General features: G+C 42.5%; 43 protein-coding genes and 1 pseudogene (1 of these 44 running past the window's edge). 25 read left to right on the top strand and 19 right to left on the bottom strand.

Translation table 11 applies throughout. From position 1 onward, the window contains the following. The 4 genes from HFD85_RS21150 to sufB form a co-directional block, all read right to left on the bottom strand. Window positions 1-1040 carry the 5' portion of an aminotransferase class V-fold PLP-dependent enzyme gene (locus tag HFD85_RS21150; protein WP_167614338.1) on the bottom strand. It extends 178 nt beyond the left edge of the window, so only the first 1040 of its 1218 coding nucleotides appear in the window; its start codon is at window positions 1038-1040; the stop codon falls past the left edge of the window. A 147-nt stretch (window positions 1041-1187) separates the two neighbouring features. Next, window positions 1188-2552: a Fe-S cluster assembly protein SufD gene (gene sufD / locus HFD85_RS21145; RefSeq protein WP_167614336.1), complete on the bottom strand. Its 1365-nt coding sequence runs from the start codon at window positions 2550-2552 to the stop codon at window positions 1188-1190. Window position 2553: 1 nt separating this feature from the next. Beyond that, entirely contained in the window at window positions 2554-3306 is a 753-nt protein-coding gene (gene sufC, locus HFD85_RS21140; protein ID WP_167614334.1) for a Fe-S cluster assembly ATPase SufC, read from the bottom strand. Between the two features lie 66 nt (window positions 3307-3372). After that, window positions 3373-4818, bottom strand: a complete 1446-nt coding sequence (sufB, locus tag HFD85_RS21135) for a Fe-S cluster assembly protein SufB (RefSeq protein WP_167614332.1) — start codon at window positions 4816-4818, stop codon at window positions 3373-3375. 133 nt (window positions 4819-4951) lie between these two features. Between sufB and thiL the strand changes: the two genes are divergently transcribed. After that, window positions 4952-5989 carry a thiamine-phosphate kinase gene (gene thiL, locus HFD85_RS21130; RefSeq protein ID WP_167614330.1) on the top strand — a complete coding sequence of 346 codons (1038 nt, stop codon included), beginning with the start codon at window positions 4952-4954 and terminating at the stop codon, window positions 5987-5989. 81 nt (window positions 5990-6070) lie between these two features. Here the strand turns inward: thiL and lpxA are convergent, their stop codons facing one another. From lpxA to HFD85_RS21110, 4 genes are all read right to left on the bottom strand, one after another. After that, window positions 6071-6853 (bottom strand): acyl-ACP--UDP-N-acetylglucosamine O-acyltransferase, encoded by a 783-nt coding sequence (gene lpxA, locus HFD85_RS21125; protein ID WP_167614328.1) that lies wholly within the window; start codon window positions 6851-6853, stop codon window positions 6071-6073. A 108-nt stretch (window positions 6854-6961) separates the two neighbouring features. Beyond that, on the bottom strand, window positions 6962-8350 hold the full coding sequence (locus HFD85_RS21120) for a bifunctional UDP-3-O-[3-hydroxymyristoyl] N-acetylglucosamine deacetylase/3-hydroxyacyl-ACP dehydratase (RefSeq protein ID WP_167614326.1): 1389 nt from the start codon (window positions 8348-8350) through the stop codon (window positions 6962-6964). 25 nt (window positions 8351-8375) lie between these two features. Beyond that, window positions 8376-9413, bottom strand: coding sequence for a UDP-3-O-(3-hydroxymyristoyl)glucosamine N-acyltransferase (gene lpxD, locus HFD85_RS21115; RefSeq protein ID WP_167614324.1), 1038 nt, complete (start codon window positions 9411-9413; stop codon window positions 8376-8378). Window positions 9414-9451: 38 nt separating this feature from the next. Further along, window positions 9452-10705 (bottom strand): HD domain-containing protein, encoded by a 1254-nt coding sequence (locus HFD85_RS21110; RefSeq protein WP_167614322.1) that lies wholly within the window; start codon window positions 10703-10705, stop codon window positions 9452-9454. Window positions 10706-10972: 267 nt separating this feature from the next. Here HFD85_RS21110 and rimP point away from each other — a divergent pair, with 267 nt between their 5' ends. From rimP to HFD85_RS21025, 17 genes and pseudogenes are all read left to right on the top strand, one after another. Then, window positions 10973-11437 (top strand): ribosome assembly cofactor RimP, encoded by a 465-nt coding sequence (gene rimP / locus HFD85_RS21105; protein ID WP_167614320.1) that lies wholly within the window; start codon window positions 10973-10975, stop codon window positions 11435-11437. Window positions 11438-11445: 8 nt separating this feature from the next. Then, a complete protein-coding gene (gene nusA / locus HFD85_RS21100; RefSeq protein ID WP_167614318.1) occupies window positions 11446-12681 on the top strand; it encodes a transcription termination factor NusA in 1236 nt (411 codons plus the stop codon). A 62-nt stretch (window positions 12682-12743) separates the two neighbouring features. Beyond that, window positions 12744-15671: a translation initiation factor IF-2 gene (infB, locus tag HFD85_RS21095; RefSeq protein ID WP_167614316.1), complete on the top strand. Its 2928-nt coding sequence runs from the start codon at window positions 12744-12746 to the stop codon at window positions 15669-15671. Between the two features lie 1014 nt (window positions 15672-16685). Next, window positions 16686-19466, top strand: a complete 2781-nt coding sequence (locus HFD85_RS21090) for a PQQ-binding-like beta-propeller repeat protein (RefSeq protein ID WP_167614310.1) — start codon at window positions 16686-16688, stop codon at window positions 19464-19466. 312 nt (window positions 19467-19778) lie between these two features. After that, window positions 19779-20273, top strand: coding sequence for a hypothetical protein (locus HFD85_RS21085; RefSeq protein ID WP_167614308.1), 495 nt, complete (start codon window positions 19779-19781; stop codon window positions 20271-20273). Between the two features lie 264 nt (window positions 20274-20537). After that, window positions 20538-21374 carry a hypothetical protein gene (locus tag HFD85_RS21080; protein ID WP_167614306.1) on the top strand — a complete coding sequence of 279 codons (837 nt, stop codon included), beginning with the start codon at window positions 20538-20540 and terminating at the stop codon, window positions 21372-21374. A 115-nt stretch (window positions 21375-21489) separates the two neighbouring features. Further along, window positions 21490-21744, top strand: a complete 255-nt coding sequence (locus tag HFD85_RS21075) for a hypothetical protein (protein WP_167614304.1) — start codon at window positions 21490-21492, stop codon at window positions 21742-21744. Then, window positions 21728-22444: pseudogene (locus HFD85_RS21805) on the top strand (DNA alkylation repair protein). Before HFD85_RS21075 ends, HFD85_RS21805 begins: the two are co-directional and overlap by 17 nt. A gap of 52 nt (window positions 22445-22496) precedes the next feature. Further along, entirely contained in the window at window positions 22497-23264 is a 768-nt protein-coding gene (locus HFD85_RS21065; protein ID WP_167614302.1) for a DUF6090 family protein, read from the top strand. Between the two features lie 146 nt (window positions 23265-23410). Next, window positions 23411-23980 (top strand): TetR/AcrR family transcriptional regulator, encoded by a 570-nt coding sequence (locus HFD85_RS21060; protein ID WP_167614300.1) that lies wholly within the window; start codon window positions 23411-23413, stop codon window positions 23978-23980. Between the two features lie 77 nt (window positions 23981-24057). Beyond that, window positions 24058-25143, top strand: a complete 1086-nt coding sequence (locus HFD85_RS21055; RefSeq protein ID WP_167614298.1) for a hypothetical protein — start codon at window positions 24058-24060, stop codon at window positions 25141-25143. Window positions 25144-25176: 33 nt separating this feature from the next. Then, window positions 25177-25920 carry an outer membrane beta-barrel protein gene (locus HFD85_RS21050; RefSeq protein ID WP_167614296.1) on the top strand — a complete coding sequence of 248 codons (744 nt, stop codon included), beginning with the start codon at window positions 25177-25179 and terminating at the stop codon, window positions 25918-25920. 121 nt (window positions 25921-26041) lie between these two features. Further along, complete coding sequence (locus HFD85_RS21045) at window positions 26042-27430, top strand: DUF1254 domain-containing protein (RefSeq protein WP_167614294.1); 1389 nt, start codon at window positions 26042-26044, stop codon at window positions 27428-27430. A gap of 12 nt (window positions 27431-27442) precedes the next feature. Beyond that, window positions 27443-28999, top strand: coding sequence for a DUF1254 domain-containing protein (locus HFD85_RS21040; protein WP_167614292.1), 1557 nt, complete (start codon window positions 27443-27445; stop codon window positions 28997-28999). Between the two features lie 205 nt (window positions 29000-29204). Further along, window positions 29205-29726, top strand: a complete 522-nt coding sequence (locus HFD85_RS21035; RefSeq protein WP_167614290.1) for a hypothetical protein — start codon at window positions 29205-29207, stop codon at window positions 29724-29726. 66 nt (window positions 29727-29792) lie between these two features. Next, window positions 29793-31499 carry an alkaline phosphatase family protein gene (locus HFD85_RS21030; RefSeq protein WP_167614288.1) on the top strand — a complete coding sequence of 569 codons (1707 nt, stop codon included), beginning with the start codon at window positions 29793-29795 and terminating at the stop codon, window positions 31497-31499. 46 nt (window positions 31500-31545) lie between these two features. Further along, complete coding sequence (locus HFD85_RS21025) at window positions 31546-32241, top strand: hypothetical protein (protein WP_167614286.1); 696 nt, start codon at window positions 31546-31548, stop codon at window positions 32239-32241. Window positions 32242-32314: 73 nt separating this feature from the next. Here the strand turns inward: HFD85_RS21025 and HFD85_RS21020 are convergent, their stop codons facing one another. The 5 genes from HFD85_RS21020 to HFD85_RS21000 form a co-directional block, all read right to left on the bottom strand. Next, window positions 32315-32917: a DUF4494 domain-containing protein gene (locus HFD85_RS21020; protein WP_167614284.1), complete on the bottom strand. Its 603-nt coding sequence runs from the start codon at window positions 32915-32917 to the stop codon at window positions 32315-32317. A 284-nt stretch (window positions 32918-33201) separates the two neighbouring features. After that, complete coding sequence (locus tag HFD85_RS21015; protein WP_167614282.1) at window positions 33202-34434, bottom strand: ammonium transporter; 1233 nt, start codon at window positions 34432-34434, stop codon at window positions 33202-33204. Window positions 34435-34462: 28 nt separating this feature from the next. Further along, a complete protein-coding gene (locus tag HFD85_RS21010) occupies window positions 34463-34819 on the bottom strand; it encodes a P-II family nitrogen regulator (RefSeq protein ID WP_167614280.1) in 357 nt (118 codons plus the stop codon). A gap of 60 nt (window positions 34820-34879) precedes the next feature. Beyond that, window positions 34880-35554 (bottom strand): TorF family putative porin, encoded by a 675-nt coding sequence (locus tag HFD85_RS21005; RefSeq protein ID WP_167614278.1) that lies wholly within the window; start codon window positions 35552-35554, stop codon window positions 34880-34882. Between the two features lie 452 nt (window positions 35555-36006). Then, window positions 36007-37644 carry an ArnT family glycosyltransferase gene (locus HFD85_RS21000; protein ID WP_167614276.1) on the bottom strand — a complete coding sequence of 546 codons (1638 nt, stop codon included), beginning with the start codon at window positions 37642-37644 and terminating at the stop codon, window positions 36007-36009. 71 nt (window positions 37645-37715) lie between these two features. Between HFD85_RS21000 and HFD85_RS20995 the strand changes: the two genes are divergently transcribed. Continuing rightward, entirely contained in the window at window positions 37716-38408 is a 693-nt protein-coding gene (locus HFD85_RS20995) for a hypothetical protein (protein ID WP_167614273.1), read from the top strand. 7 nt (window positions 38409-38415) lie between these two features. Here HFD85_RS20995 and HFD85_RS20990 read toward each other — a convergent pair whose 3' ends face one another. Next, window positions 38416-39075 carry a hypothetical protein gene (locus tag HFD85_RS20990; RefSeq protein ID WP_167614271.1) on the bottom strand — a complete coding sequence of 220 codons (660 nt, stop codon included), beginning with the start codon at window positions 39073-39075 and terminating at the stop codon, window positions 38416-38418. 304 nt (window positions 39076-39379) lie between these two features. On the opposite strand from HFD85_RS20990, the gene argH reads away from it, so the two are divergent. The 4 genes from argH to HFD85_RS20970 all read left to right on the top strand — a co-directional run bounded on the left by argH (window position 39380) and on the right by HFD85_RS20970 (window position 49496). Further along, entirely contained in the window at window positions 39380-40720 is a 1341-nt protein-coding gene (argH, locus tag HFD85_RS20985) for an argininosuccinate lyase (protein ID WP_167614269.1), read from the top strand. Window positions 40721-40978: 258 nt separating this feature from the next. Then, window positions 40979-45502 carry a glutamate synthase large subunit gene (gltB, locus tag HFD85_RS20980; protein ID WP_240925091.1) on the top strand — a complete coding sequence of 1508 codons (4524 nt, stop codon included), beginning with the start codon at window positions 40979-40981 and terminating at the stop codon, window positions 45500-45502. Between the two features lie 44 nt (window positions 45503-45546). After that, on the top strand, window positions 45547-46971 hold the full coding sequence (locus HFD85_RS20975) for a glutamate synthase subunit beta (RefSeq protein WP_167614267.1): 1425 nt from the start codon (window positions 45547-45549) through the stop codon (window positions 46969-46971). Window positions 46972-47201: 230 nt separating this feature from the next. Continuing rightward, window positions 47202-49496, top strand: coding sequence for a GH92 family glycosyl hydrolase (locus tag HFD85_RS20970; protein WP_167614265.1), 2295 nt, complete (start codon window positions 47202-47204; stop codon window positions 49494-49496). A 4-nt stretch (window positions 49497-49500) separates the two neighbouring features. Here the strand turns inward: HFD85_RS20970 and HFD85_RS20965 are convergent, their stop codons facing one another. Then, window positions 49501-50445 (bottom strand): lysophospholipid acyltransferase family protein, encoded by a 945-nt coding sequence (locus HFD85_RS20965; RefSeq protein WP_167614263.1) that lies wholly within the window; start codon window positions 50443-50445, stop codon window positions 49501-49503. Between the two features lie 11 nt (window positions 50446-50456). Continuing rightward, the gene (locus tag HFD85_RS20960) at window positions 50457-51383 is read right to left on the bottom strand and encodes a lysophospholipid acyltransferase family protein (protein WP_167614261.1); all 927 of its coding nucleotides are present in this window, start codon (window positions 51381-51383) and stop codon (window positions 50457-50459) included. Window positions 51384-51511: 128 nt separating this feature from the next. Between HFD85_RS20960 and HFD85_RS20955 the strand changes: the two genes are divergently transcribed. Then, window positions 51512-52294, top strand: a complete 783-nt coding sequence (locus tag HFD85_RS20955) for a glycerophosphodiester phosphodiesterase (RefSeq protein ID WP_167614259.1) — start codon at window positions 51512-51514, stop codon at window positions 52292-52294. Window positions 52295-52487: 193 nt separating this feature from the next. Here the strand turns inward: HFD85_RS20955 and HFD85_RS20950 are convergent, their stop codons facing one another. Both HFD85_RS20950 and HFD85_RS20945 read right to left on the bottom strand, forming a co-directional pair. After that, complete coding sequence (locus HFD85_RS20950) at window positions 52488-52760, bottom strand: hypothetical protein (RefSeq protein ID WP_167614257.1); 273 nt, start codon at window positions 52758-52760, stop codon at window positions 52488-52490. A gap of 12 nt (window positions 52761-52772) precedes the next feature. After that, window positions 52773-53096 (bottom strand): class I SAM-dependent methyltransferase, encoded by a 324-nt coding sequence (locus HFD85_RS20945; RefSeq protein WP_167614255.1) that lies wholly within the window; start codon window positions 53094-53096, stop codon window positions 52773-52775. A 210-nt stretch (window positions 53097-53306) separates the two neighbouring features. Here HFD85_RS20945 and HFD85_RS20940 point away from each other — a divergent pair, with 210 nt between their 5' ends. Further along, the gene (locus HFD85_RS20940) at window positions 53307-54173 is read left to right on the top strand and encodes a ChaN family lipoprotein (RefSeq protein WP_167614253.1); all 867 of its coding nucleotides are present in this window, start codon (window positions 53307-53309) and stop codon (window positions 54171-54173) included. Between the two features lie 44 nt (window positions 54174-54217). Here HFD85_RS20940 and HFD85_RS20935 read toward each other — a convergent pair. Then, window positions 54218-57671 (bottom strand): T9SS type A sorting domain-containing protein (locus HFD85_RS20935; RefSeq protein ID WP_167614251.1); only part of this gene is annotated, 3454 nt, incomplete at its 5' end.

Genomic DNA, 57671 nt, shown 5'->3' with positions numbered 1-57671 from the left:
AGGTCGTATGAGTGAACACCTTCAATATTAAAAGAAATTACCCCTGATTTTCTTGGCGCCTCGCCATAAATTCGCAGGCCATCAATTTCCTTAAGTTTTTCTGTGGCATATTCCAGCAGCGAGTGTTCCCAGGCTGCCATATTATCCAGACCGATCTCGTTCATCAAATCAATGGCGGCACCAAAGGCAATAACACCGGTAATGTGCGGTGTACCTGCCTCAAATTTGTAAGGTAATTCATTAAAGGTTGTTCCTTCAAACGACACCTCTGAAATCATTTCTCCACCACCCTGGTACGGTGGCATCTCGTTCAGCCATTTTTCTTTACCAAACAACACACCAACACCATTTGGCCCGTACATTTTATGCGCCGAAAACACATAAAAATCGGCATCAATGTCCTGCACATCAATTTTAACGTGCGGTGCTGCCTGAGCGCCATCTACTAAAACAGGCACATTGCTTTTATGCGCAATATCAATAATCTCCTTTACCGGGTTGATCGTCCCCAACACATTGGAAACATGAGCAACGGCAATGAGTTTGGTGTTTTCGTTTATCAAATCAACCAGCAATTCAATCTCTAGGATTCCCGAATCGTTAAAAGGAAGTTTCACAATTTTTGCTCCTTTGCGTTCGGCCGCCAGTTGCCAGGGAACAATATTGGCATGATGTTCCATTTCGGAAACAATAATTTCATCGCCTGCTCCAACATAGCGTTCACAAAACGAACTCGCCACCAGGTTAATGCTCTCGGTGGTTCCTTTTGTAAAAATGATCTCCCTGATCGTTGCCGCATTAACAAAAGCCCGTATTTTCTCACGCACTCCTTCATATTCGTTGGTGGCTTTGTCGGCCATAAAATGCGCTCCACGATGGATATTCCCGTAATACTGGTTGTGCAACTCCTCTTCCTTCATGAGCACCTGAACAGGTTTTTGTGCCGAAGCTGCACTGTCGAGATAAATCAGAGGTTTATTGTAAACGTCGTTTTTCAGAACCGGAAACCAGGATCTTATTTTGTCGATATCGTAATTCATTTTATTGCTTTCGGTTAAAACCGTCTATTTTGGAACAGTTACAAAGGTGCGAAAGTTTTATAAAATAAGGAACCGCTCCTCGGGTCGAAGAACGGTTCCTTAATCTAACGGAAAACTAAGCAGTTCCGCCTGTGTATCATTTATCTTTTAATCACATTCGCATTGATAATCGCATTCGTGACAACGGGCTAGATCTCCACTCAGCCGTTTGTCAACCAAATCATCGATACGATCGCGCAGTGCTTCGATTTTGATTTCGTTCACCACTTCGTGTGTAAAAGCATTCATCATCATCAGTCGCGCCTTATCTTCGTCGATTCCCCTCGCACGCAGGTAGAACAAGGCTTCCTCGTCGATCTGCCCAATTGTGGCTCCGTGACTACATTTCACATCGTCAGCATCAATGATCAGCTGAGGTTTTGTTTGCATAGTCGCTTCGTCGGTAAGCAGCAGGTTATTGTTCCTTTGGAAAGCATTTGTTTTCTGTGCATCGCGCACTACATGAATCCTTCCCGAAAATGCACCTGAAGATTGCTCATCGAGCACATTTTTGTACAACTGGTTACTTTCGCAATGTGGCACGGCATGAATCACCTGTGTGAAATTATCCACATGTTGTTTGCGGTCCATAAAAGCCATTCCGTACATGTGCGCTTCAGCATTCTCGCCGTCGAGCATAAATTTCAGGTTATTCCTGATCATTCCACCATGCAAAGTGGTAGTATGCGTTGTTGCCCGCGAATCGCGTCCCTGTTTTACAAAAACAGAATTCAGGTTTGTTGCCTTATTGTGCTGATTTTGTACCGTATAAAACTCCATTTCAGCATTGTCGCCAACAAAAATCTCCGTAACCGAATTGCTTAAATATTGATTCGAATTCAGTGTATGATCACACCACAATACCTGGGCTTTAGCACCTGCTTCAACGTAAATATAATTACGCTGCGTTGCATAAGTATCCACATCGTTTTTCAGGATATTGATGATCTGAATCGGACTTTCAACAATTACGCCTTTCGGCACATACAGGAAAAATCCGTCTTTGGCAAACGCAGTATTCAGCGCCACCATCGGATCTTCTTCTGTATTTGCAATGCTGCCGTATGCTGCCAGCAATTCCGGCTTTTCATTCGCAATTTTCTCCAGACTGTCGAAAATTACACCAGCTGGCAGATCTCCTTTTCCATCTTTTCTGAACCAACCGTTTTGGATCAAAGCAAGGTTGGTATTCAGGTTAGGAACATCGCATTTAAACACCTCTTCATTCGCAGTTGCCAACACCGTTTTTTCGTGAACAAACTCGAAATCGGTGGCAAACGACGGCTGTAAGTTGGTGTATTTATAATTTTCGTCTTTTCTCGTGGGGATACCCTGCTTCACAAAATCCTGAAACGCCTTTTTTCGTTGAGCGTTCAGTACCTCGGCAGAATCCTCAAAAAGAGCATTCTTAACCTCGTTGTAGTGAGCAGTGTACTTTAACGATAAATCTACTTGATCTGTTACTACACTCATGTTAACCTGCCATTTCTGTTTTAATCCAGTCGTATCCTTTTTCTTCCAGCTCCAGGGCCAGCTCTTTTCCTGCAGTTTTTACAATCTTTCCTTTGTAGAGGATATGAACGTAATCGGGTACAATGTAATCGAGCAAACGCTGGTAGTGCGTAACCACAATTGCTGAGCGTTCAGGCGAACGCAATGCATTCACACCATTTGCAACCGTTTTCAGTGCATCGATATCAAGGCCTGAATCGGTTTCATCCAGAATAGCGAGTTTTGGCTCGAGAAGTGCCATCTGGAAAATTTCGTTTTTCTTTTTCTCACCTCCCGAGAAACCTTCGTTTACCGAGCGGTTGGTCAGGTTCGGATGCATGTCAACCATGTCCATTTTCTCGCGCATCAGCTTCAGGAACTCACCTGCAGTAAGTTCTTTTAAACCCTGATGTTTACGGTGTTCGTTTACCGACGATTTCAGGAAGTTGACCATAGGTACTCCGGGAATTTCAACCGGGTACTGAAAACTCAGAAATAAACCGTCTTTTGCACGGTCTTCCGGTGATTTATCGAGCAAATTTTCGCCGTCGTAAATCACTTCGCCTGAAGTTACTTCATATTCTTCTTTTCCCGCCAATACACTGGCCAGGGTACTTTTTCCCGATCCGTTTGGTCCCATGATGGCGTGGATCTCACCGGGTTTTACTTCCAGGTTTATTCCCTTCAGAATTTCCATTCCCTCAACGGAAACATATAAATCTTTTATTTTTAGCATGTTAATTGAATATTGAAATCCAAGAATGATTATCGGTTCATTCTTTTTAGTTAATAATCTGTTTTTTTATCCTACACTGCCTTCAAGGCTAATCTGAAGCAGTTTTTGCGCTTCCACTGCAAACTCCATCGGCAACTTGTTCAGTACCTCTTTTGCGTAACCGTTAACAATCATTCCAATCGCCGTTTCGGTGTCGATACCACGCTGGTTACAGTAGAAAATCTGGTCTTCCCCAATTTTTGAAGTTGTTGCTTCGTGTTCAACCACCGAAGATTTATTCTGAACTTCGATGTACGGGAAAGTATGTGCCCCGCAGGTGTCGTTCAACAACAACGAATCACATTGCGAGAAGTTTCTTGAATTGGTGGCTTTAGGCAAAATCTTAACCAAACCACGGTATGAATTATCACTTTTACCGGCTGAAATACCTTTTGAAACAATGGTCGATTTGGTGTTTTTACCAATGTGGATCATTTTCGATCCGGTGTCGGCCTGCTGGTGATTGTTGGTTACGGCAACCGAGTTGAACTCGCCAACCGAATTATCACCCATCAAAATACAGCTTGGGTATTTCCAGGTAATTGCCGAACCGGTTTCAACCTGTGTCCAGCTGATTTTTGACGAAACTCCACGGCAAATACCACGTTTGGTCACGAAGTTGTAAATACCGCCTTTTCCGTTTTTATCTCCGGGATACCAGTTCTGAACCGTTGAATATTTTACTTCTGCACGGTCCAACGCAATAATCTCAACCACCGCAGCGTGCAACTGGTTTTCGTCGCGCATCGGAGCGGTACATCCTTCGAGGTAACTTACATAACTATCGTCGTCGGCCACAATCAGGGTACGTTCAAACTGACCTGTATTTGCCGCATTAATCCTGAAATAGGTAGACAATTCCATCGGGCAACGCACACCTTTCGGAATGTAACAGAATGAACCATCGCTAAACACAGCTGAATTTAAAGCTGCGAAATAGTTATCTGCAACCGGAACTGCCTGTCCCAGGTATTTTTTTACCAATTCAGGGTGTTCTTTTACCGCTTCTGAAAACGAACAAAAAATAATTCCTTTTTCAGCCAGTGTTTCCTTAAAAGTAGTTTTTACCGAAACACTGTCGATAACCGCATCAACCGCAACACCGGCAAGTTGCTTTTGCTCGTCGAGCGGAATGCCCAACTTGTTGAAGGTATCCAGCAATTCCGGGTCAACCTCATCGAGGCTGCTGTATTTTGCCTGTTGCTTTGGTGCCGCATAATAACTTATCTCCTGGTAATCGATGGCCGGAATATTCAAATAGGCCCAATTCGGCATTTTCATTTTAAGCCATTTCCGGTAGGCATCCAACCTGAAATTCAACATAAATTCAGGTTCTTCTTTCTTGGCAGAAATCAGGCGAATAACGTCCTCATTCAATCCTTTCTCCAGAATATCAGTTTCAATTTCGGTAGTGAAACCGTATTTATATTCGCTCTGAGTTACTTCGCTCAATATTTTATCTTGTTCTTCCATCTCAAATGTTTACTTTTAAGCTAATAACAAAGCTTAATTAAGACTGTTTAAATAAAATTGCAAAGATATAAAACTATGGGTATTTTTGCCCATTGAAACACACATATAAATACTTTTTTGTCTTTTATTTACGATGAGCAAAGAAATCAAACAAACGAGCATATCAGAATTGGGTGAATTTGGCCTGATTGACCGATTAACAAAGGGGATCGAGCTAAAGAACTCCAGTACAATAAAAGGTGTTGGCGACGATGCCGCGGTGATGGAATTTGGTGACAAACAGGTGGTTGTTTCCACAGATTTGCTAACTGAAGGAATTCACTTTAATTTAATGTACGTCCCCTTAAAACACCTTGGATATAAGTCTGTGGTAGTCAACCTGTCGGATATTTATGCGATGAATGCCACCCCAAAACAGATTACAGTGAGCATTGCAATATCGGGCAAATTCTCGGTTGAAGCCATCGATGAACTATATTCAGGAATTCACCTGGCATGCGAAAAATACAATGTCGACCTGGTTGGAGGAGATACAACAAGCTCGCTAACCGGGCTAACAATTTGCATTACCGCGATTGGTGAAGCACGTAAAGAAGACATTGTGATGAGAAGTGGTGCACAAGCGAACGACCTGCTTTGTGTTTCGGGTGATTTGGGTGGTGCATACATGGGGCTTCAACTGCTTGAACGCGAAAACGAAGTTTATAAAGTAAATCCAAATGTGCAACCTCAGCTCGATGGCTACGATTATATTCTTGAGCGTCAACTTAAACCTGAAGCACGTGTTGATATTGTTGCTGCCTTTAAGAAACTGGGCATTAAACCTACTTCGATGATTGATATTTCCGACGGACTTTCTTCGGAAATTATGCACCTGTGCAAAAATTCGGGTACGGGCTGTTCGTTGTTCGAGGATAAAATCCCGATGGACAACCAGACCAAACAAATGGCTGAAGAATTAAATATCAATCCACTGGTTGCGGCATTAAACGGTGGAGAAGATTACGAGTTGCTTTTTACGCTTTCGCTCGACGATTACGAAAAAATTAAGAATGATCCCGACTTTACCATTATCGGCCACATGACCGAAGCCGCTGAAGGCACCAACCTGATAACTGCTGCCGGTTCGGCAATTGCTTTACAGGCGCAGGGCTGGAACCACGGAAAATAGCGATAATAATAATCTGAATCAGATTCATAAAAAATGCCAACCGCATAAGCGATTGGCATTTTTTTATTTCTTATCTACAAATTAATCGGGGAAATATCCTCGAATAATTCCACGTTTCGAATCTTTTACAAAAAGTAGTACTTCGTCGCGTTCCGGAGTTGCCGGCATTTCCGCTTCGATGATTTCAACAGCCTGCGCTGTGTTCAATCCTTTCTGGTAAATGTAACGGTAAATCTCCTGTACTTCGCGGATTTTGTCGTTATTGAAATTCCTGCGACGTAAACCAATTGAATTGATACCCACATACGACAACGGCTCACGACCTGCTTTAATAAACGGCGGAACATCTTTACGAACCAGCGACCCACCCGAGATCATTACATGTGTACCAATGTGGCAAAACTGGTGTATGGCTGTCATTCCGCCAAGAATTGCCCAATCGTCAACGACAACTTCACCGGCTAACTGAACATTGTTCACCAAAATAATGTTGCTTCCAACTTTACAGTCGTGCGCCACATGCACATAAGCCATCAGAAGATTGTTATCGCCAATCACTGTTTTGCCCCTTGCTGCGGTACCCCTGTTAATGGTTACAAATTCGCGAATAGTGTTGTTGTCACCAATCTCGACAGTTGTATACTCTCCCTTGAATTTAAGGTCTTGCGGAGTTGCTCCGATAACTGCTCCCGGGAAAATCTTACAGTTTTTACCGATTCTTGTTCCGGGTAAAATAGTCACACTTGAACCAATTCTTGTTCCTTCACCAATCTCAACATCGTGATCAATGGAAACAAACGGTTCGATAACCACGTTGTCGGCTATTTTTGCATCCGGATGAACATAAGCTAATGGTTGTTTCATCTATCTTTCAATCTTTAATTTCAGTGTTTTCTGCCGTTGAATTTTTTGGTCAGAAAAAAACCGGTCTGGAAAATCCGACTGGTTTTCACGGCGTAAATATACTATTATTTATGAATCTGCTTTCTTAACTATTTGAGCCATAAACTCTCCTTCGGCTACTATCTTGTCGCCAACATAAGTTAAACCTTTCATATTGGCAATCCCTCTTCTGATCGGCGAAGTTAATGTCAGCTTAAACAGCAAGGTATCTCCCGGCACTACTTTCTGCCTGAATTTAACGTTGTCGACACGTATAAAATAGGTAGAATATTTTTCCACCTTCTGATTCAAAACCAACAAACCGCCACATTGTGCCATGGCTTCAATCAGCAAAACACCCGGCATAACCGGCTCTTCAGGAAAGTGTCCCTGAAAAAACGGCTCGTTGATCGAAATATTTTTCACACCAACAATTTCATTCTCTTCAATCGACATTACCTTGTCGATCAGCAAGAACGGATAGCGGTGCGGCAACAGTTCCTGAATGCGCGCAATGTCCATCAATGGTTTGGCCGTCAAATCGTACTTTGGAGCACCGGCAATGCTTTTCTTCCAAACTTTTTTAAGCTCTTTGGCAAAAAGCGTATTCGGTCCGTGTCCCGGTTTGGTGGCTATAATGCGGCCTTTAATCCGCTTACCAAATAATGCCAGATCGCCGATAACATCGAGCAGTTTGTGGCGTGCACACTCATTATCGAAGTGCAGTTCCAGGTTATTTAAAATACCCTGTGGTTTTACCTCAACTCTGGGATGATTGGTAAGATCGGCCAAACGGTCAAGTGCTTCCTGGCTGATTTCGCGATCGATAATTACGATAGCATTGTTCAGATCGCCGCCTTTTATCAGGTTATGATTCAGCAAAAATTCAATTTCGCGCACAAACACAAAGGTTCGGCATTCAGCAACTTCTTTTCTGAAATCGTGTATAGAATCGAGTGTTGCATACTGATTGTTCAAAACAGCCGACGGAAACGAGATCATCACATTCAGGCAGTAATCGGTATCGGGCAGTGCCACGATATGCGATCCGGATTTCGGGTCGAACATTTCAACTTTTTCGGTGATTTCAAAATAATCACGATCAGCCTCCTGTTCAACAACTCCGGCCTGTTCGATGGCCTCTACAAAATATTTCGAACTGCCGTCGATAATCGGTGCTTCTTCGTTATTTACTTCGATCATCACATTGTCGAGATCCATCCCAACCAAAGCGGCCAAAGCATGTTCGATCGTACCGATTCGTGCTCCGTCTTTTTCAAGTAAAGTACCTCGCGAGGTATCAACAACCAAATCAACGTCAGCATCAATTACGGGTTGCCCGTCAAGGTCGACCCTTTTAAATTTAAAACCGTGATTAACTGGCGCAGGAAGAAAGGTCATGGTTGTCAGCACACCGGTGTGCAAACCTTTCCCTTCAATCTTGAACGATTGAGCCAGGGTTTTTTGTTTCTCAAGCATAAATATATAGAGCTTTTAGCTTTCCTTATTTGTTCTTTATTTCTTCGAGATCCTTTTTGAGCTGAAGTACCTCATTTCTGATCTCAGGTAACCTCCTTAATAAAACATAGGCTTTCATAGCTACCTTAATATCGATAGCCGGCGATCCCAGAAGGATCTGATTGCTTTTTATGTTTTGAGCTACACCAGATTGTGCACCCAATGTAACTTTATCGCCAACAGTAATATGTCCGGCCAGTCCAACCTGACCGCCAAACATACAGTTGTTACCAACTTTTGTTGAACCGGAGACACCAACCTGCGCTGCAAAAACATTGTTTTCGCCAATCTCAACATTATGAGCAATCTGAATAAGATTATCGAGTTTGGTACCCTTCCTTATTATTGTAGGCCCCATCGTACCGCAATCCACCGTGGTGTTGGCTCCTATTTCGACATCGTCTTCGAGAATGGCATTGCCGATTTGCGGAATCTTTTTGTAGACGCCCGTTTCGGTTGGAGCAAATCCAAATCCATCGGAGCCGATAACAGCACCTGAATGAATGATACAACGGTTACCAATTATGGTATCGGCATAAATTTTTGCACCGGCATAAAGAATGCAATCGTCACCGATTTTTACATTATCGCCGATGTGTACCTGCGGATAAATTTTTACGTTCTTTCCAATTCTGGCGTTTGAACTGATATAGGAAAATGCACCCACATAAACATCTTCGCCAACCTCGGCGGAATCAGCTATATAACTTGGCTGCTCAATGCCTTTTTTCAGATTTTGACGCGCCTGAACATAGAGGTCGAGTAAAGCAGCGAATGCCTGGTAGGCATCGTCTACTTTTACAAGCGTTGCCGAAATTTCTTTTCTTGGTTCAAATGATTTATTCACCAAAACGATTGATGCTTTGGTTTCATAAATATGGTGCTCGTATTTTGGATTTGCCAGGAACGCTAATGTGCCTTCTCTTCCCTCCTCAATCTTCGAGACATCCGATACTTTTACATCACCATCTCCAACGATTTCCCCGTTTAAAAAGGCAGCAATGTCCGTAGCTTTAAAATCCATTCTCTGTTTTTTTGCGATGCAAATATAGTTTTTAACTCCTAAATGTCCAATTCTTTAGGATAACACACAAAATACTTGCGCACAGCCTTCGACAGTGCAGACAAGTTTATATCGGATGCCTGGTTCAGTTCTTTTATGGTCTGATCCTTATTTAAAACATAGATATTTTCGTCGTGCCGGTTGTAAGCGCTGTTGGTGATCACACCGGTCATCAGGAAATATTTTGCAAGTTCAGGATCGGGAATAATGGTCTCCTGAATTCTCTTCAGATACTTCTCTTGTGCGGCATCCGAAAGTGGCTTATCGCGAAGTTTGATCCGAAGCAATTTTCTGTTGGTCAGGCCACGGGCCAGCGCCGAAAGCACCGGATCGGAATGCTCCTGCCACTCTTTTATCGATATCAGCACATCGTTATCGTCGAGCAGCGTGTACCATGTTAAAACCTGCTTCCCGTCAACTTCAATATTATTCAGAAAGTCTTCAGGATTAAAATTGTTATTCAAAAACACCGATAATGTTGGGGTGGCATACAGTTCGTGCCCCTGAAGAATTAATTCACGGGCACGCTTTAATACATTTATTAACAGGAACTCGGCTGCTACCACCGTTTTATGCAGGTAAACCTGCCAGTACATCAGCCGTCGCGAAATGAGGAATTTCTCTATCGAATAAATACCTTTTACATCCACAACCAGCTGGTCCTCGTAAACATTCAGCATTTTTATAATGCGTTCGATACCCACTGTTCCTTCGGCAACTCCGGTAAAAAAACTATCGCGACTCAGGTAGTCAAGCCGGTCCATATCGAGCTGGCTGGCAACCAGCTGGTGTAAAAATTGCTTTTTATAATTGTTGGTGAATATCTGAATGGCCAGATCGAGTTTGCCATCGAATTCGCGATTCAGTTCCTGCATGATCAGCAACGAAATTTCTTCATGCGAAATGTTTACCAGCGTATTTTCGAGCACATGCGAAAAAGGCGCATGGCCAATATCATGAAGCAAAATAGCAATGGTAACTGCTTCGGCTTCCTTATCACTGATCTGATGCCCTTTTATACGCAATGTATTAATGGCCTGGCGCATTAAATGCGAAGCTCCCAACGCATGTTCAAAACGGGTATGGTTGGCTCCGGGAAACACCATAAAGGATAATCCAAGCTGCTTTATACGCCGTAAGCGTTGAAAAAAGGGATGTTCAAGCAGGTCGAAAACAATCTCCGACTGAAGATTAATAAATCCAAAGACGGGGTCGTTAATGATCTTCTTCTTATTTAGCTGGGTTTTGCTCACCAAAGCATAATTTGTGACCGCCTAAAAATACAAAACTTTGACCAATAGCAAAACCACTGGCTTCCAAGCCAATCAACCTATTAAGAATTACAATTTATAAATGGAGTTGCGAGTACCGATGTTAAAGATTTTTTACCTTTAAATCAATTATTTATGCCCGAGCAAGTTATTTGTCATTATACAATTATTTTACTATTTTTGCGGAGAATTTTCTAAAAACTGTTTTTAGGGGACCTCTGGTTCCCTATTTTATTGGCTGGAAAGTTTATGATTGCAATAACAACAATTGAGAAACTGGTAAGAGAAAGACTCGACGAAAAAATGTTCATCGTTGAGATAAGCGTCAGCAAAAGCAACGCGATACGCGTTTATGTTGACGGCTTCGATGGAATTACCATTGAACAATGTATTGCCATCAGCAGAAATGTTGAACACAACCTCGACCGTGAGGAAGAAGATTTTGAACTGGAAGTTTCATCGCCCGGATTAACCGAAAGTTTTAAGGTACTCGAGCAGTACATTAAATACACCGGCCGCGAAATTGAAGTACTTCCTGAAGAAGGAGAAAAACTTACGGGATTGTTGAAAGTGGCCGACGAAAATGGCATCGTACTCGAAACATCGAAACGAGAAAAAGTAGAAGGCCATAAAAAGAAACAGTTGGTAGTAAAAGATTATAAATTTAAGTACAACGAAATAAAAAGTGCGAAAGCGGTAATTTCATTTAAATAGAGTTGACAATGGAAAATATTAACCTGATAGATACTTTTGCCGAATTTAAGGAGCTGAAGAACATTGACAGGGTTACAATGATGAGTGTTCTGGAAGACGTGTTCCGTAGCGTCCTCATTCGTCAATATGGTACTGATGAAAACTTCGATGTGATCATTAACATCGATAAAGGTGACTTTGAGATCTGGAGAAATCGTGTGGTTGTTGAAGACGATGAACTGGAAGATCCAAACCTTCAGATTACGCTTTCGAATGCTTTAAAAATTGACTCGGATTATGAAGTTGGCGAAGATGTTACCGACGAAGTAAAACTTGCCGATTTCGGACGACGTGCCATTCTTAACCTGCGTCAGAACCTGGCCAGCAAGATCCTTGAACTGGAAAAAGACCATATCTACGGGAAATATAAAAACAAAATCGGCGACATTGTTACCGGTGAAGTTTACCAGGTTTGGAAAAAGGAAATCCTTATTCTCGACGACGAGGGCAATGAATTGATCCTTCCAAAATCGGAACAGATCCCTTCTGATTATTTCAGAAAAGGTGACAACGTTCGCGCCATTGTTTATAAAGTGGAACTGCGCAACAACAATCCGCTGATCATTCTTTCAAGAACTGCTCCGGCATTCCTCGAAAGATTGTTCGAATTGGAAATTCCTGAGATTTTCGACGGATTGATCACCATTAAAAAGATCGTTCGTGTTCCGGGCGAAAGAGCAAAAGTAGCCGTGGAATCGTACGACGAACGTATCGACCCGGTTGGAGCTTGTGTGGGAATGAAAGGATCGCGTATCCATGGTATTGTTCGCGAGTTGCGTAACGAGAACATCGATGTGATCAACTACTCATCGAACCTGCAGTTGTACATTAAAAGAGCATTAAACCCGGCTAAAATCAACTCTATCAAAATATTGGAAGAGCAGAAAAAAGCCGAAGTATATCTGAGACCCGAAGAAGTTTCGCTGGCCATTGGTAAAGGAGGGTTAAACATACGTTTAGCCAGCCAGTTAACGGGTTACGAAATTGATGTGTATCGCGAAATGGAAGAAGACGACGAAGACGTGAACCTGGATGAGTTCGCTGATGAAATCGCCGACTGGGTAATTGATGCCCTGAAAGGAATTGGTTGCGATACAGCTAAAAACGTATTGAATATTTCGCGTGCAGATCTGATCAAACGTACCGACCTCGAGGAAGAAACAATTGACGAGGTACTGAAGATTCTGAACTCGGAATTTGAATAAAAATGAAGTTCCTTTAAATTTGGGGGCTAACATTTAAAAAATAGAATAGAAAAGAATAATTTATGGTAGCAGGTAACACAATTAGGCTAAGTAAACTTGCAAGAGAATTTAATGTGGGAATTCACACTATTGTTGAGTTCTTGCATAAAAAAGGATTTGATATCGATTCGAATCCCAACACAAAAGTTACACCTGAGGCCGTTCAACTGCTTGAGCAAGAATACAAAATTGATGTATCGCTCAAGAAAGAGTCTGAAAAAATCAGTCTGAAAAGTCAACGACCAAAGAAAGAGGTGCTTACCATGGAAGGTGAAGAGGAACCGGCTGTTGAGGAAAAGAAGGAAGAGGAAGCTCCGGTTGCGAAGAAAGAGCCTGAAGTTGAAGTGAGAAAACCTGTTACCAGCCATCAACCCAAAGTATTGGGTAAAATAGATCTGGAAGGAGTGGGCAAGCCTAAAAAGAAAGAACCGGAAAAGGAAGTTGAAAAAGAACAACCCAAAGAGGAACCGGTTAAAGCTGCTGAAAAAGCTCCTGAAAAAACTGTGGAAAAAACAGAAGTTAAAACTGAAGTTAAAGCAGAAGAAAAAGCAGAGGTAAAAAAAGAAGAAACTGTTGCTCAGCCCAAAGAAAAAGAAGTTCAAAAAGAAGAAATGATAGAAACCGACGTTCCAAAAGTGGATGAGGTTAAAGTGGTTGGCAAGATCGACCTGAGCAACATCAACCAGAAAACACGCCCCGACAAAAAGACTAAGGAAGAAAAAGAAAAAGAGCGCAAGGCACGCCAGAAACAAGCCGAAGCTCAGAAACAAGCTGTACGGAACGAAGTGAAAAAATCGGACGATGACCACGTGATTCGTGCAAAATCTGAAAAACTCAACGGACCTACTGTACTTGGCAAGATCGATCTTCCTGAGAAAAAAGAGTCAGATTCGGATCGCAACCGAAATAAAAAACGTCGTAAACGAATTCCAAAAGATACCGGACGTGTTAATGTGGACAACCAGCAACAAGGCGACAGGCCAAAAGGAAAATTCCAGGTTAACAAACAGGTTCCCGGAGGCAAAAAGAAACGACCACTAAAAAAAGAGGTTAACGAAGAAGACGTACAAAAGCAAATTAAAGATACACTCGCACGATTAACCACTAAAGGAAAATCGAAAGGGTCGAAACACCGTCGCGAGAAAAGAGCATTGGCCAGCGAAAGAATGCAGGCCGATATGGAACAACAAATGCTCGACCAAAAAATCCTGAAGGTTACCGAGTTTGTTACTGTAGCAGAACTGGCAACCATGATGGATGTTGGCGTTAACGAGATTATTGCTTCATGTATGTCGCTCGGACTTTTTGTTTCGATCAACCAGCGTCTCGATGCTGAAACACTTTCGGTAGTTGCCGAAGAATTTGGCTTTAAAGTTGAATTTGTAAGTGTTGATATTGCTGAAGCCATCGAAGAAGAAGAAGACCGTGAGGAAGATTTGTTACCACGTTCACCCATTGTAACCGTAATGGGACACGTTGACCACGGTAAAACTTCACTGCTCGACTATATTCGAGATACCAACGTAATTGCCGGTGAGGCCGGTGGTATTACTCAGCACATTGGTGCATATCACGTCGATCTCGACAACGGAAAAGACATTACTTTCCTTGATACTCCGGGTCACGAAGCGTTTACCGCAATGCGTGCCCGTGGTGCCCAGGTAACCGACATCGCCATTATTATTGTGGCGGCCGACGATAATGTGATGCCACAGACCGTTGAGGCGATCAACCACGCCGCTGCTGCCGGAGTACCGATTATTTTCGCCATCAATAAAATCGACAAGCCGGGAGCCAATCCTGAAAGGATTAAGGAAGAGCTGGCCAACATGAACTACCTGGTTGAAGAATGGGGTGGTAAATACCAGTCGCAGGATATTTCGGCGAAAAACGGTGTAGGTATCGAAGAACTGATGGAAAAAGTGCTGCTCGAAGCCGAGATGCTTGAATTGAAAGCTAATCCGAATAAAAAAGCGCTGGGAACAGTCATTGAATCGGAACTTGACAAAGGCCGTGGTTATGTATCAACAGTGCTGATCGAAAGCGGCACCTTAAAAGTTGGCGATGTAATTATTGCAGGCCAGTATTTTGGTCACGTAAAAGCCATGTTCAACGAGCGTAACCAACGCGTTAAAGAAGTAGGGCCTGCACAACCGGCCATCATACTCGGATTGAACGGTGCACCGCAGGCTGGTGACAAATTCAACGTAATGGATAGCGAACGCGAAGCGCGCAACATTACCAATAAACGTGAACAGCTTGCACGCGAACAAGGATTGCGTACACAAAAACATATTACACTCGATGAGATCGGTAGAAGGATCGCTATCGGAAACTTCCAGGAACTGAACCTGATCATTAAAGGTGACGTTGACGGTTCTATCGAAGCTTTATCCGACTCGCTGATCAAACTTTCAACCGAAGAAATTCAGGTGAACGTAAAACACAAGGCAGTAGGTCAGATTTCTGAATCAGACATTCTGCTGGCTGCCGCATCCGAGGCTATCGTTATCGGATTCCAGGTACGCCCGTCGTTAAATGCACGTAAACTGGCCGAAAAAGAAGAGATCGACATCCGACTGTACTCGATCATTTACGATGCCATTAACGAAATTAAGGCTGCAATGGAAGGTATGCTTTCACCGGATATCAAGGAAGAAATTCTTGGAACCACTGAAGTACTCGAAACCTTCAAAATTACAAAAGTGGGTACCATTGCCGGATGTATTGTTCGCGACGGAAAGATCAACCGTAACTCGAGAATACGCGTTATCCGCGACGGTATCGTAATCTACACCGGAACACTTGGTTCGCTGAAACGTTTTAAAGACGACGTAAAAGAAGTGAAAAACGGTTACGAGTGTGGTTTGAATATCGAGAACTTCAACGACATTAAAGTGGGCGACCAGATTGAGGCCTTCCACGAAATTGAAGTTGCAAAATCATTGTAAAAAAAGAACCAGAACAGGATAGGAAAGAGGTCGGCAAATGCCGGCCTTTTTTTTTCTGAAAGTCTCGTAGTGCAATAATTGGTTATCAGGGATAGAATCATTTATTATTAACTCACCCTGATTGTGCCTACGACACAATCGTCCCTCTCTGCGAGCAGAGAGGGAATGAGGGAGAGTCTGCATAAAATTGTATGGTTTTCATTCCTGTTGGTGATTCCCTGGAATCATGATTGTTTTCTGAAAGTCTATCCATTCTTATTTCATTTACACTCATCCTCTTATCCTTCCCTGCTTGCAGCTACCCTTTATACACATCTTTACGAGGTTCTGCTCCATTTTCGTCCGGAACAATCGTTCAGCTTCTATCAGCCTTCTTCGCCGGACGAGGTACATCATGCTGTTTTAACCCAGGCCGCCGTAATTCTTTGAATTACTTTGGCCTGGGCTAAAATATAACGCACTTTCAGTGCTGTTTATTTAAAATCTCAGAAGCAAGTTTTGCCAATTACAGGGCTGAAAGTCCTTAATCATTCAGCCCCGGGCAGAATGATCCCGAGACGTCGGGAGAATATCGCCCGGGGTTAATGTCCATACAAAATCGGCGCAATTGTGGCAAAGCATTGAATAGGCACACTACAATGCGCCGAATCTCTGGAGGTGATCAAAATCGTTCATTCCTTGTATTTGTGTATAATGAGTAGATTCCAAAAGGGAGATTCGCCCGGATGAACCTGTCGAACGGGGATAAGAGAGAGGGTAAATAAGCCTTAATAAAAATCACCTTCATCTCTGTTGGTGATTCTCTTAAATCATGATTGTTTTGTTTTACTGGCTGCAAGCTGAAAGCAGCAAGCTACAAGTATCAAGCATCCAGAATCCCGGATCAAGCATCCCTAATCCCGAATCAATGATCAAGAATCAGGCATTTATTAACAACCTTCTTTTCATACTATAAACGAAAATACTGATGTCGCACGTTTGCTTATTAGTACTTTTGAAACCAAATAGTTTACTATGAAGCGGAGCCTCATCATTATAATCATTGCAGCACTGGTTGCCGCGGTGGCAGCCTTCTTATATTTCACAAAAGACAAGCAAGTATTTTCACGGGAAACTTCTTTGTACAAGGCGGTTCCGGTAACCGCGCCGGTATTTGTTGAAGCAAGTTCGTTAAAAGCCATTCCCACCGAAAATCCGGTACTGATGCAGCTCTCGGGCGTTGGCGATTTGGGTTGGGCCATGCAAAAGCTGGAAGAAACCATCACTGATATCAATTCGAGTAAGGACATACAAAACCAATGGTTTAAACGTCCGGTAATTCTGGCTTTCGACCTGGTAGGCGAAGATAAACTTCGGCCGGTTATCATCAGCAAAATAAAAAGCGGGGAAGAACTCGCCGGACTGCAAAACCTGCTGATGCAACTCACCCACACCACCGGAACATCTCCGCATGAACGAAAATACAGCGGGCACAAGGTTTTCAGCCTGACCAACACCGAAGGGAAAAGTGTGCATTTCTGTGCCGCGGGAGGCTTGGTCATCATCAGCCCCGAATCGATCCTGATCGACAAAAGCATCCGTCAGTTGAATTCGGAGAACCTGACCGACATGCGGAACTTCATGCGGGTAAACAAATCGGTAACCTCGCAATCTGATGTGGCGTGGTACATCAATCATCAGCGATTGCCAGAACTCTGGAGCCAGTTCCTGAACGGAACCACGAACACGGAAGTGAACGAATTTGGAGAAACCGAACGACATAACCTGCGACGTAAAGCGGCCGGATTGAAAAACTATGCCGGCTGGAGCGAACTCGATATGACATTTCACGACAACCGCATTTCGTTGAACGGCATTACTGCTGCCGACGACTCGCTGAATCACTTTGTTACCATTTTCAACGGCCAGCAGCCCGAGACTTTTCAGGCCGATAAAGCGCTGCCGCGAAACACCGCCTTCTTTTTCGGATTCAGCTTTTCCGACCGCGATCAGTTTTTTCAGAACCTGATCGATTATTTCCGGCACTCGAATACCTTCTACGAACGCGAAGAACTCCTCAAAAAAATAGAAAAAGGATTGGGCAGCGAAAGTCGCACCACCTTCCGCAACATGGCAAAAAACCAGGCAGTGGCTGCCATTACCGATATCTCTCCGTCGAAAGAACTGAGTACCCTTTTTGTAATGAATGTGCATTCGCGAAAAGACAGCCAGGAAGCGTTTGAGGAAATGCTGCAACGTTATGCCAGGAGTAAAAAAACAGCCTTCGATTCACTGTATTCAAAAGTACCGGTTGAAAACGGAAAAACTTACCGTGTTTACCGCTTCCCCTACCCTTCGTTACCGGGGATTTGGCTGGGTGAAACCTTTCGTTTTGCAAAAGCCCGGTATGCCGCCTTCTACGACGATTTCCTGGTATTTGCCAGCTCAGAAAAAACAATGCAGGAATACCTTTCGGATATGGAGTTGAACTATACACTCCGTGAAGACCGCACTTACGCTGCTTTTAAACGCGAAACAGAAAGTAAATCGAACGTAAATGTATATGCCAACATCAATCGCATTTTACCGCTTTCTGAAACACTGTTCAACAGCGAATTCAGTAAAAGCGTTGCCGCAAAGAGCGAAATACTGAATCAGTTTGAAGCCTTAAGCTGGCAGTTGCTTTGCGAGAACGGTGTCTTTTTCAATTCGATTAACCTGGGCATGCCCGAAAGAATAAAAAATGATGGTGATGAATTGTGGTCGTGCGATCTGGGAGCCGATGTGGCAACGAAGCCGCAAATAGTGGTGAACCATACCAATAAAAACGAGAAAGAGGTGATCGTTCAGGACGAAGAAAACCGCCTGCACCTGGTTTCGGCCGAAGGAAAAATCATCTGGACCATCCCGATAAGTGGCAGAATACTCAGCGAAATTCACCAGGTTGATCTTTTCCGGAACGGGAACCTCCAATACCTGTTCAACACCCGCGAAAAGTTATACCTGATCGACCGGAACGGGAACAATGTGGGCAGTTTTCCGGTGGAATTTGCTTCGCCGGCCACAAACGGGGTAAGCGTTTTCGATTACGACAACAACCACAATTACCGCTATTTTGTGGCTTGCGAAAACCGCAGTGTGCCGGCATACGACAAAGACGGAAAGATAATAAGCGGCTGGCTGTTTGGAAGAACCAAAAGCGCTGTTACCACACCGGTGCAACATTTCAGAGTAAACAACAAAGACTACATAGTTTTTAAAGACGAAGCACAGGTTTACATTCAGAACCGGCAGGGAGCAACGCGTGTGGAAGTAAACACGCAATTCGAAAACTCGCAGAGTCCGCTCGTTCTGAACCTCGATGGAACACCAAAAATTGTGGCGAGCGATGTTAACGGGAAGGTATTTTACATTTATTTCGACGGAAACGTGACCGAAAAACCGGGAGGTGGTTTTGGTAAAAATCATTTCTTTACCGCGGAAGACCTGAATGGCGATAACACGCCCGACTTTGTTTTTGCCGATGGCAACAAGCTGGAAGTATCCGACGAAAACGGGAAAACCCTTTTCAGCGAAAAACTGGACAACCCGGTACAGGATCAGCCGGCCATTTATACCTTTTCGCCACGCGAAAAAATGGTAGGAATCAACGATGCCGAAGGCAACCGCATTTACCTTTTCGGACCCGATGGTAAACAAGCAGGTGGTTTTCCATTACGCGGCAGCAGCCCCTTTAGCATTGGGGAATTAAAACCCGGCGAGTTTTGTGTGGTGGTTGGCAACAACCGCGAAGAACTGGTTTGTTATGGGCTGTAACCAAAGCTCCATGCCCTCACCTTTTGATTGGAGAACGTTTATACAAAGCTCCACGCCTTACTAAGCCTTCGGTGAGCCTTTAGAGCTTTACCCATGACCTTCTTTCAAAAATTATGTTTATTTTTATTCCGGTAGCTACCGAAACTATTAACCAGGATACCAGATACTTTGAACCTTACTCTTGTAAATATCAATAGCCAATTAGCCCAAATTCGTTCTTCTAAAAAGCAGATATACTGCAGTTTAAAACAAGAACCTCTAATAAGATGTATGTCACGGTGTGATATACACATATTTTAGCACCAATTTAAAATGAGTATCATTTCTCTAATAATACCGCTTGGATTTATTTTGATTATTATATCAATTGTTATTTACTATTCTTCCACTCAAGAGAAATCAAAAGGAGACAATCTAATTAAGTTTAAAAATTATGAATTAGAAGGAATAAGCATTAGGTTCTTAAGGTCATATGTAGGAAAAGCAAGTATGGTTGGAGGAATACCGATAAAAGCACAAATGTATATGACTGATAATTTCATATTAATTACTCCCAGAAAAAAGGGAAACTTTGATGGAATGAATGCTCCTAACGTACTTGCTGCTTTTGCCAAAGATGAAAATATAATGAATGAATTAAGTTTGAATAACGTTGTAATTCCAGATAGCCTGAAAACTACGAGTTGGAACTCAATCGTAATAAAATACCAGGGAGTGCTTGTAGGAAAAGTTAAGTACACAGTTCAAATCAATCTGCTTGACAAAAAAGATAGTGAAAAACTAAATTTATTAAAAAACTGGTGCTGACACAGTACCTATTGCAGGGCGGGGTTTGGTGGTACGCCAACTGCGGATTGACTTGGGTCGATTTCCCTTCGGTCAATTCTCGTTTCGCCGCTAGCGCGGATTTGTAATCCGTGCTCTGATCAAACAGACCAGGAAAGTGTAATTTACTGTGATTTAAATATGGCTAATAACCAGCAAAGAGTTAATGGATAGTATTATTAAATAGTAGAGCCTTTGGCAATGGCACGGATTGCAAATCCGCGCCAGCTTGGTTAGCAACCAATTATGAAAAAGATAGTAACGTTTTTAGTTTTGATTTTCACTTTCGCACAAACATTTGCATGTGATTATGAAGAAATGTCATTTTTGTGGTGGTATTTCAAGAGTGATTTAATTTTTACAGGCAACATAATTAAGGTGTTTAAGAGTGATTCAGCATCTTATGACGTTCAAATTTTAATTGACAAAGTTTATAAAGGAAAAACAAAAGACACTCTGCAATTAACAGTTCACAGCTATCATGAGCATGGACGAATAATGTCAGATTGTGATGTTTATATGAAACCGAATGAAAAATGGTTGATTTATTCGAAAAAGGAAAATGAGAAATATTGTACAGGAGGGCAAGAATCTCGTTCAAATCAAATAAGTAACATCGTAAGGTATCACCCTAAGGACTTTGAATGGCTGGACAGTATAAATGTTAAAGTGACAGATTTCTATTGGAATTGGAATGAATATGATATAGCTCCAAAACCGAATCATATAAATTCTATTATCCAAGAAAATTTTAACACAACAACAGTTGATACTATTTTAATTAATGGCACCTGGGCATTTGTACTATGTAATATTGACCTAAATGGTTTATTAACTAAAGCAAATCTATTTTATTACCCTAAAGATTTTGAACATGAAACTACCAGTTTAATTTATGAAAAAATCCAGTATTTAAATCCTGAAGTGGAATGTTTGACAGACTTTCAGAAAGAAGCTGTGAGGATTACAAAAATGATTAATAACTGGACTCCAACAGTCTTCTGCGGGGAAAATGTAAAGGGGCAAGTTTTAATAAAATACTTTTACGAAAATGGAAAGATACAAACAGAAATAATAAATTAACTGGTGCTAACACAGTACATATTGCTGCGCTGGTATAGTGGTTCGCAACTGCGAAACGAAAATCCGCCCCGACAACATTTATTAACCGTTGCGAACAATATTAAAACTTTCAATAATGAATAAATATCTCTACTACTTCCTTTTACTGGTTTCATTTTTAGGTATTCCATATTTCTTTTATTGGATTCTTGACACATTGGTTAGTTTCAAATATGAGACTGATGGGAATAGTAGCATTTCGGGTTTAAGTGGAAAGGATTTATCAATACAATTAGAAGTATTTATGGGATTGACGGTTTTATCCTTCGTGATACTTTTATTATTGCTAATATTTAAAAAGAGAATTATAAAAAATGCTGTTGATGAATAACATTCCCGACAAAGTAAAAACCGAACTGCAGAAGCATGCTGACGAAAAAGTTCGCATCAGCAGTCAACGTTTCTTTAAGGAAGAGATAAATACCTATGGTGTAAAAACCCCTGTTGTGCACAAGCTCAGCAAAGAGCTTTACAAAGCTTTCAACTTTAATACCAAGCAGGAACTTTTTGATGCCTGCGAGCTGCTCTGGCAATCGGGTTATTTTGAGGCGGCCATTGTAGCCTGCAACTGGTCGTACTACATCAACAAACAATACGAGCCTGCCGACTTCGAAACCTTTGAGCGTTGGATTTCGAAATACGTGGATAACTGGGCCACCTGCGATACCTTGTGCAACCACACCGTTGGAGCCATTGTTTAAATGTACCCTGAATTTATTGCGCACTTAAAGAAATTCACACAATCGGAAAACCGCTGGATGCGGCGGGCGGCTGCCGTCAGCCTGATCATTCCGGCCCGAAATGGTAAATTCTTGGCTGACATTTTTGAGATTGCCGATCTGTTGCTCACCGATGCTGACGACCTGGTTCAAAAAGGCTATGGCTGGATGCTGAAAGTTGCAGCCAACAAACATGAACAGGAGGTGTTTGAATATGTAATGAAACACAAAAGCCTTATGCCTCGGACCGCTCTGCGATATGCCATTGAAAAAATGCCGGCCGATCTAAAAGCCCGGGCCATGGAAAAATGACACAGGTTGTCCGAATCTTAGTATCTTGAAAACCTGAAATCAAACATACAAAATGAAAGTATTTCGAAACCTCAGAGTCAAGTTGCTCGAAGAAAATAAGATCAGAAAATACCTGGCATATGCAGCCGGTGAGATACTGCTGGTTGTAGTTGGAATCCTAATCGCCCTGGGCATCAACAACAGCAACGAAAAACGCATCATCCGCGAAAAAGAACAAAAGTACCTTGCCGGCCTCTACCAGGAATTTAAAACCAGCCAACGAAAACTGGCGGAACTGATTGCTGTGAACCATCAGAATTACGAGGGTGCCAAACAGATTTTGCAATACATGTCGGGAGACAGTGAACTGCCCGACGAAAAAACGTTTTCTGAATTGTTGTTTGGTACTTTTGCTTTCGACGTTGCTTTTAATCCGAACAATTCGTTGCTCAGCGAAATGATCAACTCGGGAAGCGTAAAGGATATCAGAAATGCCGAACTGCGTATTCAACTCACCAACTGGATCTCGACACTGGAAGACATTGTCAAACAGGAAAACGATCTGGGGCTTCAGCGCGAAAAGGTAATTGACATATTCCGGTCGGACGAAAGCAGTTTGAGAACCGTTATGGATCTCTCAGGTGTTTCTGAGGGCGAAATCGGGTTAAAACCGGTAAGTCATCACATCAGCAACCTGAAACTGTTGAACTCGACCACCTTCGAAAACAACGTCCTGCATTTTGTGATCAGCTGCCGGGCCACCGAAATCTCGCATTACCAGCCACTCATGGAAGATTTGAACCGTATTCTGGAATTATTGGCAGCTGAAACCGGACGGTAAGCGCAACAATCGCGCTTCAGTGTAAATTTAGTTTAAAATGAAAAGCTTTTGTCAAAGCCTAAAAGCTTTTACCTGTTTCAAAACCATAGATTTTTGTATTTTAGGAGGAGTACATTTATTGCACTGTTGCACCGATAAAACACGATATGGGAAAAGAAAAATGGCTGGAAACGGGTTACAGGCACTTTGCCATGTATGGTCCCAATAATTTTAGCATTAACAAAATAAGTCATGAAATAGGATCGTCCAGGGCATCTTTCTATCATCACTTTGGTGAATCCGATATTTTTTTGGATGAATTACTAACTATGCACTGGGGCATAATTGACACATTTATTACAGCCGGTAAAATGGAGTGTCAAAATCTTTTACCTGACCTGTACAACTTGCTGGCAAAATATCCCGTTCCACTGCAATTCAATCTGCAACTTTTTCATAACCGAAATGTGCCTGACTTTAATCTTATATTTATTAAATCATACGCTGCCATTGCCAAGGCTTTTGCCCTGCAACTTTTTGCTGATGCCTTAGATCTGAATCCATCGTATCCCGGGGTATTTGATCTGTGGGTAACTGTTGGCGAAGCCTGGTACTCACGGCTCGATCCCAATGATTTGTCTGCATCAACCATGCAGGAACACGCCAGAGAAATTCTGCAAACTGTTACCCGTTTGAAGAACTCCAAATTGTACCTCTCGCTGAACCAGATTGCCTAAGCAGTAAAATGCCAGACCATTTGCTGTACAGGCTTGTCTAACATAAGCTTTTATTCTTGTTTACTTTTATCTCAGCAATGAGAAAAGAAATATACAAATTACTCTATCTGTTTATTATTCTTACCGGAGTTAAACATGGTTATACACAACAATTACCATCGATAAAAACCGGACACGATTCAATTTATTTCAGTAATCCGTATCCTTATATTTTACCCATTCTCGGGAGTAAAGTGCATCAGGCAAATATTAGACTGCCGTTCCCTGTCGGACTGATGTTTAATACACTCACAGGTCAACAAAACTTAGGCTTAAATAATATGCAGCTGGGATTTGGGAATGTTAATAATCCAACCCCGCCTGAGATGATAGATTTAAGTGATATCGTGAGTTTTGATGATATTACTGCTCAAACGGCAACCTTTAATATGAGGATTGATGCCTGGATATTACCTTTCTTAAATCTTTACGGAATTGTTGGTCAAACAAAAAAGGCTGATATCAATGTTAACCTGATTAAGCCCATCCCGTTGAGTGTATCAACTGAAGTAAGTGGGACATACATTGGTTATGGAGCAATGGCAGCTGGTGCCTTGGGCCCGCTATTTATCTCGCTCGATGTAAACCGAACCTATAACTATAATCCCCGCTTGGATAATCCGGCAAAAGTCTTAATCGCGGGACTACGAACAGGGCCGGTATTCAAATTCAAAAACAATCCTAAAATGAATATTTCGGTTTGGACCGGTGCAATGTACAGTTCATTTAACAGCAATACCTTAGGATCAATCAAGGCAATAGAACTAGCACCCGATGCACCAGCTGAAATAGATAAAATGATTGGAAATTTAGATGGTTGGTATGAGGATTTGAGTCCTGCCGATAAAATCAAATACTACCTGCCATATACTAAATTAAACGATGGGCTAACAAATCTTAAAAATGGCATTTCAAACGGTTACATTCGTTACTCCTTCAATAAAGCCATCGAAAAACCCTGGAATATGCTCGTTGGAGCACAGTGGCAAATAAACTACAGATGGCAAGTTAGGGCCGAAGCTCAATTTCTGGGCGATCGCACAGCGGGTTTGTTCTCACTAAATTATCGGTTTGGGATTCGTGGAAAAAACTGGTTTTCAAAAGATAATCCGGAAGTAAACTGAAAAGAAAGAAAACTAGTAACTACTAATACAATTATGAAAAAGAAAAGAATCATTATCCTGAGCACTGTTATTATGTTGTTTATTACCAACTTGGTTAGTGCACAGTTATTCAAAATCTCTGCATTTGGACAGAATGGTATTATCACAGGAGATTTTGCAAAAAGGGAAATCAACAGCAAAAACGCTGGTTACGTTGACTACGGATTTGTTGGCGGCATTGAGCTAAACTATTACTTTAATAACAAAATTGGGCTGGGATTAAGGTGGACAAGTAGCGAATATGAACGTAATACTGATACGTACCAATCTGACCTGCTGGACATGTTGGGAATTACGAATGACCACTATGATTTAACACAATCATATTCTTTTTGGGCTTTTGGCTCCGACATCGGAATATCATACCAAATGAATATTTCTGAAAAATTACAACTGGAACCATACATATATTTGGGTTACAAAGGTTTAATATCTCCGGGAAGTGAAATCATTTTCTCGCAGGATAATACAACCTTTCAATATAAAACCAAATCTCAGGCCTATTTGGGATTCAGCTACTCACCGGGTTTAAAATTGAACTGGAATGTTTGGAAACATTTTGGATTCTTTTTTTCGGCAGAATACGATGCTAGCTCCTTTGTGGAAGATGATGAGCGGAGTTTGTTATTTAGTTACGATACTTTTGAAATTACTGATACGCAGAAAAGTTACACAATTAATTCGGTGAACATTGGAGTGGGCTTGTCATTTCGGTTTGGAAAAGGATTGCATCAATAATATTTTTTATACTAAAAAAAACGGAGTGTCAAAAATATTGTAACTTAAACGACAACCAAAAACATATTATTCAAAAAGACCAATTTAAAAGTAAAAAAATTCAACTTCAAAAACGATCAAAATGAAATTTAAACTTCTACTAACCATCTCAGTCTGCATCTTTCTTATGTCTTGCAGCCAACCAAAACTCACACCCGGCGAAGCCAGGCAAATTGCTAAAGAGGCTTATACTTATGCCAATCCAATGGTCGACCATTATCGGGGGCTTTACAATTACTTCATCGACACAAACAATTCAGACTACAAAGGTCCCTGGAATAAAGTCATCAATATGGCAAGGGTATATACCCATGAAGACCGTACGATACAGACTGCAAATTCCGATACACCGTATAGCTTTACTTCCTTGGATCTGCGTTCAGAACCCATGGTTCTTACAGTTCCTGAAATTGAAGAAGGACGTTATTTCAGTGTGCAGCTTATTGATATGTACACCCATAACTTTGAATTTATCGGTACCCGAACCGTGGGCAATAACGGCGGTCATTTTCTTATTGCCGGCCCCGGATGGGAAGGTGAAATACCAGATGGTATCGAAAAGTTGATTCAAGCTGAAACAGAATGGGTGTTGGCAGTTTACAGAACACAACTTTTCAATCCTGAGGATCTCGACAATGTGAAGCAAACTCAGTCGGAGTATAAGCTTCAACCGCTATCTTCTTTTCTTGATTTACCCGCCCCGGAGGCAGCACCGGATATTCAATTCATTGAACCTTTAACGCAGGATGAAATCAAAGCGTCTCCAAAGGTATTTGAGCAGTTGAACTATCTCCTGCAATTCTGTCCTACCCATCCTTCAGAAAAAGAATTAATGAAACGCTTTGCTAAACTAGGAATTGGAGCTGGAAAAGAATTCAAATGGGACTCTTTTTCTCCGGAAATTCAAAATGCAATAAAACAAGGGATTGCAGATTCATGGGCTGATTTTGAGGCTCTTAAAAAGCAAGCAGAAGCCGGGAAATTAGGGTCTGCAGAAATATTTGGCACCAGGCAACACCTTAACAACAACTACAGCTACAGGATGATAGCTGCTATGGTGGGAATATGGGGAGCGAGTGCCGAAGAAGCAATTTACCCAAGCTATTATGTCGATTCGGAAAATGAACCCCTTAACGGTGCCAATACCTACACCCTTCGTTTTGAACCGGGACAATTACCTCCTGTAGATGCCTTTTGGTCTTTAACCATGTATGAGCTTCCGGCGAGCCTTCTCGTGGAGAACTCACTAAACCGATATCTGCTCAATTCACCCATGATGGATGATTTTGTTTTTGACGATGACGGAGGACTTACCCTTTATTTTCAAAATGAATCTCCGGGAAAAGAAAAAGAATCCAATTGGTTACCTGCACCCAAAGGACCATTTTCAGTTGTAATGCGATTGTATTTGCCGAAACCTGAGACCTTATCAGGAGATTGGGTAAGACCGCAAATGGTAAAAAGTAAATAAAAAATCACAGTTATGTTAAAAAAGATTTTCGCAATAACAGTTGTTGGTGCTTTTATTCTTTCGTCGTGTACCGAAACCTCGACGAAACAGCAAGCCATACCAACATACAAACAAACAACAGATATCCCGGAGGGGATAACTACTCCGGATAATGTATCCACCTCTATTGGTGAATTAAAATTCCTGGACGGTGCACCATTGCCTGAAACCGCTGAATTGGTTTATGATAATCTGGACAGAATGCGTGGCATTGATGTATTCTTAAAAGGTATACCTGCGGCATCAGCGCATCAGTTAATGGTGGGGCCCGAAGTATTGGGCGTGAATGCTGTCAATAAAGTTATCATGACAGAAGACCTGCTGGATTCAAAGCCTTTATTTCTTACCGCAAATACTTCAACGCTTTATGTAACACCTTACCTAAATTTAAAAGAAACAGGGCCGGTTGTTCTTGAAATTCCGGCTGGCATGTTAGGTGCATTTAATGATGCCTGGTTTAGATATTTATGTGATATAGGTCCAATGGGACCGGATAAAGGACAGGGAGGTAATTACCTGGTTGTTCCTCCGGATTATGAAGGAGAGCTACCTGATGAATATTTTATAGTTAAGTCGCCATCCTATAGAATTTTTACGTTCATGAGAGCTTCTGTTGCCAATGGACTTGACGTAGCAGTTAAAAATATCAAAGATAATATGAAGGTTTATCCATTGAGCCAAAAAGATAATCCCCCGGCAATGGAATTTATTAATGGTAGTGGGAAAGAGTTTAATACCATTCATGATAACGATTTCAATTTCTATGTTCACTTAAATGATGTTATACAGGAAGAACCTTTAGACCTTATTGATGCCGAAACCCGTGGATTACTTGCTTCAATTGGAATTGAAAAAGGAAAACCCTTTAATCCGGATGAGAGAATGAAGCGAATATTGACCGATGCCGTAGCCATTGCAAATGCTACTGCACGGAGCATTGTTTGGTATCCCCGCACCAGTGGTAGTGTGGATAACATGAAAGGTATAGAAATATATCCGGATACAAATAGCGCTTGGATAATGGGATTTTTGGATAAGAATGTTTTCTTTAACGGAAAAGATGGAAAAACCATGAACTCCGATGCACGGGTAATGTTCCATTATCCTTATACTGCGGTAACTCCTGCAATGGCGGTGACTATCCCCGGTGTAGGTTCCGATTATGGCATTGCATATGTTGATGAGAACAAATTACCAATGGATGGATCGAAGACCTATAAAATCCACATACCGGCTAATCCTCCTGCAAAAGATTTTTGGGCATTAACCATTTATGATCCACAAACCCGTTCTATGCTTCAAACCGATCAGGTTTATCCTACGGTGGGAAGCCAGGACGAAGGGTTGGTGCAAAACGAAGATGGCTCTTTTGATATATATTTTGCACCGGAGGCTCCCGAAGGCTATGAAAACAACTGGTTGCAAACCATACCAGGAAAAAGCTGGTTTGTTGCGCTTCGTCTATACGGCCCATTGGAACCCTGGATTGAAAAAACCTGGAGACCGAGTGAAATATTGGAAGTGAAATAACAATAGTGATAATGCAAAGTTTCCCTGATCAACAACAGAATGCGGGGAGACTTTTTTACTTATCCTATTAAAGGAAAACAATGGCTAGGCATTCAAAATTTGTATTATCGTGTAGTACATTTGAAAAGCTTTGAAGAAACAGTTTTCAAAAAAAGAGAATTCGTTTAACAATAAAAAGGAACAAAGAATTTCAATACGGCTATTTATGAAAAAAGCATCAATTTTCTCAGTTCTAATTTTTCTAATGAGTATTAGCTTATTCGGTCAGCAATTTCAAAAACCGTCAGAAGGAAAAACTTTGGTTTATTTCGTCCGGTATCAGGGTTCGGTGGCCTTAATTGACTTTAAATATTTCGATGGAGAAAAGTACCTCGGAAGAGTCAGTGGGAATAATTACGTTCTCTACGAATGCGATCCTGGGGAACATGTATTCTGGGTTTTAGCAGAAAACCAGGAGTTCATCAAAGGAAATTTCAAGCCAAATTGTACTTATGTTATTGAGGTACGACCTTTTCAACGGGTAGTAAGTGCAGGGGTTAACCTGTTTCAGATTTCCCCTGACGATAAAAAGGCATTAAAAAGTATTAAGACTTTATTCAGTAAAAAAGAACCGGCAGAATTGAAGGGGCAGGATGTTGATCAAAGTATACATATCAATGCCGCTATGGGCCAGTTTCATTCCGGCAAAGGGAAAGTGAGGGAATTTAATACGGAAAGGACATTTTGATTGTCTTGATTGAACTACATTTTAAATGAAGCGTAGCAATTTTTGAAATATTAGAAATCCAAAAAAATGAAAACAAAAACGATAATTAAATCAATTGTACTTCTATGTATCTTTTTCTTTATTTACTTGCCAGACACTTTTTCTCAAAACGGCTCAAATCCTAAATTGATATTACAAATAACTGTTGATCAATTAAGAGCCGATATGCCACGAACCGTTTATGACCGTTTGCCCGAAGGAGGATTTAAATATTTATATCAGCAGGGAGTTGTTTACGAAAATGCCCACCATCGCCACGCCAACACCGAAACGGTTGTTGGGCATACAACTTTAGCAACAGGCGCCGATCCTTCAGAACATGGAATGATTAGTAATTTATGGTACGATAAAGAATTGAAACGTACCGTTTATAATGTGGAGGATTACCGTTATCCGTTGATTGGTTCAGGTTTAGGTGTTGACAAAAACACAGAGATTGATCCAACTCAGGCGGCTGCTTCTACCGATGGAAGATCACCTTCAGCAATAGTTTCAACCACATTTTCCGATGAATTAGCCATGTTTACCAATGGCAAGTCAAAAGTATTTGGTGTTTCGGTAAAGGATCGTGGCGCAATTCCCATGGCTGGGCATGCCGGCAAAGCATTCTGGTTTAGTAAAGCCACCGGTGGATTTATAAGCAGTACTTACTATTACGACAACTATCCGGATTGGGTGAACAAATGGAACGGAAAAGAAAAGTTTAAAGCCTATGCCAATACAAGCTGGGAGTTAACCTACGACATTTCAACCTATATGCATGGAGAAGAGGACGACGTGCCTTATGAAACAAATCTGCCCGGGTATGGAGTAGTATTTCCCCATAATTTTGGAGATACGGATAATGGCTATTTTACAACATTTTTGACGCTTAGTCCGGCAGGAGATGAACTGACATTGGATTTTGCAAAAGAATTAATCGTTGCCGAACAATTGGGTACAGATAATATTACCGATTATCTATCTGTCAGCTTTTCATCAACCGATTATATCGGACATGCTTTTGGCCCGGCAAGCCTGGAAAGCGAAGACAACCTGATAAAGCTGGATAGAACACTGGCTGAGCTAATCAGTTTTGTGGATGAAAAAGTTGGACTGGATAATGTACTCATTGTTCTTGCTGCCGATCACGGAGGGCCTGATGTTCCTGACCGCCTGAAGAAGTTTGGCATTGACGCTGGCTATTTCGATATAAATACGGTTGACACATCAGCCATTAGCCAGGTATTTAAAAAGAAGTTCAATCTCACCGAGAAAATTGTTTCCGGCTATTTCCATCCTTACGTTTATTTAAACCGCGATATCATTGAAAAGAATAGATTAGATATCGATGAAGTTTCCCGGACGCTGGCGTATGAATTACAAAACCAGGAAGGCATTGCTTTTGCCATTCCTTCTATTGATTTGCTGGAAGGCAAACTTGCAGACACTGAACTGAACAGGTCGGTATTGAGGAACTATAATCCTAAAAGATCAGGTGAAATATACATTGTAAATGAACCCTATTGGTACATCAATGATTTCGATGGTTTAGAAGTGGCCAGTACACATGGCTCACCCTGGAAATATGACACTTCTGTTCCGATAATTTTTGCAGGAAATGGTTTGACTCATCATACTGTTTTTCGGAATGTAGAAACAGTTGATATCGCATTAACATTATCCAATTACATAAAAATAAAAATACCATCGGCCGCTGCCGGACAACCCCTGGTAGAAGTATTGAATAAATAAAAACGATATACAGAAATCACATTGATGAATAATAATTGATTAAAAAATGAAAAAGTTAATTTTTTGCATTACACTATTCTTGTCCGTGGCAGCTACTGCTCAGGACAATGCAGTACTTGATAAACTTAAGGAATTTAATTTTCCGGCCGAATTACTTGCGAAAAGTATTGGAGGTGCAGATACTGATGGAGATCATTCCTTTAACTTAACAACGACTGCTGATATAGATGCTGAGATCATTGTTGAAGAGGCAAAGTATGACCCAACGCAAAAAAAGGGTGAACAATGGATTCTGTTGTCTTATAACGGAAAAGATCCTTCAAAAAAGGAGATTAAACAGTTCAAAAAGGATCACAATATGAAAGAAGAGGAGATTAAAGCGAAAATCGACGATTCTTCCTGGGATATAGAATCCGACAATAACGATTACCTGGTGGTTAATTTTAGATACGATAGTTCTACCTTAAAATGGCGATATAAGTATCTGGCAGATATTAAAGGCAAAGCCTTCTTAAATAAAACTACCAAACAGCTTGAAAAAGTTGAATATGTAAATGTCAAACCAACAAAGATCAAACCTTTCAACGTTGATAAGTATTCTCTGGTTGTAGACTATATATTTAACGAAACAGAAAAAGTATACCAGGTAGAAAAGGAAGAAATAAACATGAATGCAAAAATGCTTGGACAAACAGTGCCTGTAAAATTTACTTCTGAATATTCTAATTATAAAAAAATATAAATAGCTTCATTTTCACCCGACAAGGAATAAAGAAATAAATTGACCAGGGATTGTTAAAAGAATTGCAACAAACTTATTCTACTGAAAATTCAGGTTCCTGAGCCTCGTCAATATCTTCTTCAATCGGGTTTCCTTCAGGCTTTTCTTCATCTTCAAACGGATTTTTACCATCTGTAAAAATCGGGTTGTCTTTGCGGCTTTCTTTATCCAGAGGAACGTATCCTGATGGTATTCCTGATTCGGATGCTTCATACGGGAAAACATCAACAATAGTGCTCACTGTAAGCGCCGAAACCACGTAAGGAATAACCAGAAATTCGAGGCTTTCTTCCAAGCGCAGTAAAGCTTCTTTCAGGTCGTCGGCCATGATCATGTAGTAAGTACGCATCTTTTTTTCCTTGCCGGCGTCTTCGTCAACCGTTACCAGGTTAATGGTAGCTTTAAACCACCACTCGCCGTTTTCGAAAGGAAATACTTCGGCTATTTTCGATTTTTTGATATCCACGATCTGGAACTCGCCACCCCGCACCATTTCCTGCATTTTGCGAATAATACGCGTTTCAGCATCGGTATACGATACTGCGTCGAGCAGGAAACTCTCGGTTACCATTTGTTCCTTACCGGTTTGAGAAACCTTTGAATATTTTACTTTACTTTCGAACCAGGTCTGCATCATGATCATCAAATTTTAGAGTCAGCAAAAATAACGATCGCTGGTTTTCACGATCGAAATAATCCGTTTAGTTATCAACAAAAAAACCAGTCGCCTTTCGACAACCGGTTTCGTGTTTTTCTAATCTAACTAAACTAACGTAAACTACCCTTGACCTTAATTGAAGTTAAATCTATAATAACAAGTTAATTAGTTTCGCTCAACACCTGCAGCTTTTGAAGAAAGGCCCCGCCCACTGGCGGGGCCATAAAACAGACAGCTACAGACTTAAAAGCTGAAGAAGATTATTAATTATAGGCACTTTCACCATGTTCGTAAACATCGAGGCCTTCTTCTTCAATGCGCTTAGAAACGCGCAATATATTTAGTTTCTTCAAGATGAAGAACAAGATCAAACCAAGACCGAATGCCCAAACAAAAAAGGCAAGAACGCCAATTGCCTGGATACCCAGTAATTTTGCACCACCGCCGTAGAACAAGCCTTCAGAAGTAGAGAATAAACCTACTGCCAAAGTACCCAGTGCACCGCTCACTCCGTGAACAGAGATAGCACCTACAGGGTCGTCAACTTTTAATACTTTATCGATAAACTCAACTGCGAATGGCAATACAAATCCGGCGATGATACCGATAAAAAGCGCACCCATTGGGTTTACAGCATCACAACCTGCAGTAATGGCCACCAAACCGGCAAGTGCACCGTTCAACGAAATCGACAGCGCAGGGCGCTTATAACGGAACCACGATACCAGCATAGCCGTAACAGCACCTGCAGCAGCAGCCAGGTTAGTGGTAACTGCAATGTGACCAATAGCAACAGCGTTGTCGGTACCGGCAGCAGCTAACTGCGAACCAGGGTTAAATCCGAACCATCCGAACCACAGGATGAATACACCCAGTGCTCCCAATGCCAGGTTGTGACCCGGTATTGCTTTTGCTTTTCCATCTTTTCCGTATTTACCGATACGCGGGCCGATAAGTGCAGCACCTGCCAAACCTACCCATGCACCAACCGAGTGTACGATAGATGAACCGGCGAAATCGTGGAAACCAAGCTGGCTTAACCATCCGCCACCCCATGTCCAGTGACCTGAGATCGGGTAAATCACTACGGTAATAACGATACTAAATATTAAATAAGATTTGAATTCTGTTCTTTCTGCCATGGCTCCCGATACGATGGTAGCGGCAGTAGCAGCAAATACTGTTTGGAAGAACAGGTCGGCATAATCAGAATAATTGTCGCCAAAACCATCGCTCATAAAGAACAGGTCAGGCATTCCGATAAATCCACCAATTGAATCACCATACATAATGGTGAATCCGATAATCCAATATAGTAATGAACCGATTGAGAAGTCCATTAAGTTTTTCATCAGGATGTTTGCGGTGTTTTTCGAGCGGGTAAAACCAGCTTCCACCATCGCAAAACCGGGTTGCATAAACATTACCAGAAATGCAGCAACTAACAACCACATATTGTCGATACCTATTTGTAGGCCTTGTAAAGTTTCTTCCATGATAATCTAATTTTTTTGCAGTTATTAATTATTCTTCTTTTCCTTTAATGAATAGCGACTCGTCACCCACTTCACCGGTTCTGATTCGGTACGATTCTTCGATAGGAAGAATAAAGATCTTACCGTCACCGATCTCGCCGGATCTCGCTGCACCAAGGATTGCAGAAACTGTTTTCTCTACGTTCTTGTCACGAACTATAATTTCAAGTTTGGTACGTTCGATCGAACTGGTGTCGTAAACCACACCACGGTAAACACGGCCTTCGCGTGCCTGACCAACACCTCTTACATCCCAGTAAGAGAAGAATTCAATACCAGCTTCGTAAAGTGCTTCAGTCACCTCATCGAATTTGGTTTTGCGTATGATTGCTTCAACTTTTTTCATTATCTGTATTTTTTTAGTTTATAGTAAGGTGTAGCAGACTACACCTTACTTTTCATTTTTTTAGAGAGAAATTCCAACTGTGATAAAGAATCCGCCGGTAGATGGATTGAGAATTACAGCACCTGAAACAGGCAATGAGAACGATTCAGTGATGGCAATTTCTTTTGAAGTACCAACAGCGATGTTACAGATATTGAATTCACCATCGTCGGTGTACTGACCGGTTCCGCCACCAAGAGTTAAATCTACTGAACCGAATGAATAACCGGCTTCCAGGTATAAGTCTCCTGAATCATCGCCAGTTCCGGCTCCTTCATAAAACATGTATGCACCTGTAAGTGAGAAGTCACCCAATCCAAGTGAAACCATTGGTTCAAAGAAATGGATACCGTCATCTTTGCTAAACTTGGTCCAGTCGCCACCGAAATAATAGTCGGTCAGGGTAAGACCCAAAGTTGAATTCTCGCCCAACGCAAATTCGTATCCGGCGTATAAGTCCATTTCAAAACCTTCAAGATCTGATGAGCTGACAGATCCCCAGGCACCGATGGCAAAACCACCTGCACTCATTTCAACATAAGGCTGGAAAGCAGGGCCTGAACCAAATTTGGCACCACGCCAAATGTAGCTTGAGTAAATGTCAAGTCCAGTGTCCCATTCCTGAGCTTTTGCATTGGGGGAAAACAATGTTACCAATAGTAACATACTAGCAGCAACCAGTAGTGTCTTTTTCATAATAGTTAAATTTAAAGTGTTAAACTGTCTTTTATATTTTGTTCGGTTTTTCAAATAAACCCCTCTTTAAAATGAGGCCTGTTTTCGGTTTTTTATATTTTATCGAACCTTTACCCCTTATTTTTTCTTTTCTGGTTCAAAAAAATGTATTTTTTGTGAGGACACCCCCCATTTCGACATATCAAATCACTTCGCTTAACAAATTATTAATATTTGAAACATTTTTTGTCCATTTTGATACATTTCAACCTCATAACGTGACTATTTTATACAACATGACACAGATTGTTGTCTATGGCATCGAAACAAAAGGAAAAAAAAAGACTGCTAAAGTGAAGTAAAACTGAAGTTTACAACCTTTCTTACTGTTTGGGAAACAAAAAAGAAATACAGACCAGGTTATGGCCCGGATAAAGAAGGGGAAATGTTAAAAAGCGGGATCTTACAAAAAGTTAGCGCAAAATTAAGAGGTACATTTTCTGAAACCGGGAAGCTCGTTTGTTCGGATTCAGGAAATTGATCGACTGGCTGGTCACTTTCTTATGCTGAGTAAATTCATGAGCCACCTCCATGGTTATTCCCATTTCCTGCATTTCCTCGTAACCGGCTTCGGTGGTATAAATCCAGGCGCCGGGATGTGGCAGGAAGTCTTCAAGCATCTCCTGCGTTTGCAAATAGGTGCCGTACGAATCGGAATAAAACAGCAATTCCCATAAACGGGCTTTTTCGCCGTAGATATTTAGCGTAGCTCCCGATTCGGCTTTTTCATTAAAAATTTCGGCGGCTTCTATCGAAGTTTCGTATTTACACATATTGGGCAGCATGTTGTAATTAATGGTAAACAACAATGCCGAAGATGCCAAAACCAACATCAATACCTGTTTTTTCAGATCTGCTTTTCTGAAAACAAGGTAAATCGATCCTCCCGCCATCAAAATTAAAAGCACCCAGTAAATAATTCGGGTTTCGGGGAAAAAGAATCCTGACATAAACGGGATCATGGCCATCAACAAAACGGCAATCACTTTATGAATAATGGAAAGCACTTTTTTCAGTTTCGCATATTGTTCTTCAGTAAAAAACCGGATCGTCCACTTCGAAGTGATGATAAAAAGAAATGGTACGGCGCTTAACATGTAGTGCGGATTTTTTTGTTTCGCCACACTCAGAATACCAAGAAAAAATACAACTGCAGCCAGATTAGCTACCTCAATCGTTTTAATCTCTGATTTTTTTAAGCTGATCAGGCTTTTGATTTCACTGAACATGGCAACCAGCATAAATACCGACCAGGGCAGCAACATGTACATCGAGGTGTGCAGGTAGAAAAAGTAATCGGTATTGGTTCCCTGGTATGAGCCCGTAACGCGCCCCATATTATTGGTCCAGAAATAGAATTTGATGCCTTCGAGCCCAAACTGCTGAAAAAGACCTAACAAAGCCGGTATAATAATAATGCCTACAATAACGGCAGCAACAATCCAGCGCAGGTTAAAAATTTCGCGCCACTGTTTATGCACTAAAAGATTGGCACCAACGGCGAATGCAGGAATCAGCATTCCTACCGGCCCCTTTGTCAGCATCGACAAACCAACACCAACGGCTCCAAGTATAAACTGATACCATTTTTTTTCGCGGAAAAAAGTCATAAACTGCCAAACGGCGAACACCACGAACGAAACCAACATCGTGTCAGTATGAATATCATTGTGAAAATGCAGGTAACTGAGCGAGGAAGCCCAGAAAATGGCTGCAAGCAGCCCGGTTTCTTTTCCGTAAAACAGTTTTCCCAAACGGTAAGTGGAATAAACTCCTAAAAACGAAACCAGGATAACGGCTACTTTATAGCCGATGGTCGAAACTCCGAAGATATTAAAGGTTATGGCTGCCAACCAGAACAACATTGGCGGTTTCTGATCGTAAGGCTCACCGCCTATTGTCAGGTTAATCCAGTCGCCATTATGCAATATTTCGCGACCAACTTGTGCATACTTCGCAGCGTTTACCAACAAAGGCACCGGAAGCGAAGCGATTATAACCAAAAGAATAACTATAACAACGGTAAAAATAAAATTACGATCCTTCAACATATCGGTAAGTTCAAATAGCTTAAAAACAATAAAAAACTTAAATTTGGCGCAATTTAGCATTAAACACTGATATGAGTAGAAAGGTTACGCCAATTTTAATCACCGACATTCTGGTTTACGGAATCATTATTTGGTTCATTGCTTTTGCAAAATTCAAAAGCATTGAAAGTTACGAAGCATTTCGTGTTGTGGTTCGCGAAGACGGATGGGTAGAATACCTCACGGCATTGTTCCTTTTACTGGGAGCGATTGTGCTCGGAAGCAATGCCATTAAATCAATGAGACAAAACGACAAGAAGCAGCTCCTGTTTTTTACGCTGGCCAGCCTCGTTTTCATTTTTGGCGCGGGCGAAGAAATTTCGTGGGGACAAAGAATATTTGGCATTCACACCAGCGAGTATTTTATGGAACACAACTACCAGGGCGAAACCAATCTGCATAATTTAAAAATAGGTGGTGTCGACCTCAACATCCTGATTTTCTCGAACCTGATGTTCATCGCACTGGCTTTTTACTTCATCATCCTTCCTTTATTGGTGTGGAAAGTAAAATTCATCCGGAAACTGGTCATTGATTTTGGTGTTCCGCTCCCCCGACTTCACCACATTATTTTACTGCTGGTCACCAACATTTCGGTGCCCTTATTAATTGGCATGAAAAAAGAAAGCGAATTGCACGAGTTGGCACTCACCGGAATTCTGTTTCTAGTGTTTCTGAATCCGGCAAAAAAGGTGTTTAATATTGAACTAAAAAAGGAAGAATAAAACCGTTTTAGCTTTTAAGTATTTTTTCGTCTGAGTTCCAGGGCTCGATAAATACCCACAAAAGAATAGTCACAAACATGGCTTCCCAAAGCTCCCAAATACGTTTGTCGGGAACCATTAAAACCAACCCTGTTGCCAGCAACATCACCACCGATTGCTTTATTTTCGGAAGTTGTACGCCGAAATTATCGATCAGGGCCTGAAATTTATCCCATTTACGGTAAAGCAGTTGTGCCAGCACAAAATAGAAACCGAAAATAATAACCAGACCCTGCGAAAAGATCAGCTTATTAATATTAACACCCCCCACTTCCAGGTTGTGCAGATTGGTTTCCTGCTGAATATTATTGGCGGCAAAAAATTCACCCGACTGAATGGAGAAAATACGCTGCCCCCACGAGATCTCTTCTCCAAATCCGAAGAATGCTCCAACAACTATCAGAATATTCAGAACCTTCCACCAGCGACCACGCGTTTTGTGTTCTTTGATGTAACGAATCAAAAACAGTACTGAAATCGAAAGCAGCACCAGTGCCGTAATATTTTCGAAAATTCCATCTTCAGCTACCAGGCTGTGATAAAATTCATCGGTATAATAAAATGAGGTTGCGCCTAAAAACGAGGCGGCTAGTAAAACGTACACTACAATTTTTATAATCTTTTCCATACTAATCTTTAAAATGTGCCATTTACTGAGTAATAAAATATTGTTCACTCAATTTTAATAAGCGATGCAAATTTATATAATATTACTAATTGTCTGCTGAAAATTAGGCACGAATGCCACCTCCTGTCGCAAAAATAGAAAAGCTAAGTGTACAAGTACCGACACAAATTCAGGCAACAGCAAGCAAAGCCAACAGACATAGCAAAATGTTTAAAATGGAAACCTTATCTTTGTGAAGCTTGAATTCAGGATTATTCAACATCCTTCGGTACTATACATTCAGGCAATGCATAAATAGAACAATATGAAACTCTGGGACAAGGGAACACCCGTCAATAAAGCGATTGAAGATTTTACCGTTGGCCGCGACCGCGAGCTGGACCTCCTTTTGGCGACTCACGATATACTTGGATCGATGGCGCATGTAACCATGCTCGAATCGGTTGGACTGATCGGCAAAGAAGAATTACCTGTGCTTCTGAAAGAATTGAAGCGCTTGTATAAAATTGCTGAATCAGGCGCTTTTAAAATCGAAGACGGTGTAGAAGATGTTCACTCGCAGGTAGAATTTATGCTGACCGAAACGCTTGGCGATCTGGGTAAAAAAATCCACAGCGGACGTTCGCGTAACGACCAGGTACTACTCGACCTCAAATTATTTACGCGCGATGCCATAAAGGAAATTACCGAAAGTACCGTAGCTCTAATCGATATTTTGCTCGAACGTGCAGAGGAGCTGAAAGATGTGCTGCTGCCGGGTTACACCCACCTGCAGGTAGCCATGCCTTCATCTTTTGGACTGTGGTTTAGCGCTTATGCCGAAAGCCTGACTGATGACCTGGAATTGCTGCGATCGGCTTATAAAATTACCAACCAAAATCCACTGGGATCGGCTGCAGGATACGGTTCATCGTTTCCGCTCAACCGTCAGATGACTACTGATCTTCTGGGATTCGAAAACATGAACTACAACGTGGTTTATGCCCAAATGGGACGAGGCAAAGTTGAAAAGATTGTTTCGTTTGCTCTTGCCAACCTGGCAGCCACCATTTCGAAAATGGCTTACGATGTTTGTTTGTACATGAGTCAGAATTTCAATTTTGTAAGTCTGCCAGCTGAATTCACTACGGGTTCGAGCATCATGCCACACAAAAAGAACCCCGATGTTTTTGAGCTGACGCGTGCCCGTTGCAACAAATTGCAGGGAGTGCCTGCACAAATCGGGTTGATCATCAACAACCTGCCAAGTGGTTATTTCCGCGACCTGCAAATGGTGAAAGAAGTTTTTCTTCCTTCATTTAAAGAACTGAATGACTGCCTGAACATCGCAGGACTTGCCTTGAAGAACATGACGGTTAATACCAAAATCCTGGACGATCCGAAATACGACTACCTGTTCAGTGTTGAGGAAGTTAACAAGCTTGTACTGCAAGGAGTACCTTTCCGTGAGGCCTACAAAATAGTTGGCGGCCAGATAGAAAGCAACACTTTCTCACCTGAAAAAATGGTGAATCATGTTCACGAAGGCAGCATTGGAAATTTGGCGTTGGATAAAATTCAAACCAAAAAGGAAAAGACCTTAAAAAGCTTCAATTTCCTTACCTTGGAAGAAGCCAGGCAAAACATGCTGAATACGGCAGGTTAAGTATCTGAAAACGTGACAAATGTCACGTTACTACATATTTTTCGACTCCTTAATAATGACTTTTCTCAAGAAATGAAAGGTTAATTGTATGTTATTTAACAGACAAAAGTGATTATTTGATTGTAAATTCTCACTTCATTATTTATTTTTGGTTTCACTTCGTAAGTTTTATTTGAGAATAGCTTACATTTTTGCAATAATTGATTTTTGACAGCGGTTAATTATTGCGTATAAGGGGAAATTTAAACAGAAGAAAAGATGATGCAGAAGAGACTACCGGATGCACAGGGTCTTTATAACCCTGTGAACGAACACGATAACTGTGGGATTGGTTTTGTAGCCCATATTAAGGGCAAACCGTCGCACGACATTGTAAACCGTGGATTGGAGGTACTGCGGAACATGGATCACCGGGGTGCTACTAGCGCCGATAATTCAACCGGTGACGGTGCCGGATTGCTAATGCAGATCCCGCACGAGTTTATCACCGACGTTTTGAAATTGAATGTTGGTCCGCAGGGAAAATACGGAACAGGATTGGTCTTCCTTCCAAAGGATGAAATAGAAGCCAATATCTGTACCGAGATCCTGAGCAAACATGTTGAGGCAGAAGGCCTGACATTGCTGGGATACCGCGACGTACCCGTCGACAGTTCGGCTCCTGGCGAGATCGCCAAAACAACAGAGCCATTCATTAAGCAAATATTTGTAAAAGCCGATCTTGAAAAAGATGCGCTGGAGCGTAAGTTATACATTGTACGTAAACTGGCTGAGAAGGAAGTTCGCGATTCGAACCTGAAATACAAAGACAGTTTCTACCAGCCCAGTTTATCGGCCAAAATAATTGTTTACAAGGGAATGTTTACGCCCGATCAGCTGAAGGCATATTACCTTGACTTTAAAAACGAGAAGTTTAAAAGTGCCATTGCCTTGGTTCACTCGCGTTTTAGTACCAATACCTTCCCAACCTGGGATTTGGCGCAGCCATTCCGTATTGTTGCACACAACGGCGAAATCAACACCGTAAAAGGCAACCGCTTGTGGATGCAAGCCCGCGAGGCACTTATGAAATCGGAAGTTTTTGGGGAAGACCTTAAAAAACTGCTTCCGGTGATTGAACCCGGAAAATCGGATTCAGCTTCGTTTGATAACGTACTGGAATTCCTGCACATGACCGGCCGTTCGTTGCCGCACTCCTTGTGTATGATGATTCCGGAATCGTTCAACCAGAAAAACCCGATACCCGAAAGCTTAAAAGCTTTCTATGAGTACCACTCTACCATAATGGAGCCGTGGGACGGACCGGCGTCGATGGTTTTCTCCGACGGACGTTACATTGGAGGAACACTCGACAGAAACGGGTTACGCCCGTCGCGTTACGTGATCACCAAAAACAACCTGATTGTTATGGGTTCAGAGGTTGGTGTTCAAACATTCCCGGCTGAAGAGATCAAAGAAAAAGGACGTTTGCGTCCGGGTAAAATATTACTGGTCGATACGCAACTCGGAATCATAATTCCTGACCAGGAAGTTAAAGAACAGTTGAGTCGTCGCAATCCGTATCAAATGTGGTTAAAAGAAAACCGCATGATGATGAAGGATATCACGGTAAAACAACGTGTTCCTTCTTCCATTGATAATTTCGAGACCTATTCGAAAGTATTCGGATACACCAAGGAAGACATGTACGAGTTGATCCAGCCCATGAGTGTCGTCGGTGCCGAACCTACCAGTTCGATGGGTAACGATGCACCTCCGGCTGTTTTCTCAGATCAACCAAAACGCCTGTTCGACTACTTTAAACAGAGCTTTGCACAGGTCACCAACCCGCCTATCGACCCGATTCGCGAAGGTTTGGTTATGGCACTCACCAATTATATCGGATCATTGCATTCAAACATCCTGGACGAAAATCCGGATCATTGCAAACTGATCAAATTTAACGAGCCGCTTATTACCAACACCGACCTTGGAAAGATCAAGGATCTGAAGGATGAAATGTTTTCGCACAAAACCATCCCGATGGTGTTCCCGGTAAAAGACGGCGCTGAAGGTTTTAAAAAGGCACTTGACGAACTGTTGGCTGAGGCCGAAAAAGCCGTTGACGATAAAAAGAATTACATCATTCTAACCGACCGGAATATTTCGGAAGATATGGCTCCGATCCCATCGTTACTGGCCGTTGCAGCCGTTCACCACCACCTGATCCGCAGCAAGAAAAGGATGCAGGTTGGTATCATTGTGGAAACTGCTGAAGCCCGCGAAGTGAACCACTTTGCGTTACTGCTGGGTTATGGTGCCAGTGTAATTAATCCTTACCTGGCCTATGCTGCCATCGATCACATGGTGAAGGAAGGCAAGATTGATATTGAATACAAGGAAGCCCGTAAAAATTACATCAAGGCTGTTGGCAAAGGATTGTTGAAAGTATTCTCTAAAATGGGAATTTCAACCCTGCGCAGCTACCATGGCGCCCAGATTTTCGAAGCAATAGGTGTAAGCAATGATGTAATCAACAAATATTTTACCGGAACAACTTCGAAAATAGGAGGTGTTGGCCTGGAGGAAATTTGCAAGGAAACTTCAATGTTTCACGAAGCAGCCTACAAGCCTGACAATGCTCCGGAACCTTTCCGTTTTGAAAACTCGGGCAATTACGCCTGGAGAAAATACGGTGAACACCACGCCTGGAACCCGGAAACCATTGGCTTACTGCAGTGGGCAACCCGCACCAACGATTACGGCAAATACAAAGAATACAGCGCACTGGTTGACAAACAAAACCAACGGCCGGCCTTTATTCGTGGCTGTTTCAACCTGAAACGAAATCCTATTCCGATTGATCAGGTTGAACCGATCGAGGAAATCATGAAGCGATTCGTAACAGGTGCCATGTCGTACGGTTCGATCAGTAAAGAAGCACACGAAGCTTTGGCGGTTACCATGAACACCATTGGCGGACGAAGCAACACCGGTGAAGGCGGTGAAGATCCTGCACGTTTTGGTACGCTGAAAAACAGTAAGATCAAACAAATCGCGTCGGGACGTTTTGGTGTTACCAACAACTACCTGACCAATGCCGACGAACTTCAGATTAAAATTGCACAGGGAGCAAAACCAGGAGAAGGTGGACAGTTACCCGGGTTTAAGGTGAACAAGATCATTGCAAAAACCCGTAACTCAACGCCTGGAATTACGCTGATTTCGCCACCTCCGCACCACGATATTTATTCGATTGAAGATTTAGCACAGCTGATCTACGATTTAAAAGTAACCAACCCAAGAGCTAAAGTTTCGGTGAAACTGGTGTCTGAAGACGGTGTTGGTACCATTGCAGCCGGTGTGGCCAAAGCATTCTCCGATGTAATTATCATTGCGGGTGCCGACGGTGGAACCGGAGCAAGTCCTGCAAGTTCGATCAAACATGCCGGATTACCGGTTGAATTGGGAATTGCAGAAACGCAACAGACACTGGTTCTGAACAACCTTCGCGGACGTGTTAAATTACAGGTCGACGGTCAGTTGAAAACCGGTCGCGATGTAGTAACTCTGGCCTGTCTGGGTGGTGAAGAATTCGGATTCTCAACTTCTGCACTGATCGTTCTGGGTTGTATCATGATGCGTAAATGCCACATGAACACCTGCCCTGCCGGTATCGCTACCCAGGATAAAGAACTCAGAAAACGTTTTATCGGTAAATCGGAGTACACCATTAACTTCTTCCGCTTTATTGCTGAGGAAATTCGCGAATACCTGGCAGAAATGGGATTCCGCAGGTTCAGTGAAATTGTTGGACGTACCGATCTGCTGGAGGTAAATCAAAATGTTACCAACTGGAAAATGAAAACTGTTGACTTCTCGAAACTGCTGTATTTACCAAAAGAAGCAGAAGATGTTGACATTCATAATACGCATCCGAATCATCAGGATATCTCGCAACACATGGATAACCAGTTGATCCGCGATTCGAAAAAAGCATTAAACGGTGCTGAGAAAGTTTGGATACAACGCAATATCGTGAACGTTGACCGTACGGTGGGCGCCATGTTATCCGGACAAATATCAAAACGTTATGGCGAATCAGGCTTGCCGGATGACACAATTAACTGTACTTTCCACGGTACTGCCGGACAGAGTTTTGGTGCTTTCCTTACCAAAGGAGTAACATTCCGTTTGGAAGGCGATTCGAACGACTACATCGGGAAAGGACTTTCGGGAGGTAAAATCATCGTTGTTCCGCCAATTGGTTCTACATTCAAACCTGAAGAAAACATCCTAATCGGGAATACTTCGCTTTACGGAGCAACAAGCGGCGAGGCCTACTTCCGAGGTGTGGCAGGCGAACGTTTCTGCGTGAGAAACTCGGGTGCAAAAGCAGTTATTGAAGGTACCGGTGACCACTGTTGCGAATACATGACCGGAGGTCGCGTTGCAGTTCTTGGTAGAACCGGACGTAACTTCGCAGCGGGTATGAGCGGCGGTATTGCCTATGTGCTCGACGAGGTTGGAAACTTCGATTATTTCTGTAATACAGGTCTGGTTGAACTTTCACCTGTTGAAGACAAAGCCGACATTAAGGAACTGCAGGAAATGATCAGCAAACACCTTACTTATACACAGAGTGCGGTGGCTTCCAAAATCCTTACTAACTGGGAAGCTTACCTGCCAAAATTTGTGAAGGTGATTCCGTTCGAATACAAAAAAGTTCTGCAGGAACAGAAGTTGAAAGAGTTGCAGAAGAAGTTACAGTTGACTGAAGATGATCCTTCACGTCACGAATAAACGTTACCTGCAGTATTAGTTAATCGAAAAAAAGAAAACAAGATATGGGAGATCCAAGAGGATTCATGACAGTAGGCCGAATTGATGCCGGCTACCGCCCGAAAGAGGAAAGGATTTTTGACTACGGGGAAGTAGAGCAGACACTGAATGAAAAGGACCGTAAATTACAGGCTTCGCGCTGTATGGATTGCGGCATACCATTTTGTCACTGGGGATGCCCTGTAGGAAGTAAAATTCCGGAATGGCAGGATGCCGTTTACAAAGGAAACAAAGCAGAAGCTTACTATATTTTACATTCTACCAACAGTTTCCCGGAAATAACCGGTAGAATTTGCCCGGCACCCTGCGAAAAATCGTGTGTGCTGGCCATTCACGATGAAGCTGTAACCATTCGCGAAAACGAATGTGCAACTGTTGAACAGGCTTTTGAAGCCGGAATTGTGGTGGCCAATCCGCCAAAATCGCGTACCGGTAAAAAAGTGGCGGTTATTGGGTCAGGGCCTGCCGGTTTATCGGCTGCCGACTTGCTGAACAGGGCCGGTCACACGGTAACCGTATTCGAAAAGAATGATGCGATCGGTGGATTACTGCGTTACGGTATCCCCGATTTTAAATTGAACAAACGAGTTATCGACCGCCGTTTAGCACTCTTTGTTGACGAAGGAATTGAATTCAAAACCAACGTAAATGTTGGTGTTGATATCACAAAAAAAGAATTGCTCAAAGACTACGATGCCGTTGTTTTAGCAATGGGTGCCGAGCAGCCACGTGACCTCGAAGTTGAAGGTCGCGATTTGGATGGCGTTCATTATGCAATGGATTTTCTGACCCAACAAAACAAAGTGGTTTCAGGTCAGACTATTCCTGAAAATGTTCGCATTCTGGCAGAAGACAAAAACGTTCTTGTTATCGGTGGTGGTGATACCGGCTCCGACTGTGTGGGAACTTCGGTTCGCCAAAAAGCAAAATCGGTAACACAAATCGAGATTCTTCCAAAACCTCCGGAAAAAAGAGTGGATAATAATCCATGGCCTTACTGGCCAAACACCTTGCGTACTTCAAGTTCGCACCAGGAAGGTTGTACCCGTCGCTGGAGCCTTAACACCAAACGCTTCATCGGAGAAAACGGTGTGCTGAAACAGGCCGAAATTGTTCAGGTTGAATGGACCAGCGAAAACGGACGTTGGGTAATGAACGAAGTGGAGGGCACAACTGAAATCATCGATGTTGATTTGGCACTGCTTTCAATGGGCTTCACTCAGCCGGTTCATAACGGACTGCTCGATAGTCTGGGTGTGGAATACGATCCAAGAGGAAATGTAAAAGTAGACGATAAAAAACAAACTTCTGTTGACAGGATTTTTGCTGCAGGAGATATTGAAAAAGGAGCCAGTTTGGTGGTACACGCCATTCAGGCCGGTAAAGTTGTTGCTGAGAATGTTGACGCATACCTCAGGAACGGTAAGTAAAAACCAGAAAAGATTTGAATTAACAATAGTGCAGTTTTTTCAGGAGGGCGGATAAGGAAATTTCCTAACTAATCACTTTCCCTTGACCATTTGAACGTGATTACATCCTGTCCTCCTTTTTTTCTGCCCTAATTTCCCGAATTCATCCCCAAATTCTGCAGCTGCGTCTACAGCGTGAAGAGAATTTATTAATTACCTTGTGGATATTTTATTTAAACCAACTCGTTCAAATGAAAACCGCTATCCTGATAATTGTAGTTCTGCTCACGCTTCAAAGTTGCTCGCGCAAATCTGACTCCACCCCGCTGGTTGACTATGTAAATCCTTTGATCGGAACCGCTCCGGCCTGTACTTTAAACGCATTAAGTCACGGGAAAGGATCAGAGAACAATGCCCAGGTAGTGCCGTATGTTACCACACCCTTTGCCATGACCAACTGGACACCGCAGACCAGGGCCACTGAAACAAAGTGTATTGCGCCCTATTATTATAACGACTCCATCATTAACGGATTCAGGGGAAGTCACTGGTTAAGCGGATCGTGTGTGCAAGACTACGGCAGCATGAGCATTATGCCAGTTTCAGGAGACCTGATTTGTTCGACAGAGAAAAGAGGCTCCGGATTTTCGCACCAAAAAGAAACTTCAACTCCATACAACTACACCGTTTATCTGGATGACTACAACATAAAAACAGAAATGACTGCCACCAAACGCTGCGGTATGCTTCGTTTTACCTTTGAAAATGCCGGGTCTGCACATATTATTTTAAATCCGAACAGCGACGAAGGCCAGGGATTTACTGCAATCATAAACGAACAAAATGAAATTGTTGGCTACAATCCGGTGCACCGCATTTATCAGGGCTGGGGCGAAGCAGCCGGTTTTAGCGGCTATTTTGTAGCACGGTTCAACCGCGATTTCGACAGCTTTGGCGTTTTTCAGGGAGAAGATATTATGGAGCGGGATACGGCAATTCGAAATGTGCAGGACCTTGGCGGCTATGCGACTTTTCTGGTTCAATCAGGGGAAAGTATTGAAGTGCAAATTGGCACTTCGTTTACCAGCATTGAACAGGCACGTAAAAACCTGGATGCCGAGCTGGCTAATAGGAATTTCGAACACGTGGAAGCCGAACTAAAAGCCACCTGGGAAAAAGTGCTGAACAAGGTTCAGGTGGAGGGTGGCAGTACCACCGACAAGACAAAATTTTATACCGCACTTTATCACAGTCTTTTGCATCCACGAACCTTTAACGATGCAGATGGAACTTATTTAAGTTTTTCCGGTGGCAAACAGGTACTGAATTCAGGCGACAAAGATTACTATGTTGATTTTTCGATGTGGGACACCTACCGTGCCTCGCATCCTTTATTTAACCTGCTTATGCCCGAAGCAAATGCCAACATGATGTGGAGTTTGCTCGATAAAGCAAAAAACGGAGACTGGCTTCCCATTTTTCCATGCTGGAACAGCTACACTTCTGCCATGATTGGCGACCATGTAATAACAACCCTCGCCGACGCCAGTATCAAAAATATCATCGATATCAGTGACGAGGAATATCAGTACCTGATTAAAAACGCATTCGAAACACCTGCCAATTTCGAAGATTACAAAAACGGCAAAGGCCGCCGGGCTTTAAGTTCGTACTTAAAATATGGTTACGTTCCGTTGGAAGACGGGGTAAGAGAATCGTTTCATAAAAACGAGCAGGTTTCGCGCACGCTGGAATATGCCTTCGACGATTTTGCCCTGAGTAGAATTGCACTAAAAAGAAACGACACCCAAAATGCCGAGGAATTGCTGCAACGTGCACTGAATTATAAAAATGTATACAGCAAAGCTGATACCTGTGTTCGCGGGCGTTTTGCCGATGGAAGCTTTACACCTGATTTTGATAAACTGAAGCGCATGTCCTACATCACCGAAGGAACGCCGTGGCAATATACCTGGTATGTTCCACATGATATTAACGGACTAAAGGAGCTGATGGGAGGAGAAAAAGATTTTGCTGAGCAACTCGATCGTTTTCACGTAAGTGGCCAGTACTGGCATGGCAACGAACCGGGACACCAAATTCCGTTTCTGTACAATTACTGCGGCCAACCCTGGAAAACTCAGGCTCTGGTTTCGGAGATCATGCTAAATGAATACGATGCCGGCGTTGGTGGCTTAAGTGGCAACGACGATGCAGGCCAGATGTCGGCCTGGTATGTTTTTGCAGCACTTGGTTTTTACCCGGTGAGTCCTTCAGTGCCTGAGTATGTAATTTCGGGCCCGCATTTCGACCGGATAAGCATACAACTTAACAACACCAATTTAATCATTGAAGCACCAGGCGCCTCATCCGGGAAGAATTACATTCAAAATGCAAAACTAGACGGCAAGATTTACACCAAAAACTACCTTAATCACTTCGACTTGTTAAAGGGTGGAAAACTGGAGTTTGAAATGGGAAGCACTCCGAATAAAGACTGGGGAACTGCGCAGAAAGACCGTCCTTATTCATTAAGCCGGGAATAACATTTTATAAAGTCAGCTCAATACCTTCCGGCCGTTTGTGTTTCCAACGGCGGTGCGACCACAAATAATATTCCGGTGTTTCGCCAATGATTTCTTCCATCCGGCGAATGTAGGTCAGCAGTATATCTTTCGATTCCACTTTGCAGGGCTCTTCAAAAAGCAGGGAAAGACCGGCTTCGTAATGTCCCCGTCGCAATTTTTTTAGGTGAAGAAAAAAGACCGGCTGATTGGTTTTTGCAGCAATTTTTTCGGGGCCGCTAAAAAACGGAGCTTCACGGTTTAGAAACATGGTCCAGAATGGTGAATTGGCCGCCGGGGTTTGGTCGGCTGCCAGCCAAAGCGCAATCGGATCTTTTTTGCGTACAGCATCGATGGCCACACGCGCCGATTTGTGAACCGGAACCGATTCGCCTCCCCATTTCTCGCGAGAGTGTGCAACAAAGCGATCCATGGCATAATTGCCACGAAGCGGATTCACGATCATCAGCAATTTGTAGTTCCACCGGCTTTGAATGGAAGAACACCACTCCCAGTTATTGTAATGAAATCCGAGCAGGATGATGCTTTTTCCTTCGCGTGTATATTTTTCCGTCAGCTCCAGGCCTTTCACCGACAGCCGCTTTTTCATCTCGCTGTCGCTCATGCTGTACAACTTCACTGTTTCGAGGGCAAAATCGCAGAAATGACGGTAGAACTTGTTCAATATCTGTGTTTTCTCCTCCTCTGATTTTTCGGGGAAAGCGTAGGTCAGGTTTTCGAGAATCACCTTTTTACGGTACTTCACAACATTCTTCAGCAAAAAATAAAATACATCCGAAATGCCATAGATCACCAAAAAAGGAAGCTTTGAGATGCCCTTTAAAAACAACACCAACGTGCCGTTCAATAACTTTTTGAGCGGACTTTCATGAAAACGTTTATCGCGTTTGGCCAATTCCTGATCTACCATTCGTAACTTTTTTATTGAATCAGTGGAAGATTTTCCGGTCGTTTGTGCTTCCATCTTCTGTGGCTCCAAAGATAATACTCCGGTTCTTCTTTCAGCACTTCTTCCATCTTTTGAATATAGGAAAGCAGCACTTCATACGGTTTCGCTTTTGCAGGCTCCTCGCATAAAAGTGTGAATTCGTATTCGTATTTTCCTCTGCCCAGGCGATGCACGCGTTGAATCAACACCGGTTGATTGGTTTTTCGGGCTATCTTTTCAGGGCCGGCAAAAAAAGCAGCTTCGCGATTAAAAAAGTTGGCCCACATTCCCTGGTCGGGCAATGCACTCTGATCGGCTGCCAACCACGTTAATGTGGGAATATTCTTCTTTTGAAGATCGAACATCACCTTTGCCGACCGTCCCATCTGAACACCCAAACCACCCCATTTTTCGCGCGACTTGAGCAGGAAATCGTCCATTGGCTGGTTCTTGCGCATTTTGTTGTACACCATCAAAATTCTGTGTTTGGCGACAGTTTGAATAAAACTTGCCCATTCCCAGTTGTGATGATGATAAGCCAGTACAATTATACTTTGTCCCTTTTCGGCATAATTATTCAGCATATCGAGCCCCTTAAAACGAACACGTCGACTCATCTCCTTTTCCGACATCCCGTACATTTTCATCGACTCAATAAAAAGGTCGGCAAAATGACGGTAGAATTTATTTCGAATAGCTAAAATCTCTTCATCCGATTTTTCGGGGAAGGCATGTTTCAGGTTATCAATTATCACCGCACTGCGGTAGTTCACAACATTCCGAAGTAAAAAATGGATAAAATCGGCCAACAGATACAGAAAGCTTAAAGGTAGCAGGGCAAAAAATTTAAGGATAAGAACCACAGCATGGTTACCCAAATTCTCAAAAAAGCCAACTGTGTTTTCTTTCTTCTTCTGCATGTATTGAAAAAAGCCTTTGTTAAAGAAATATCTTTTCTGTTTTATTTCTGCCGAAAAGCAAAACCAAAACTACATTTTTAAGCTAACATTAGCTAAATTTATTTCTATATTCGAAACAAAACAGAAGCATGAAGACAATTGTAATTTCTTTTATCATCACATTATTAGCAAGCAGTTTGATCGCACAAAATACATTTATCGCTCATCGCGGGGCATCGTACCTGGCACCCGAAAACACAGTAGCTTCGGCTAAACTGGCCTGGGAACTTGGAGCCGATGCAGTTGAAGTTGATGTTCACCTGACAAAAGACAACCGGGTAATTGTTATTCACGACAAGGATACTAAAAGAACCTGCAGCGGAAAGAAAAACCTGGTTATCGCCAAAGCGCCGTCGGTGCTTTTACGCGATCTGGATGCCGGTGTTTGGAAAGGTAAGGAGTTCAAGGGTGAAAAATTACCTTATCTCGGCGAGATTATTGAAACTGTGCCTGAAGGTAAAACGCTGGTTGTTGAGATTAAAGCAGGTGGTGAAGAGATTATTCCGGCACTGCGCAGGGTAATTGATAAAAGCGGTAAAATCGATCAGATTGTATTTATTAGTTTTGGCTGGGAAACTATCATCAATACCCACAGGGAATTCCCTGATAATAAATGCTACTGGCTTAGTTCGGTAAAACAGGGACTAAACAGGAAAATGGAAGAAAGTGCCGAATTGGGCCTTACCGGTGTTAACCTGAAATACTCGATTATTGATGAAGCTGTAATGGATGAGGCCAAAAAATTAAATCTGGAAGTACTAAGCTGGACCATCGATGAACCGGCCGAAGCAAAACGGCTGACAGCTATTGGCGTTAAAGGAATCACTACCAACCGCCCAAAATGGTTAAAAGAGGAAATGAGTAAACTGTAAAAAAGGGACTCCTTTTTCTGGAATCCCTTTAAAAATCCGACGTTTTTTGAACAGTGCCTTATTCGCACACAGCTTTATTATGGAATTACTTTTTCAAAGGTAAGTTCAGAATGTGTTAACTCGACTTAACACTAGTAAATTATTGTTAAACAAAATTGAACAATGTTAAATATGTTAAATTATTGATACTGCTTCAAATGTTAGGATTGTGTGCTACCACCAGTTGAAATGCGCCTTTCCCAATCAGCTTCGTTTTGTTAATGGTAAATCCGTTTTCGGGTAAAATCGTGTTTAATCCACCTGCTGCGGAATACTGTTTAAAATTTCGGTTGTGTTCAACCCCCGCCAGAAACTCTGCAATCTTGCTGCTTACTCCTACATAATTTGCAGGTAAGGGAACCGCATAATCCAGAATAACAATTCGTTTTGCTATCTTTTTTATTTCTGAAAGAATGGGACTCTGCAACTCCGGAGCAAACTAGTGCAGAGCCATGGAAAGTATGGCCACATCAAATTTACGGGAATAAAACATGCTTAGATCAGTAGCATTGCAAACCACAAATGATGCATTGGTGATGTTTCTTTTTGCTGCATTTTTTATTGCATGGTTCACCATCGACTCCGATAAATCGACACCGGTTACAGTGGCTGCCTTGCCGGCCACTTCAAAAAGCTGAACACCGGTTCCGCAGGCGATATCAATTACATGATCTCCCTGTTCTATTTCCAGGGCCACCCTTTTTCGGAGTCCTTGCAACAAGGGATCGATCAGTTTGCTGTATACAAATCCGGTTTCCAACATACATTTTGTTATTACTGTCGATGATACAATGGATAAATCAATACGTATTATCTAAATTCGCCTTCGCCTCCCAGCCTGGGTAATAACTTAACTACCTGTAAAAATCAGAAAAATGATGAAAAAGATGTGCTTCATACTGGTTTTTCTTCTTCTTTTTAAACCCGAAAATGCTTTCTTTGTTGTTTAGCTCAACATTATAAAATTATTACAATGAATAAATCATCAGCACTTTTCATCCTTCTGCTTATCCTATTTACCGCTTTTAAATCCGACAAACCTGCGTATTTCCTGTTCGACCAAAAAGGGAAGCCCGAGAAATATGAGAAAATGCTGAAGCAACTGGAAGATGCCGACATTGTTTTGTTCGGCGAATTGCACGACAATCCGATCTCGCACTGGCTGCAGCTGGAACTCACAAAAGACCTGTACAAACTAAAAGGCAAGGACCTGGTGTTGGGTGCTGAAATGTTTGAAAGCGACAATCAGCTGATTATGGATGAATACCTGTCGGGCGAAATTTCGCAACGTTACTTTGAGGACGAAATCCGACTGTGGCCCAACTATAAAACCGATTATAAACCACTGGTTGAGTTTGCCAAAGACAGCGGCTTGTATTTTGTGGCCACCAATGTTCCGCGACGCTATGCTTCGCTGGTCAATAGCAAAGGTTTCGAAGGACTTGAAGGATTATCGGACGAAGCAAAAGTCTTTTTGCCACCACTGCCACCCGCTTACGATTCAACATTGAATTGCTATGCCAGCATGATGAACATGGAAGGAATGGGCAGTCACGTAACTTCTAATTTCCCAAAAGCTCAAGCCACAAAAGATGCTACCATGGCACATTTCATTCTTAAAAACTGGAAGCCCGGAAAAATGCTGTTGCACTACCATGGTGCTTATCACAGTCAAAATTTCGAAAGCATTTACTGGTACCTTAAACATGAAAACCCAAACCTTAAAATCGCCACGATTCACTCGGTGATGCAAAAAGATGTTTCGGAATTGAAAGAAGAAAACACCGGTCTGGCTGATTTTACGATTTGTGTGGATGAGGATATGACGCGGACAAGATAAAAAAGAGGCGACAACCAAAGTTGCCGCCTCCCGGATCTCAAATACTATTCGTGTTTCAGAATTAGTTTTCGTGTATAAACCTGCTCGTTTGTTTCAATCTGTATCAGGTAGACCCCACTAACGTGGCTGCTCAAGTCGAGTTCCACACGTTTCGTTTGGCGGAACTCTTTTCTCAGCACTTCCTGTCCGTTAATTGCTTTAATCCTGATCTCGCCACTAAGGTCAGCACTCGAGTCAAACTCAACAAACACATCTCCTTTTGATGGATTTGGATACAAGGTGAGTCCAAAATCCTGAACATCCAATGAGGGTTCAATGGCTGTAGCAATCTCTGCCGATTTATTCGCAGTACTTGCTGTACCCAGACTGAATCCCGACTGTACTTTCAGATTACCACCTCCAAGGCTCTGTTCATAGGTTTCAGTGCCGCTCCAGTTGCTAGAGAAAAGTAAGGTGTTTCCATCCCAAACGGTAATTCCTAATTGATCGTTTTCACCCGGCTCTCCGCAATCGGTCAGGGTTGCCCGGATCTCCAGATTTCCTCCCAAACTGATCGGGCTTAACGGATCGGTTATATCGGTCAGGTTAGCCTTGGAAGTAAATTCAGCCACATCGCATTCGCCTTCAGCCCCCAGATTCACACCCAGTGAGTTAGTAGCGTTGGTTTTAAATTTGTACAGATGCACAATTCCATCTGGCTCTAAACGACGTACAATCAGTGTCATTTTACCCTGCAAGTTTTTGCCTTTTTTATTGAACTTGACATTGAAACCAAAATTGGTCTTTCGTCCCAAATCCCCGGCATAGGCACCGCCTGATTCTTCGTTAATGAGATAACCACCACCTGTTATAAAGTCACCGGCAGGCAGGTAGACATTTACGACCGAAACATCTTCACAGGCTTGGTTATTCATATGCCGACCTCCAACCTGTAGCGATATCTCAAAGTTTTCTGCTTCCGCATTTCCAATATCGAAGGTATGCAGGAGTGATACATATCCAATAGTTGAATCATTTGGATCGGCTACCGGAACCAATAGGCCGCCAATTGAAGTTCCGTCTTCGTAAAACTGCACAGTTGCATTTTCGATATTTCCCGGGAACAAATCATCCATTTCGTAAATGGTAGCTGTCAACAATACTTCCACCTGGCTGCTGTTTGCACCTGAAGTGGCGGAGAACAGTGGCCCGGTGTACTCGTAACAAGCATCTTCTGCTTTGATGGTGAAGGTCTGATTATCCGACGTAGCAGCAAAAGGACAATCCAGTTCATAGTTAGCAGTGAAACTTACATCACCCGGTGCCTGATTCAGGATTAGGGTCGTAGAAGCTTCACCTGATCCGTCAGTTACGGCTGAAACGTTTTGTGTTCCCACTGTAAAAAGGATTTTTTTACCAGCCATTCTATTTCCCGACAAGTCATCCGTCAGCGTTGCCGTTAAGGTTACCTGGTCGGAATACTGACCGGAGAACACCCCTGAAATAGCCAGTGTGGTCGGTCTCAACAAGATCGATACAGTCGCCTCTTTTGTATTCACGTTTCCGTTCACATCAATTACGGTTAAGGTAACTGTATTGTCTCCCAGGTTGTCACAATCAAAGCTGTTCGGATCTACACTCATGGTTGCAATACCACAGGCATCCGATGAACCAATATCAATGTCAGAAGCAACTATAGCTGTGTTTCCCTGTTGATCGAGGTAGATAGAAATGTCCTGAGTGATTACGACCGGCTTTACCGTGTCAATTACTGTAACAGTAGCAGGAGCAGTTTGTACGTTTCCATTCACATCAGTGACAGTCAGTATTACCGGAACATCGCCAACATCGCTGCAATCAAAGTCTGTGATATCGGTTTCATAAGTTTGTATTCCGCAGGCATCACTTGAACCGTCATCGATCGAATCGGCTGCAATGCTCATGTTGCCACTGGCATCCAGGTAAACTGTGATGTCTTTGGTTTCAACTACCGGTTTTACTGTGTCAATTACTGTGACAGTAGCCGGAGCGGTTTGTACGTTTCCGTTCACATCGCTAACGGTGAGAACTACCGGCACGGCTCCAACATCGCTGCAATCAAAGTCTGTGATATCGGTTTCATAAGTCAGGATTCCACAGGCATCATTTGAACCGTCATCGATCGAATCTGCTGCAATGCTCATGTTCCCACTGGCATCCAGGTAAACTGTGATGTCTTTGGTTTGAACTACCGGTTTTACCGTGTCGATAACCGTTACTCTAGCCGGAGCGGTTTGTACGTTTCCGTTCACATCGGTAACGGTGAGAACTACCGGCACGGCTCCAACATCACTGCAATCAAAGTCGGTGATATCGGTTTCATAAGTCAGGATTCCGCAGGCATCACTTGAACCGTCATCGATCGAATCTGCTGCGATACTCATGTTGCCGGTGGCATCCAGGTAAACTGTGATGTCTTTGGTGATTACTAACGGTTTCACTGTGTCGATAACCGTTACTGTAGCAGGAGCAGTTTGTATGTTTCCATTCACATCAGTGACAGTCAGTATTACCGGAACAGCTCCAACATCGCTACAGTCGAAGTCCGTGATGTCAGTTGCATAAGTTTGGATTCCGCAGGCATCCGTTGAACCATCATCGATCGAATCGGCTGCGATACTCATGTTGCCGGTGGCATCCAGGTAAACTGTGATGTCTTTGGTGATTACTAACGGCTTCACTGTGTCGATAACCGTTACTGTAGCCGGAGCGGTTTGTACGTTTCCATTCACATCAGTGACAGTCAGTATTACCGGAACATCGCCAACATCGCTGCAATCAAAGTCTGTGATATCGGTTTCATAAGTTTGTATTCCGCAGGCATCACTTGAACCGTCATCGATCGAATCTGCTGCAATGCTCATGTTGCCGGTGGCATCCAGGTAAACTGTGATGTCTTTGGTTTCAACTACCGGTTTTACCGTGTCAATTACTGTGACAGTAGCAGGAGCAGTTTGTACGTTTCCATTCACATCAGTGACAGTCAGTATTACCGGAACATCGCCAACATCGCTGCAATCAAAGTCTGTGATATCTGTTGCATAAGTTTGGATTCCGCAGGCATCACTTGAACCGTCATCGATCGAATCGGCTGCAATACTCATATTGCCGGTGGCATCCAGGTAAACTGTGATGTCTTTGGTGATTACTAACGGTTTCACTGTGTCGATAACCGTTACAGTAGCAGGAGCAGTTTGTACGTTTCCATTCACATCAGTGACAGTCAGTATTACCGGAACATCGCCAACATCGCTGCAATCAAAGTCGGTGATATCGGTTTCATAAGTCAGGATTCCACAGGCATCACTTGAACCGTCATCGATCGAATCGGCTGCAATGCTCATGTTCCCACTGGCATCCAAATAAACCGTAATGTCTTTGGTTTGAACGACCGGTTTCACGGTGTCGATCACGGTAACTGTCGCCGGTGCGGCCTGTACGTTTCCGTTTACATCAGTGACTGTTAGTACAACCGGCACG

This window comes from Maribellus sediminis, assembly GCF_011799805.1.
Lineage (GTDB): Bacteria > Bacteroidota > Bacteroidia > Bacteroidales > Prolixibacteraceae > Draconibacterium > Draconibacterium sediminis_A.
This window is presented reverse-complemented; position numbering and strand designations above follow the sequence as displayed.

Coding starts and splice junctions, on each gene's coding strand:
- sufD (WP_167614336.1), bottom strand. CDS start 2,552: ATGAGTGTAGTAACAGATCAAGTAGATTTATCGTTAAAGTACACTGCT.
- sufC (WP_167614334.1), bottom strand. CDS start 3,306: ATGCTAAAAATAAAAGATTTATATGTTTCCGTTGAGGGAATGGAAATT.
- sufB (WP_167614332.1), bottom strand. CDS start 4,818: ATGGAAGAACAAGATAAAATATTGAGCGAAGTAACTCAGAGCGAATAT.
- thiL (WP_167614330.1), top strand. CDS start 4,952: ATGAGCAAAGAAATCAAACAAACGAGCATATCAGAATTGGGTGAATTT.
- lpxA (WP_167614328.1), bottom strand. CDS start 6,853: ATGAAACAACCATTAGCTTATGTTCATCCGGATGCAAAAATAGCCGAC.
- HFD85_RS21120 (WP_167614326.1), bottom strand. CDS start 8,350: ATGCTTGAGAAACAAAAAACCCTGGCTCAATCGTTCAAGATTGAAGGG.
- lpxD (WP_167614324.1), bottom strand. CDS start 9,413: ATGGATTTTAAAGCTACGGACATTGCTGCCTTTTTAAACGGGGAAATC.
- rimP (WP_167614320.1), top strand. CDS start 10,973: ATGATTGCAATAACAACAATTGAGAAACTGGTAAGAGAAAGACTCGAC.
- nusA (WP_167614318.1), top strand. CDS start 11,446: ATGGAAAATATTAACCTGATAGATACTTTTGCCGAATTTAAGGAGCTG.
- infB (WP_167614316.1), top strand. CDS start 12,744: ATGGTAGCAGGTAACACAATTAGGCTAAGTAAACTTGCAAGAGAATTT.
- HFD85_RS21090 (WP_167614310.1), top strand. CDS start 16,686: ATGAAGCGGAGCCTCATCATTATAATCATTGCAGCACTGGTTGCCGCG.
- HFD85_RS21085 (WP_167614308.1), top strand. CDS start 19,779: ATGAGTATCATTTCTCTAATAATACCGCTTGGATTTATTTTGATTATT.
- HFD85_RS21080 (WP_167614306.1), top strand. CDS start 20,538: ATGAAAAAGATAGTAACGTTTTTAGTTTTGATTTTCACTTTCGCACAA.
- HFD85_RS21075 (WP_167614304.1), top strand. CDS start 21,490: ATGAATAAATATCTCTACTACTTCCTTTTACTGGTTTCATTTTTAGGT.
- HFD85_RS21065 (WP_167614302.1), top strand. CDS start 22,497: ATGAAAGTATTTCGAAACCTCAGAGTCAAGTTGCTCGAAGAAAATAAG.
- HFD85_RS21060 (WP_167614300.1), top strand. CDS start 23,411: ATGGGAAAAGAAAAATGGCTGGAAACGGGTTACAGGCACTTTGCCATG.
- HFD85_RS21055 (WP_167614298.1), top strand. CDS start 24,058: ATGAGAAAAGAAATATACAAATTACTCTATCTGTTTATTATTCTTACC.
- HFD85_RS21050 (WP_167614296.1), top strand. CDS start 25,177: ATGAAAAAGAAAAGAATCATTATCCTGAGCACTGTTATTATGTTGTTT.
- HFD85_RS21045 (WP_167614294.1), top strand. CDS start 26,042: ATGAAATTTAAACTTCTACTAACCATCTCAGTCTGCATCTTTCTTATG.
- HFD85_RS21040 (WP_167614292.1), top strand. CDS start 27,443: ATGTTAAAAAAGATTTTCGCAATAACAGTTGTTGGTGCTTTTATTCTT.
- HFD85_RS21035 (WP_167614290.1), top strand. CDS start 29,205: ATGAAAAAAGCATCAATTTTCTCAGTTCTAATTTTTCTAATGAGTATT.
- HFD85_RS21030 (WP_167614288.1), top strand. CDS start 29,793: ATGAAAACAAAAACGATAATTAAATCAATTGTACTTCTATGTATCTTT.
- HFD85_RS21025 (WP_167614286.1), top strand. CDS start 31,546: ATGAAAAAGTTAATTTTTTGCATTACACTATTCTTGTCCGTGGCAGCT.
- HFD85_RS21020 (WP_167614284.1), bottom strand. CDS start 32,917: ATGATGCAGACCTGGTTCGAAAGTAAAGTAAAATATTCAAAGGTTTCT.
- HFD85_RS21015 (WP_167614282.1), bottom strand. CDS start 34,434: ATGGAAGAAACTTTACAAGGCCTACAAATAGGTATCGACAATATGTGG.
- HFD85_RS21010 (WP_167614280.1), bottom strand. CDS start 34,819: ATGAAAAAAGTTGAAGCAATCATACGCAAAACCAAATTCGATGAGGTG.
- HFD85_RS21005 (WP_167614278.1), bottom strand. CDS start 35,554: ATGAAAAAGACACTACTGGTTGCTGCTAGTATGTTACTATTGGTAACA.
- HFD85_RS21000 (WP_167614276.1), bottom strand. CDS start 37,644: ATGTTGAAGGATCGTAATTTTATTTTTACCGTTGTTATAGTTATTCTT.
- HFD85_RS20995 (WP_167614273.1), top strand. CDS start 37,716: ATGAGTAGAAAGGTTACGCCAATTTTAATCACCGACATTCTGGTTTAC.
- HFD85_RS20990 (WP_167614271.1), bottom strand. CDS start 39,075: ATGGAAAAGATTATAAAAATTGTAGTGTACGTTTTACTAGCCGCCTCG.
- argH (WP_167614269.1), top strand. CDS start 39,380: ATGAAACTCTGGGACAAGGGAACACCCGTCAATAAAGCGATTGAAGAT.
- gltB (WP_240925091.1), top strand. CDS start 40,979: ATGATGCAGAAGAGACTACCGGATGCACAGGGTCTTTATAACCCTGTG.
- HFD85_RS20975 (WP_167614267.1), top strand. CDS start 45,547: ATGGGAGATCCAAGAGGATTCATGACAGTAGGCCGAATTGATGCCGGC.
- HFD85_RS20970 (WP_167614265.1), top strand. CDS start 47,202: ATGAAAACCGCTATCCTGATAATTGTAGTTCTGCTCACGCTTCAAAGT.
- HFD85_RS20965 (WP_167614263.1), bottom strand. CDS start 50,445: ATGGTAGATCAGGAATTGGCCAAACGCGATAAACGTTTTCATGAAAGT.
- HFD85_RS20960 (WP_167614261.1), bottom strand. CDS start 51,383: ATGCAGAAGAAGAAAGAAAACACAGTTGGCTTTTTTGAGAATTTGGGT.
- HFD85_RS20955 (WP_167614259.1), top strand. CDS start 51,512: ATGAAGACAATTGTAATTTCTTTTATCATCACATTATTAGCAAGCAGT.
- HFD85_RS20945 (WP_167614255.1), bottom strand. CDS start 53,096: ATGTTGGAAACCGGATTTGTATACAGCAAACTGATCGATCCCTTGTTG.
- HFD85_RS20940 (WP_167614253.1), top strand. CDS start 53,307: ATGAATAAATCATCAGCACTTTTCATCCTTCTGCTTATCCTATTTACC.